General features: G+C 30.8%; 38 protein-coding genes (1 of these 38 running past the window's edge). 25 read left to right on the top strand and 13 right to left on the bottom strand.

The window, feature by feature from the left end; all coding sequences use genetic code 11:
- Together HMPREF9629_RS04525 and HMPREF9629_RS04520 are read left to right on the top strand one after the other, a co-directional pair.
- On the top strand, positions 1 to 313 hold the 3' portion of the coding sequence (locus tag HMPREF9629_RS04525) for a prephenate dehydratase (protein ID WP_009525175.1). The gene continues 539 nt to the left of window position 1, outside the view; only the last 313 of its 852 coding nucleotides appear in the window; its start codon lies beyond the left edge, outside the window; the stop codon is at positions 311 to 313.
- Positions 314 to 328: 15 nt separating this feature from the next.
- Positions 329 to 1,555 carry a dicarboxylate/amino acid:cation symporter gene (locus tag HMPREF9629_RS04520; RefSeq protein WP_009525174.1) on the top strand — a complete coding sequence of 409 codons (1,227 nt, stop codon included), beginning with the start codon at positions 329 to 331 and terminating at the stop codon, positions 1,553 to 1,555.
- A 215-nt stretch (positions 1,556 to 1,770) separates the two neighbouring features.
- Here the strand turns inward: HMPREF9629_RS04520 and HMPREF9629_RS04515 are convergent, their stop codons facing one another.
- The 4 genes from HMPREF9629_RS04515 to sstT form a co-directional block, all read right to left on the bottom strand.
- Positions 1,771 to 2,256 carry an acyl-CoA thioesterase gene (locus tag HMPREF9629_RS04515; RefSeq protein WP_009525173.1) on the bottom strand — a complete coding sequence of 162 codons (486 nt, stop codon included), beginning with the start codon at positions 2,254 to 2,256 and terminating at the stop codon, positions 1,771 to 1,773.
- A gap of 547 nt (positions 2,257 to 2,803) precedes the next feature.
- The gene (locus HMPREF9629_RS04510) at positions 2,804 to 4,852 is read right to left on the bottom strand and encodes a methyl-accepting chemotaxis protein (RefSeq protein ID WP_009525172.1); all 2,049 of its coding nucleotides are present in this window, start codon (positions 4,850 to 4,852) and stop codon (positions 2,804 to 2,806) included.
- A gap of 235 nt (positions 4,853 to 5,087) precedes the next feature.
- Positions 5,088 to 7,892, bottom strand: a complete 2,805-nt coding sequence (locus HMPREF9629_RS04505; protein WP_009525171.1) for a leucine-rich repeat protein — start codon at positions 7,890 to 7,892, stop codon at positions 5,088 to 5,090.
- A gap of 695 nt (positions 7,893 to 8,587) precedes the next feature.
- A complete protein-coding gene (gene sstT / locus HMPREF9629_RS04500; RefSeq protein WP_009525170.1) occupies positions 8,588 to 9,862 on the bottom strand; it encodes a serine/threonine transporter SstT in 1,275 nt (424 codons plus the stop codon).
- 440 nt (positions 9,863 to 10,302) lie between these two features.
- Between sstT and HMPREF9629_RS04495 the strand changes: the two genes are divergently transcribed.
- The 6 genes from HMPREF9629_RS04495 (at position 10,303) to HMPREF9629_RS11885 (ending at position 16,269) form a co-directional block, all read left to right on the top strand.
- The gene (locus HMPREF9629_RS04495) at positions 10,303 to 11,736 is read left to right on the top strand and encodes a nicotinate phosphoribosyltransferase (RefSeq protein WP_009525169.1); all 1,434 of its coding nucleotides are present in this window, start codon (positions 10,303 to 10,305) and stop codon (positions 11,734 to 11,736) included.
- A gap of 225 nt (positions 11,737 to 11,961) precedes the next feature.
- The gene (locus tag HMPREF9629_RS04490) at positions 11,962 to 12,975 is read left to right on the top strand and encodes a PhoH family protein (protein WP_009525168.1); all 1,014 of its coding nucleotides are present in this window, start codon (positions 11,962 to 11,964) and stop codon (positions 12,973 to 12,975) included.
- Between the two features lie 280 nt (positions 12,976 to 13,255).
- Complete coding sequence (gene ybeY, locus HMPREF9629_RS04485; protein ID WP_009525167.1) at positions 13,256 to 13,708, top strand: rRNA maturation RNase YbeY; 453 nt, start codon at positions 13,256 to 13,258, stop codon at positions 13,706 to 13,708.
- 36 nt (positions 13,709 to 13,744) lie between these two features.
- Positions 13,745 to 15,046, top strand: coding sequence for a Na+/H+ antiporter NhaC family protein (locus tag HMPREF9629_RS04480; protein ID WP_009525166.1), 1,302 nt, complete (start codon positions 13,745 to 13,747; stop codon positions 15,044 to 15,046).
- A 170-nt stretch (positions 15,047 to 15,216) separates the two neighbouring features.
- On the top strand, positions 15,217 to 15,969 hold the full coding sequence (locus tag HMPREF9629_RS04475) for a sirohydrochlorin cobaltochelatase (protein WP_009525165.1): 753 nt from the start codon (positions 15,217 to 15,219) through the stop codon (positions 15,967 to 15,969).
- A gap of 144 nt (positions 15,970 to 16,113) precedes the next feature.
- A complete protein-coding gene (locus tag HMPREF9629_RS11885; protein WP_009525164.1) occupies positions 16,114 to 16,269 on the top strand; it encodes a hypothetical protein in 156 nt (51 codons plus the stop codon).
- A gap of 405 nt (positions 16,270 to 16,674) precedes the next feature.
- On the opposite strand, the gene HMPREF9629_RS04470 is transcribed toward HMPREF9629_RS11885, so the two are convergent.
- Entirely contained in the window at positions 16,675 to 17,082 is a 408-nt protein-coding gene (locus HMPREF9629_RS04470) for a Fur family transcriptional regulator (protein ID WP_009525163.1), read from the bottom strand.
- A gap of 687 nt (positions 17,083 to 17,769) precedes the next feature.
- Here HMPREF9629_RS04470 and HMPREF9629_RS04465 point away from each other — a divergent pair.
- The 9 genes from HMPREF9629_RS04465 (at position 17,770) to HMPREF9629_RS04425 (ending at position 29,103) form a co-directional block, all read left to right on the top strand.
- Entirely contained in the window at positions 17,770 to 19,557 is a 1,788-nt protein-coding gene (locus HMPREF9629_RS04465; protein WP_009525162.1) for a bifunctional metallophosphatase/5'-nucleotidase, read from the top strand.
- Positions 19,558 to 19,682: 125 nt separating this feature from the next.
- Complete coding sequence (locus tag HMPREF9629_RS04460; RefSeq protein WP_040012679.1) at positions 19,683 to 20,567, top strand: DNA-3-methyladenine glycosylase family protein; 885 nt, start codon at positions 19,683 to 19,685, stop codon at positions 20,565 to 20,567.
- A 35-nt stretch (positions 20,568 to 20,602) separates the two neighbouring features.
- Entirely contained in the window at positions 20,603 to 22,045 is a 1,443-nt protein-coding gene (locus HMPREF9629_RS04455; RefSeq protein WP_009525160.1) for an ABC transporter substrate-binding protein, read from the top strand.
- A 289-nt stretch (positions 22,046 to 22,334) separates the two neighbouring features.
- On the top strand, positions 22,335 to 25,454 hold the full coding sequence (locus HMPREF9629_RS04450; RefSeq protein WP_009525159.1) for an EAL domain-containing protein: 3,120 nt from the start codon (positions 22,335 to 22,337) through the stop codon (positions 25,452 to 25,454).
- 100 nt (positions 25,455 to 25,554) lie between these two features.
- Entirely contained in the window at positions 25,555 to 25,788 is a 234-nt protein-coding gene (locus HMPREF9629_RS04445; RefSeq protein ID WP_009525158.1) for a hypothetical protein, read from the top strand.
- 232 nt (positions 25,789 to 26,020) lie between these two features.
- The gene (locus HMPREF9629_RS04440; RefSeq protein WP_009525157.1) at positions 26,021 to 26,632 is read left to right on the top strand and encodes a hypothetical protein; all 612 of its coding nucleotides are present in this window, start codon (positions 26,021 to 26,023) and stop codon (positions 26,630 to 26,632) included.
- Between the two features lie 47 nt (positions 26,633 to 26,679).
- On the top strand, positions 26,680 to 27,108 hold the full coding sequence (locus HMPREF9629_RS04435) for a flagellar protein (RefSeq protein WP_009525156.1): 429 nt from the start codon (positions 26,680 to 26,682) through the stop codon (positions 27,106 to 27,108).
- A gap of 70 nt (positions 27,109 to 27,178) precedes the next feature.
- Positions 27,179 to 28,105 (top strand): glutaminase A, encoded by a 927-nt coding sequence (gene glsA / locus HMPREF9629_RS04430; RefSeq protein ID WP_009525155.1) that lies wholly within the window; start codon positions 27,179 to 27,181, stop codon positions 28,103 to 28,105.
- Positions 28,106 to 28,362: 257 nt separating this feature from the next.
- The gene (locus HMPREF9629_RS04425) at positions 28,363 to 29,103 is read left to right on the top strand and encodes a CAP domain-containing protein (RefSeq protein ID WP_009525154.1); all 741 of its coding nucleotides are present in this window, start codon (positions 28,363 to 28,365) and stop codon (positions 29,101 to 29,103) included.
- Positions 29,104 to 29,264: 161 nt separating this feature from the next.
- Here the strand turns inward: HMPREF9629_RS04425 and rph are convergent, their stop codons facing one another.
- Positions 29,265 to 30,605 (bottom strand): ribonuclease PH, encoded by a 1,341-nt coding sequence (rph, locus tag HMPREF9629_RS04420; RefSeq protein WP_009525153.1) that lies wholly within the window; start codon positions 30,603 to 30,605, stop codon positions 29,265 to 29,267.
- A gap of 272 nt (positions 30,606 to 30,877) precedes the next feature.
- Positions 30,878 to 33,235, bottom strand: coding sequence for an endopeptidase La (lon, locus tag HMPREF9629_RS04415; RefSeq protein ID WP_195890997.1), 2,358 nt, complete (start codon positions 33,233 to 33,235; stop codon positions 30,878 to 30,880).
- A 326-nt stretch (positions 33,236 to 33,561) separates the two neighbouring features.
- Here lon and HMPREF9629_RS04410 point away from each other — a divergent pair, with 326 nt between their 5' ends.
- On the top strand, positions 33,562 to 34,209 hold the full coding sequence (locus tag HMPREF9629_RS04410; protein ID WP_009525151.1) for a vitamin B12 dependent-methionine synthase activation domain-containing protein: 648 nt from the start codon (positions 33,562 to 33,564) through the stop codon (positions 34,207 to 34,209).
- A 6-nt stretch (positions 34,210 to 34,215) separates the two neighbouring features.
- The gene (locus tag HMPREF9629_RS04405) at positions 34,216 to 36,606 is read left to right on the top strand and encodes a homocysteine S-methyltransferase family protein (protein WP_009525150.1); all 2,391 of its coding nucleotides are present in this window, start codon (positions 34,216 to 34,218) and stop codon (positions 36,604 to 36,606) included.
- Positions 36,607 to 36,620: 14 nt separating this feature from the next.
- Here HMPREF9629_RS04405 and HMPREF9629_RS04400 read toward each other — a convergent pair whose 3' ends face one another.
- The 5 genes from HMPREF9629_RS04400 to galE all read right to left on the bottom strand — a co-directional run bounded on the left by HMPREF9629_RS04400 (position 36,621) and on the right by galE (position 42,410).
- A complete protein-coding gene (locus tag HMPREF9629_RS04400; protein WP_009525149.1) occupies positions 36,621 to 37,604 on the bottom strand; it encodes a hypothetical protein in 984 nt (327 codons plus the stop codon).
- A 255-nt stretch (positions 37,605 to 37,859) separates the two neighbouring features.
- Positions 37,860 to 38,969, bottom strand: a complete 1,110-nt coding sequence (locus tag HMPREF9629_RS04395; protein WP_009525148.1) for an aldose epimerase family protein — start codon at positions 38,967 to 38,969, stop codon at positions 37,860 to 37,862.
- Positions 38,970 to 38,993: 24 nt separating this feature from the next.
- Complete coding sequence (locus HMPREF9629_RS04390; protein ID WP_009525147.1) at positions 38,994 to 40,163, bottom strand: galactokinase; 1,170 nt, start codon at positions 40,161 to 40,163, stop codon at positions 38,994 to 38,996.
- Positions 40,164 to 41,147, bottom strand: a complete 984-nt coding sequence (galT, locus tag HMPREF9629_RS04385; protein WP_009525146.1) for a galactose-1-phosphate uridylyltransferase — start codon at positions 41,145 to 41,147, stop codon at positions 40,164 to 40,166.
- A 282-nt stretch (positions 41,148 to 41,429) separates the two neighbouring features.
- Entirely contained in the window at positions 41,430 to 42,410 is a 981-nt protein-coding gene (galE, locus tag HMPREF9629_RS04380) for a UDP-glucose 4-epimerase GalE (protein ID WP_009525145.1), read from the bottom strand.
- 338 nt (positions 42,411 to 42,748) lie between these two features.
- Here galE and HMPREF9629_RS04375 point away from each other — a divergent pair, with 338 nt between their 5' ends.
- A complete protein-coding gene (locus HMPREF9629_RS04375) occupies positions 42,749 to 44,251 on the top strand; it encodes a Na+/H+ antiporter NhaC family protein (protein ID WP_009525144.1) in 1,503 nt (500 codons plus the stop codon).
- 336 nt (positions 44,252 to 44,587) lie between these two features.
- Here HMPREF9629_RS04375 and HMPREF9629_RS04370 read toward each other — a convergent pair whose 3' ends face one another.
- Positions 44,588 to 48,514, bottom strand: coding sequence for an S-layer homology domain-containing protein (locus HMPREF9629_RS04370; RefSeq protein WP_009525143.1), 3,927 nt, complete (start codon positions 48,512 to 48,514; stop codon positions 44,588 to 44,590).
- Between the two features lie 751 nt (positions 48,515 to 49,265).
- Between HMPREF9629_RS04370 and HMPREF9629_RS04365 the strand changes: the two genes are divergently transcribed.
- The 5 genes from HMPREF9629_RS04365 to HMPREF9629_RS04345 all read left to right on the top strand — a co-directional run.
- On the top strand, positions 49,266 to 51,203 hold the full coding sequence (locus tag HMPREF9629_RS04365) for an N-acetylmuramoyl-L-alanine amidase (protein WP_040012678.1): 1,938 nt from the start codon (positions 49,266 to 49,268) through the stop codon (positions 51,201 to 51,203).
- 694 nt (positions 51,204 to 51,897) lie between these two features.
- Positions 51,898 to 52,728 carry a diaminopimelate epimerase gene (locus tag HMPREF9629_RS04360; RefSeq protein WP_009525141.1) on the top strand — a complete coding sequence of 277 codons (831 nt, stop codon included), beginning with the start codon at positions 51,898 to 51,900 and terminating at the stop codon, positions 52,726 to 52,728.
- 197 nt (positions 52,729 to 52,925) lie between these two features.
- Complete coding sequence (locus HMPREF9629_RS04355) at positions 52,926 to 54,251, top strand: Na+/H+ antiporter family protein (RefSeq protein WP_009525140.1); 1,326 nt, start codon at positions 52,926 to 52,928, stop codon at positions 54,249 to 54,251.
- Between the two features lie 415 nt (positions 54,252 to 54,666).
- A complete protein-coding gene (gene hutH / locus HMPREF9629_RS04350) occupies positions 54,667 to 56,211 on the top strand; it encodes a histidine ammonia-lyase (RefSeq protein WP_009525139.1) in 1,545 nt (514 codons plus the stop codon).
- Positions 56,212 to 56,684: 473 nt separating this feature from the next.
- On the top strand, positions 56,685 to 57,671 hold a 987-nt coding region (locus HMPREF9629_RS04345), incomplete at its 3' end, for a cache domain-containing protein (RefSeq protein ID WP_009525138.1).

The raw sequence follows: 57,671 nt of genomic DNA, 5'->3' as shown, positions 1-57,671 counted from the left end.
AAAAGTTTTAGATAAGTCGTATTATTTTGCAGATACTGCCCAAAATTCTGAAAAATTATCCTGTTATTTTGAAACTAAGCATGAAACAGGAGCATTGTCAAAAATTTTGGAGATATTTTCAAAGCAAAATTATAATTTGTTATCCTTGTATTCTCGTTCTACAAAGAAAAATTCTTTTGAATACGGTTTTTTTGTAGATGTAAATATAAATGGAATAGATGTAGAAAGTTTGAAAAATTTATTATATAAATTAGAAGATAATCTGTTGTATTTTAATTTATTGGGAATATATAACGAATTTAAAAATCTTTAAAAAGGAGTGATACAAATGCTTGAAACTATAATGAAAAAGAAAAATCTGTTCATAAGAATAGCTATAGGTTTTATACTTGGAATTTTTATCGGAATAATATTGCCGGAGTTTTCCATTGCGACAAAGGTAGTGGGCGATGTCTATTTAAAACTCATAAAGATGATGATAGTACCTATAATATTTGTTGCTGTAGCAGGTGGAATATGCAATATAGAAAGTACCGAAGATTTGAAGAGGATAGGTTTTAAGACAGTAGGACTATATGTTGTTATGTTTGTGTTTTCTTGTATAGTTTCTCTTATAGTAGCTTATGCTATAAGACCGGGCAAAGATGTCGTATTTGCAAACCCGCCTGTTTTTGAACAGGAGATAACAAACCCATCCATATCAGATTTTTTTATAAATATATTTCCGGATAACCCTATAATGGCGATGGCTGAAGGAAAAATTCTTCCTGTTATAATATTTACTATTTTATTCTCATCAGCTATAGTTATATCAGGGGAAAAAGGAAAACCTGTACTTGATTTTATAAATTCACTCAGTACAATATTTTTTAAACTGTTGGAATTTGTTATGGAACTATCCCCTATAGGAGTAATGTCATTAATGGCATTTTCTGTATCAAAATACGGTCTTGGAATATTTTCTGCATTGGGTAAATATATAATAACTTGTTATATAGCGTGCATACTTACTTATATATTTGCTATGTGTCTGCCATTATTTTTATATACGAAAATGGGAATAGTGAAGCTTACAAAATCTATGTATAAGGTGTGGCTTGTAACACTGTCCACAACTTCATCTGCTGCGACTCTTCCAACATCTATAAAAGTGAGTATGGAAGATTACAAAGCGCCGGAAGGAATTACAAAATTTACTTTACCTCTTGGCTGTACAATAAATATGTGCGGTGGTGCTTGCTCATTTTCTTGCTTGGCAGTATTTGTTTCAGATTTTTACGGTATAAATCTTTCGTTTAAAGAGATAGTTACTCTTATTTTTGTTGCTACTCTCATAAATATGGCTGCTCCCGGAATACCGGGTGGTGGAATAATACTTGGAGCAAGTTTCTTGTCAATTCTTGGATTACCGTTTGATTTGATGGGACCAATAGCAGCATTTTACAGATTACTTGATATGGCATTTACTTCATTGAATGTAACCGGTGATTTGGTAGCTAATCTTATGATTGCAAAATCGGAAAAGCAGTGGGATGTTTCAATGATTAATGAATAATGCTAAATGCTAATTGAAAATATAATCATATTCTTAAAATGTTATACTTTCTCAAAATAAGCAATTATATAAAAGTTAGAAATTTTATATTTTGTAATAGTGTTCAGTATAAATAAAAAAAGCATCATTTTAATAAATTATATTGTTAAGATGATGCTTTTTTGTTTATATTCAATATGAGCCGTAATTATATTTATAATCTTAACTATATGGTTTTACATATTGTCCTTTACACCTACAGCTACTATTCTTGCTTTTGCACGAAGCTCTCCGGCAGCTTCCATTTCCATATTAACTATAACTTTTCTTTCGCCTATTTCTTCAACTATAGATATAACAGTCACTTCTTCGTTTACAGGTAGAGGTTTTTTGAAATCTATTTCCAATCTGGCAGTAATAAATCTTCCTATAACAGTATCCTCTGTAAGTTCAAGACCTTTGTTGTTATGAGCAAACCACGCTGCTGAAGCAGTACCGTGACAATCAAAAATAACGGCAATCATACCGCCAAAAATATTGTTTGGAACTCCGCCTGTATATTTGTTGTCCGGATTGAACTTACAAATACATTTATTACCATCTTCATTAGGATAAGATTTTAAATGTAATCCGGCTTCATTTTTAGGGCCACAACCCCAACAATGTTGAAATCTTTCACCATAAGTATCTTGAATAGCAATTTTTTTATTTTCTGTAGTCATATTTTTTCTCCTTTAGAATAATAATATAACAATTCTTAATAGATTTATTATAACATTTATATATTGCAAAATAAATAGTAAATGAGCATATTTTATATTGAAAGCTAATGGAACTATTAACCCAAATAGATATGATAATATTATTATCTAAATTAAACATAGATATATTTTAGTATAATGTAAATATACTTTGTTTGTAAAACCGTTTGAAAATATTATACTACTATCTAATAAAATTGTGGAAAAATAATATAACTATACATTATTAATATAAATGTTGTGTATTTTAAAAATTAATTATTATGATTTTCCATTAATATATAAGATTTCATGCTAAAAATCAATAAAAACATTGAATGATTTAGTAGATAGATTATGTGATACCATAAATTTATTAACTAAAAAATTTTGTAAAAAGTGTTACCCATAGGAAACGGATTATCTCTACTATTTATTTGGTTATTAGTATCAGCAATTAGTATAATATAGAAATCAAAGCAGTATTTGGATAAAATTAAACCCCCATTTTAAATGGGGGTTAGTTAGTTTATATAGTAAACTTATCTATTTCGTCTTTTAAAGAGTTAGCCATTTCAGATAATTTGTTTGTAACATTTCTTAATTCATGTATTTTTTCGTTTTGTAATTGTGTGCTTGATGATATTTGTTGTGAGTCGGATGCATTTTCCTCTGCTATACCCGCCAAAGCTTCAAATATATTGATTATATCATCTTTTGATTTATTCATTGTTGCAGTTGAAGTTTCAACGTCACGAACAACTGTATCAGTTTTTTTGACAGATTCTCCAATATATTCGTATTTCTTTTGCATTTCATCAACTATTTTTTGTTGATTATCTACGATTTTTGCTACGGACTCCATTTTACTTACGGCATAACTTGCATTTTTTACAAGTTCGTCTACTATGGAGTTTATGCTTTCTGTAGATTTTGATGATTCTTCTGCAAGTTTTCTTACTTCTTCTGCGACTACCGCAAAGCCTTTGCCGGCATCTCCGGCTCTTGCAGCTTCTATTGACGCATTAAGTGCAAGTAAATTGGTTTGATCTGAAATGGATTTTATCACTTCGTTTGCAGTGTTTATCTCTTTAGATTTTTCTTCTGTAGATTTTACTATTTCAAATATTTCCTTTATTGCAACTTGCGAATCGGCAGATGATCTGGAGAGTACGTCTATTATTTCCATACCGCTGTTTACGGCTTCTTTCACTTCATTTGTAGATGTTGATACAGCATCGGCAAGAGTTGTATTTTTTTGTATAGACTCACCGAAATCTATTATTTTTAAAAGCCCTGATTCGTTTTCGTGTGCTTGAGATAAAACTCTGTCAGCCAATTCTTCGATTGTATGAGCTGTTTCTCTTGTAAGACTTGAACTTTCGTCCATATTCTCCTGTAATGTTATAGAAGTTTGTGCAACATTATCCGAAGTTACAGCTATATTTTTTACCATCTGCTTTATTTGAGCTGCAAATGTGTTTAGTTCTTCTGATAAAATTTTTAATTCGTCATTTTGTTTTAAATTTATTTCATTTAGACTTATTTTACCTGATTTGTCTGTACTGAAAGAGCTGATTATTTTATTTATAGGGTTTACGATTATTTTTTTGTTAAGAATATATACAAATATTGAGAAAATTATAATTGTAAGTATAGTAATCATTACGATTCTTGTCAAAAGTCTATTTAAATTTTGCATAAATTCGGATTCGGGGACTATGCTTAGAATTTTCCAATTTGTTCCGCTGATAGGTATAATAGTCATATATTTATTTTCTGAGTTGTATTTATACTTTTCAAAATTTGCCTGTCCTTTTGAAATTATGGCTTTTACCTGTTCGTTGTTAAGTTCTTCTGTAAGAGCCTTGTTTTCTTGAGATAATATCAAGTTGTTCTTTGAATCTATAAGATAAACAAGACCGCTTGCCCCTATTTTTGCATTTTGGACTTCTTCCATTATAGAATCTATACTTATATCAGCGGCCATTACTCCTAATAAAGTATTATTGTCATTTTTTACAGGAATTGATACGGTTATTATAAGTTTTCCTGTAAAAGCATCGACATATGGATCACCTATAATTAATTTATCAACACTTTGAGCATCTATGTACCACGGTCTTTTGCGAGGATCATATCCTTCAGGTGTGCTTTTATCCATCATTTTGAATGTTTTTCCGTCGGCTCTTCCGAAATAATATGATAATATTCCGTCAAAATTTTTAGCGAATAATTCAAGATGCTCATATATAGCGTCTTCATTTGAATTTTGTTCTGCAAATATAGTATTGCTGGCAGTCAGTGTTACTGCAGAAATGTATTTGTCTATATAGTTTGTTATTGAGTGATTTATCTCATTTTGTACTTGAACGGTATTTGCCGCTAATGATTCCTCACTTGAGCGTACTTGTGAAACATATAAAAATATTCCACATATACACATAACGACTATCATACCTAATGAAAAAACCGTTATAAGTTTAGAGGCTATTTTGAATTTAGCTTTTTTATGTGTGTTATTATCAGATTTTTTCGATGTTTTGTCCGTTATTTTTACATTATTATCGTTTTCCATATTAAAACATCCTTTCATAATAATTACATCAATGTAAATTTTGCTTTATAAAGGTCTAATTCGTAATGTCATCCAATGCGTGTGCAATACCTTTTAGTAATAAGAAATTATTTTGCATATTTTTTCTTAAATTCATTTAATAATATTTTTATACCCTATTTTACTATTATTTTAACAGTATTATTTAAAATTCAACCCTCCAATTTTAAATGGAGGGTTGAATAAATTTTAATAACTATTTATTTTTTTTCTTGTTAAACAAAAATCCTAATCCCGATATAGTTAGAAATGCTCCGAAAAACTGCATAAGGGCATTGCTTTCCTGACCTGTCTTAGGAAGAGACAAAGGAGCGTTATCTTCATATACTTCCAGTATTTCAAGAGAATTATCAGGGTTTACTTTAGCTACACCTAAAGGAGTTGTATCTTCATCTATAAAGGTATATGTGCCTTTGTCCGCATTTACAATAGCCTTTCCTAAAGGGGTATCTTCAGGATTTATTATATTAAATACAGGGTTTGTAACATTCGGTATGATATCGGCATTTATTATATTGTCAGGGGTAAACGGCACATTAGTAGGCGGATTAACAGGAGGTATAGTATTATGGTTTACATCATCATCTGTTCTTCCGCCACCGCCACCGCTATTATTATTAGGGTTTGGATTCGGCTGTGGGTTCGGATTTGGCTTCGGCTGTGGATTCGGATTCGGTTGTGGGTTCGGATTTGGTTGTGGGTTCGGATTTGGTTGAGGATTAGGCTGTGGGTTCGGATTCGGTTTCGGTTTTGGTGTGTTATCCCCTCCGTTGTTAACAGGCGTATCTTTATATCTCAAGGTTACTGTAGCTTGATATCTGTCTTCTCCGTCTATTTTTTCAACATCAGCTCCACTTAAATTTATCTTATGTGTATTATCTATTGCTGTAAGTGTTTTATCACTTAATGCTTCTATGTCTACAGTGTCTCCATAAAGCAAGTCATTTATGCTTGTACTTGTTAAGTTGGCAGTTGTCGCTTTATTTTTTGATGTGTATCTTATTTGAGGTATATCTGACAATTGTAGAGTTTGTTTTGAGCCGTCAGAGAGTTCTTTTTCAAATACAAAGTTGAGTGTTACAGGTAGTGCTTCGTATTTTAAATTAATATTTGATTTTTTATAGCCTATATTATAGCCTGAATCATTTCCGTTTTCGTCTGTATATCTTTCTTCCTGAGCTATATTTTCATTAGCCGGATCAAGTGTAAAACTGTATTTTTTATCAGCTGTTTTTGTAAGATTAAGCTGAGTGTTTGATGAGTTCGCATCTTCTACAAGTTTATATCCTTCAAGTGTATCAGGCATTTCAAATGTAATTTTATCTCCTAACTTGAAGTTTTTATAGTCTTTCAATCTTACGTCTGACAATTCCTGTGTATCTGTAGTGCCGTTTGTTGTTCTTGTTCTGCTTACTTTTATATTATTAGGCAGTGATGATTCTGCAACCTTGTTTCCGTTTTGATCTATGACCTTAAACTCTACAAGTACGGGATTGAATACATAGTCATTACCATCAGGCAACTCATTATCAATTACATAATCTCCACTTTTAAGAGTATTATCTGAGCCTTTATTCTTTCTATATAATGCTACTTTATTATCACCATCAGTCCAACCTTTGTTATCTGCAAATGAAGAAAGAGGATAATTCGGATTAAGAACGTAATGATTTGAAGTATCGAATTTATTTACTGAACTTGGTATTTCAAGACTTCTTAATTTTCCGCCTCTAAACATCTGAGCCGGAATAATATCTGTTGTATATTTGTCAAAGTTAACATTTTTCAGTGTACCTGTATCAGAGTATACCCCATTTTCAACTATGGCAGGTTTAGGAAGGTTTACACTTTCGAGAGGGACTTTTCTGAAAGAGTACGGTCCTGTTGTTACCAATCCGTTTGGAAATATGATTTCTGTTATAGGGTTGCCTTCAAATGCACGTGAAGAATTAATTTCAATATCGTTAGAAGTAAATTCCAATTTTCCGGCAAGCTTAGTTCCTTTAAATGCGTCACCGTTTATATGATTTGCCGCTATTTGATTATGCGGAGCATCTTCTTTTCCTAATATTCTTATGGTAGTCAAGTTAGGGTTGTCTTGAAAAATTCCATAATTTAACATAGTTATATCATCTTGTAGAACAACTTTATTTAAATTATTGTTGCGGAATGCATATGAACCTGTTCTTTTTATTCCGGTACCTTCTATTTTAAGTTCAGTTAAATTATTATTTCTGAATAAGTCATATGACAATACACCTGCCTCAGGATGTAGATGTTCACCGCCTTTTCCGTATTTTCCCCATAAAAGTCCTCGAATATTTGTCAACTTACCGAAATGAATATCTGATATTTGATTATCGGCAAATACTCCTGCAAATAATTCTACGATATTATCAGGCAGGCTTACATAGGTCAAATTGTTTTTTCTGAAAGCACTAAACCATATAGAAACTATATTTTCAGGTAATATTAACTCGCCTCTAAGACCGGAATCATAAAATGCTTCAGTATATATAGTTTTCAAATTGGTCATGTCTTTTAAATCTAATATTTCAACAAGTGATTTATTGTTTGAAAAGGCATTTTCTCCTATGATCTCAAGAGATGAAGGAAGTTTCACAGATATTAGCTTTCCGTTTGTAGTTTCATTGGTAAATTTTTCTTTAAATGCGTCTTTTGCTATACTTGTTGCGGTTGTATCCATTATTATTTTTATTTCTGATGCCTCTGAATCTACAGCCTTTTTGAATTCTTGTTCACCAAGAGCGGAAAAACCTGTTATGTCACTTGTTCCATTGAAATGCTCAGCTTTTAGTGTAATTTCCGTTGTGGTTTGAGCATATGCGATATGGGAAAGTTGTTTTATATGCTTTCCGCCACAATAGTTAGGGATATTATTAATACCTGATAGAGCGTATGGACCGACACCTGCAAGTATCAGTGCAAGTGATAGGGATATACGTTTTTTGAAGTTGTTGTAAGCATAAAGTTTCTTCATACTGATTTCCTTTCATAAATTTTAAATAATAATTTTAGGTTTGCAATATAAGTGCAACACTTAATAAAATTTAGTATATATTACCCAGTAAATATATTTTATAACATCCTTTATAAAAAATGTCAATATATCAAATAAATGATTTATAGTCTATTATAACTAAAATGCAAAATATACTGCAATGTATTGATAATAAGGGTGATAATTATAATTGGATTTAACAAGAAAGATATTGAAATATACCTGTTAAAGTAAGTTATAAAAAGAACAAATAGTTTTGTAAAATTTAAGTAAAATATAGGAAAAAATATTTAGTATATAAATTTGATTTATTATGATAAATATTTTTTTAAAATCAAATATAAAAATATAGAATAATATTAATATTTTTTAACTTTATAGTAAAATCCGATTTAAACCTTATGTTTATTAATTCTATAATTTATTTCATTACATATTTTTATACCGATATCTATTTGATTAGCGGATATTATAAAAAATAATAGTTAGTTTTTTTATGATTAATTTTTCCAATAAACTATTTATATTGATGTTATACAATTTTAGGTTTACGATATAAGTTGTCCATAGTTGTAGTATGATATCAATCCAACAGCAGAGTATTTAATGAAAAAACTCTTATGATGTATTAAATAAGCAATATACGTCACAAGAGTTTTTTGTTTAACCTAATATTATATGTTTGATAATATTTTTTTGAAATCTATTTTTTCGCCATCTGCTATTCTTTGAGCATAGTCTGCAGTGGCAGTGAAGAGTACATCTGTTGATGAATTAAGTGCAGTTTCTGTTGAATCTTGTAATACACCTATTATAAAACCTACTCCGACAACTTGCATAGCAATATCATTGGATATACCGAACAAGCTGCAGGCAAGAGGAATTAAAAGCAATGAGCCTCCGGCAACTCCTGATGCACCGCAAGCTGCAAGCGCTGATAAGACACTGAGTATTAATGCAGTTGCAAAATCTACCTGTATTCCAAGGGTATTTACAGCTGCAAGAGCCATAACTGAAATAGTTATTGCTGCTCCAGCCATATTTATTGTGGCTCCCAAAGGAATGGATACTGAATAGGTATCTTCATTAAGTTGCAAATCTTGAGATAGCTTCATATTTACAGGAATGTTTGCAGCAGAGCTTCTTGTAAAAAATGCTGTTATACCGCTTCTTTTTATGCAAGTTAGTACAAGCGGATAAGGATTTGTCTTAATTTGAGTAAACACCATTATAGGATTTACAACAAAAGCTACAAATAACATAGTTCCAAGCAAAACAACGAGTAACATAAAATAGTTTTTAAATATGTCTGAACCACTTGTAACTATTGAATCATATATAAGTCCCATTATACCGAATGGAGCAAAACTTATAACATGGCGAACAACTGATGATATAGCTTCTGAAAAATTGCTTATAACATTTTTTGTTTCTTCTTTTGCTCCTCTAAGAGCAAGACCTATGAGAACAGCCCAAAATAAGATACCCATATAGTTAGGTGTTATAAGAGCGTGAATAGGATTGTCAACAAGGTTTAAAAGTAGCGTTTTAAGCACTTGATCCAATCCTTCAGGAGCAGACGGTGCATCAGTGACTGCTTGTGGCAATATGAGTTCAAGCGGGAATAAAAAGCTTATTACTACACCACATAGAGCTGCCAAGAAAGTACCTACAAGATATAATGCTATAACCCTGCTCATATTGGTTTTTTGACCTTCTTTATGTTTACAAAGAGCCTCCATAACCAAGAAGAATACAAGTACCGGAGCTATAGCTTTAAGTGCTCCTACAAATAAGCTTCCGAATATACTCACTATGTCTACAAAATTTCCGAGAGATTCGTTAGTGATATTCGGGCGAATAAATGCCAGTACGGTTCCAATGATAAGTCCTACGATTATTCTTTTTACAAGACTTATACTGTTCCATTTTTTCAATAATTCTTTCATAAAACCTCCTATAAAAATCCTCAGAGCTTAAAATTGCAATTTAATATATACTGTTACCTCATTAAACAATAAATATTATAAAATGATTATAAATAAAATTATTATATTTATATATTGTTTTTTGAAAATTAGCATTATAAAAATAAAATAAAAAATAAATCCGATTAATACTACAAGGTTTTAAGCACCGAAAAAATAAAATATCTGCATATTATATCACATTCTTTTTGGTTTGTATACAATTTTGTTTGTTTGTGAAATACAACTGTATTTTTGACAAATACATATCAAAGCAGTGTGTAAATGCCAATAAACTTATATATATTGAAAAAATAAATATAATGTGATAAAATCTGAATGCATTTTAAAATATATTGAATAAGTGTTTACATATTTTTGAAAAGTAATTATGCATAAAAATTGAAACTTTGGAGGAAAAAATGGTCAATTTAACAATGTTAACAGATTTTTATCAGCTTACTATGATGAACGGTTATCTTAAAAGCGATAAAAAAGATGAAATAATGATATTTGATATGTTTTATAGAAAAAATCCGAATGACGGAGGATATACAATAGTATGCGGTATCAATGAGGTTATAGATTACATTGAAAATCTGAAATTTGAAGAAGAAGATATACAGTATTTGAAAAGTTTAAATACATTTGATGAAGAATTTTTGAAATATCTTAGAGATTTTAAATTTGATGGAGAAATATATGCGGTTGAAGAAGGAACTATAATGTTTCCGAATGAACCTATAATAAGAGTAAAAGCTAAGGCCATGCAGGCTCAACTTGTAGAAACGACAATATTATGTATAATAAATTTTCAGACATTGATAGCTACAAAGGCTTCAAGGATATGCTACAGTGCTATGGGCGACAGTGTTATGGAATTTGGACTTAGAAGAGCTCAAGCACCTGATGCAGGTTTATATGGTGCAAAGGCTGCTGTTATAGGTGGTTGTATAGGAACATCAAATGTATTGGCAGGGCAAAAATTTGATATTCCGGTATTAGGGACACATGCACATAGTTGGATACAAAGTTTCGATACAGAGCTTGACGCATTTCGTGCATATGCAAAAGCTTATCCGACAAAAACGGTATTACTTTTGGACACGTACGACACTTTAAACAGCGGTATAAGAAATGCAATAACAGTTTTTAATGAATTAAGAGAGCAAGGATATGAACCTCTCGGAGTAAGAATTGACTCGGGTGATTTGGAGTTTTTATCAAAAGAAATAAGAAAAATATTGGACAGTGCAGGTTTTGAAAATGTAAAGATAACAGCCTCAAATGACCTTGATGAAAATACAATTACTTCACTAAAAAATCAGGGCGCTCAGATAGATATATGGGGAGTAGGAACGAAGATGATAACATCATTTGACTGGGCGGCATTAGGAGGAGTATACAAACTGTGTGCAGTTGTAAGAGATGGTAAGATGATACCGAAGATAAAAATATCGGAAGATCCTAATAAGATAAACAATCCGGGTTATAAAAATATATATAGAATATATGATAAAAATGACAATAAAGCAAAGGCGGATTTAATAGTTTTAGATGAAGAAGTAATCAATGAAAATGAGCCTCTTACAATATTTGATCCTATACACACTTGGAAAAAGATGACATTTGAAAATTTTTATGTAAAAAAATTGTTATCTCCGTTGTTTATAGATGGAAAATGTGTTAGAGAAAAGCGAGATATAAAAGATATAAAAAGATATACGGATGAAGAAAAAGAAAGTTTTTGGATACAATATAGAAGAAATAAAAATCCGCAAATATATAAAGTAGACTTGTCAAAGAAACTTTGGAATATGAAAAATGATTTGTTGGAAAATAGAAATATATTGTAAGAGATTATTGAAAAATATAAAATATAGCAGGTTTTAATGCTATCATCTAATTAAGTAAGCATATAAAATAAAATGTTAAATGGAATGTATTTGATTAGAGGTGATTTTGGCTATGTCAGTGTTAGCTATCCTCTAATCAAACATATTCAAACGCATTATTTATATTTTAGTGCTTAAGCAGGCTTTAGTATAATATGGTGTTAAAATTGTTTAAGGAGTGTAAATTTGCAAGAAAATATATTGAGTTTTGATAATGCGGAATTTGAAAAAGAACTTTTCGGTAATTATGATAAAAATATAAAAGCGTTGGAAGAAAGCTATAGTGTAAATATAGTTCTTAGAGATTCACATATAGTCATAATAGGCGAAGATAATAAAGTTGTAAACATAACGGCAAGAGTTATAGAAGAACTCTATAACCTTTTTAAAAAAGGCACTACTATTGATACAAGACTTGTTAGATATGCTATGGATATGCTCGGAGAAGATTTAAAAAACAATCTGTCCGGAATAAGTGATGATGTTATAATATTGACAGCGAAAGGTAATGCTGTAAAAGCAAAAACACTTGGTCAAAAAACTTACATCGAAAATATAAAAAAGCATGATATGAGCATATGTATAGGTCCTGCCGGAACGGGTAAGACATATTTGGCGGTTGCCATGGCGGTACAAGCATTTAAAAAAGGTGAAGTTTCGAGAATAATACTCACAAGACCGGCAGTAGAAGCTGGAGAAAGTCTCGGCTTTTTGCCGGGGGATTTAAAAGACAAAGTAGATCCGTATTTAAGACCTTTATATGATGCTTTGTTTGAGATGTTCGGAAGCGAAAAATTTGAAAAACATCTTGAAAGCGGTGTTATAGAAGTAGCGCCTTTGGCATTTATGAGAGGAAGAACCTTGGATAATTCGTTTATAATATTGGATGAGGCACAAAATACGACAAGAGAGCAGATGAAGATGTTTTTGACGAGATTCGGCTTCGGTTCAAAAGTTGTAGTTACAGGAGATATTACACAGATAGACTTGGGAGACAACAAAAAAAGCGGACTTTCACATGCAGTTATGATACTGGACGGAGTAAAAGGCATATCAATAAATATGCTTACGGAAAAAGACGTGGTAAGACACGAACTTGTCCAAAGGATAATCAAACAATATGACAAATACGAGAAAAAACAGGAGTTTTTGAAAAATAAAGGAAAGATAAAAAGAGTATTCAACAAAAAAAATATTTAAAAAGATTTTTTGATAAAAAATATATAAACCTGCTTATGTTTATGTTAAAATATAAGCGGGTTTTTGTTTTAATTTTTAAAAGTTTGCGTAATTATTTGTTGTTTAATACAATTAATATTATTGTTTTTATTATTGTTATCTAATTAAACAGCAATATAATAAAAATACTGAAATTGAATTTATTTTTATATTCCTGTGTTATGTGAACACTTGAATATATAGATATTTTTTAAATAGGCTTCAGTATTAAAAAGTTTAAAATAAAATATCAGGAGAAGTTATGATAAATCTTATAACAAGTAATGAACAGGATAAAATTCAAATATCCGATGAGCTTATGGCAAGTATCAATAAGGTTATAGAAGCTTGTGAGGAAGAAGAAAAAATTAATTTTGATAACGAAATATCACTTATATTTACAGATAATATAAGTATAAGGCAGATAAATAAGGATTATAGAGATATTGATAAAGAAACTGATGTATTGTCATTTCCTATGTATGATATAGATGAACTGAAAGCGGAAAGAACGTCACAAGACAAACATATCAAACCTCTTGGAGATATAGTGGTGTCACTTGAAAAGGCAAAGGAGCAGGCGGAAGAATACGGACATTCGTTTGAGAGGGAAGTTTGCTATTTGGTATGTCATAGTATGTTTCATCTCATGGGATATGACCATATGGAAGAAGAAGAAAAGGAGATTATGAGAGAAAAAGAAAAAAAGTTATGAAAAAATTAAATATATCAAGGTGAAGGAGATGATTTTTTGTTCGGTAATGTGGTGCTGATCCTTTTTGTGTGTTTGCTTGTAGTATGTATAAGTTTTAATATAGATGTGATTATAGCACTTTTATTGGGGATAGGATTGTTTTTTATATACTGTTTGAAACAGGGTATGAGCGTAAAACAGACTTTATCTGCTATGAGAGAAGGCTCGGATAAAATAGCCAATGTAGTCGCAGTATTTTTAACAATAGGTGTACTTACGGCGAGCTGGAGAATGTCGGGGACTATAGCGTACATAATATACAAACTGATACCTTTTATAAATCCGAATTATTTTGTAGTGGCAACTTTTTTGCTTTGCTCGGCTATGTCGATGATGATAGGTACGTCTTTCGGTACGGCTGCGAGTATGGGAGTAATATGTATGGTAATAGCGAAATCTATGGGACTTAATGAAGCCCTTGTAGGAGGAGCTGTATTATCAGGTATATATGTCGGCGACAGGACTTCTCCTATGTCAACTATTGCAATATTTGTATGTGCCATTACAAATACGGATTTATATCAAAATATAAAAAATATGCTGAAAAGCGGTATAGTACCGTTTATGTTTACCGGTGTATTGTATTTTATATTAGGACTTGGAAAAGATATAGGAAAAATGGATATAAGCATATTGTCCGTATTTTCCGATAATTATAATCTTAATATTTTTATGATATTGCCGGCACTTGTGATAATAATATTATCACTTTTAAAAATAGATGTTAAAATAGTGATGTTTATAAGTATAATAACGGCAACTGTTTTAAGTGTTGTTTATCAAGGGGCGGATATAATAGATTTATTAAATGTTTATGTATTAGGCTATAAAGCACAAAATGCCGAGCTTGCCAAGCTTATGGACGGTGGGGGCCTTGTTTCTATGCTCAAACCGGTTATAATAGTTCTATTGTCATCTGCATATTTCGGAGTTTTTGACAAAACACCTATCTTGAAACCTGTAAAAATGCTTGTAGAAAAATTTTCAAGAAGATTTACAGTGTTTGGAAGTATGATATTTACAGCTATATTTACATCTGCAATAGCTTGTAGTCAGGCATTGGCAACTGTGCTTACATACCAGCTAACCATAGATATTCAAAAAGATAAATATGACCACGCCTTGGATATAGAAAACACTGCTGTAATTTTACCCACTATACTTCCTTGGAACATAGCCGCCGCTATACCGCTTACAACTATCGGAGCAAGTAATGAATCAATACTGTTTGCTTTTTTTATAATATTACTTCCAATTTATACTTTTATAAAGAGAATTATAAAAAGAGAAAATATATAAATTCAGACAATTAATTGTTTATTTTAACTTAAAATCAGGGTATATTAAAAAAATCCATTATAAAGCTATTTAATAGGAACAGAATAAATAACCGTTTTAACGATGACACTAATAGAAATTACTTGATTTTAAAACGGTAATTATGTTTACAAACAGAGTAAGGAGAATGTATGAAAAAAGCAATATTGGTAGTAAGTTTCGGAACTACATATAAAGAGGCGATGGAAAACAGCATAGATGCAACGGTAAATCATATATCAAACGAATTTAAAGACTATGATATATTTCAGGCTTATACATCAAATATAATAAGAAGAAAACTTATAGATAAGGGAATGGATGTCAATGACACAAAAACCGCACTTGAGATAATAAAAAACAACGGATATGAAAAAGTTATCATTTTGTCACTTCATATGATAGCCGGGTATGAATACGAAAAGATATTGGAAGCTGTAGAGGCATATAAGAATGATTTTAGAGAGATTACAGCAACCACACCTATGTTATATGAAGAAAAAGACTATAAGCAAGTAGCTGAAATAATAAAAAAAATATATTCAAAAACAAATACACCCATTGTTATGATGGGACACGGAAGTGAGCACGAAAACGACATGGCATATGAGAATTTGCAGAAAAAATTGGATAAAATATCGGAGAATAAATATTATATAGCTACAGTAGAAGGAAGTATAACAATATATGATATAATAAAGAAGTTGAAAGAAAAGAAAATAAATAAAGTGACTATAACTCCGTTTATGTTGGTGTGTGGAGATCATGCCAATAATGATATGATAGGAGATGAAGATGATTCTTGGATAAATTTGCTTAAATCTGAAGCGATAGAAGTAGATGTAATACTGAAAGGTCTTGGGGAATATATAGAATTTAGAGATTTTTTTTGTAAAAAAATATAGTAAAAATTATTTGCGCAAAAGTCTATTTGATGATATAATTAAAATAGGGATAAAGATATAGAAGCTATACAAAGGAATAAAATATTCTTGCTTAAAAAGTTTTATGAGTCCTATAGATAAATTGTATTGAAAAGAGGCATTTTGATGTACAAAAAAGAGTATTTAAGAAGAAAAAAAGTAGCGGAAAAGGAAATACACAAGGATATAAAAAGACAGATAAATAAAAATAAAAAAATAGCAAAAAGAGATAAAAGAACAAATAAACAGCCAAATAAGAGAGTGCCGTACACTTTTAAATAAATTGGACTGAAAAAAAATACTATATATATATAATAATCATATTAAGATTTTTTTATAGGTAATTTTATGTATCATACTAAGCGTTGATTAATACTAATAACCAATTTAATAGTAGAGATAATTCATTCTCTATGAATAACATCTTTTACAATATCTGTTAGTTAATAAATTTATGGTGTCACATAATCTATCCACTAAATAATTCAATGTTTTTATTGGTTTTTAGTATAATACCTATTTTATTAATGGATATTATAAAAAATATAAATTCAAATATCAGTTATTTTATCAGGTGTCAGTATAAGGCTGTATTATAGTTATATAGCTGAAAAATTGTGTTTTTTTAAGCAACACATATATAAAAATCGAAAATTTTATATTTTTAACAGTGCATTAGTATTATCTTTATTCTTTACAATTCGGACATAAGCCTCTTAATAATACATACTTGCTTTCTATAGTAAAATTATCATACTCTTTCAAAAAGTCATTGCTGAGTTCCATTTTCATATTATATATTTCACCACATTTTCTGCATTCAAAATGTATGTGATTGCTTCTGTCACGCTCATATTTCACTTCCCCGCTCGGTAGAGTTACATTGCTTATAAGTCCTTCGCGTTTAAACAGACTTATAGTATTGTATATCGTAGCCAGTGACAGTTTTGTATCATTATCACGAAACGCTTTGAATATATCATCAACAGTGTTGTGTTTGTCGCTATGCTCGTTTAGATAATTAAGTACGAGAACCCTTTGTTTAGACGGATTTATATTGAAACTTTTAAGTTCCTCAATTTCTTTTTCAAACAATTTAGCTCACCTTTCTTTATTTAGCATAATAATTAGAATTATTCTAAAATATTATAACATTAAAGAAATACTTTGTCAAATCGATATTGATGATATACCTGAATATAAATTATATTTATTAACAGTTTTAAAAACGATATGAATTCTGAAAAATACTTTTAAAGAAAATATATTTGAGCATTATATTAAAAAATATCCGTTTTTAATTGAATAGCAGTATTAACCCTAAAAATTTAATAGAATGATAGAAAAATAACATTGTATAAATTTATAAAATAGAACAATATCTATAAACTTCTTATAATAAATTATCTACGATTCTATGAGAGAATTAGTATAAACTTATTTTTCGTTGTATTTATTTCTATAGCAAACTTCGATTTTTACACTTGAATAAATGCTGTATTATGAATATAATTATAGTAAAAAATTATTTTTAAATAGTTGTTTAGTCCTTGTTAAAAATAATAATATATAATTAAAATTGAAAAGTTAACAAGTATTATCCAAGTGCTTTTTGCATTGCAAAAATAATTATTGAAAATAGTATTACTCCATATACTGATAACATAAAATAATTGATATAAATTGTAAGAAACGTGGTATAATTGTATTATAAAGCAATAAAAATTTTTATGTATTTGTAAACTTTAAACATAATGGACAGTGTTGATATACGGAGTTGTCATGTTGGTAGATATAAATATACTTGCAAGTTCTGATGTGCACGGATATTATATGCCTTGGGATTATGCAATGGACAAATCTTATGAAAAAGGTTCTCTTGCACAAATCTCAACGGAAGTTAGAAAACAAAGAGAATTATACAAAAATACAATTTTAATAGATGCAGGAGATATGTTTCAAGGAAATTGTTCCGAGTTTTTTTGTGAAGATGAGATACATCCGGCGATAGTAGCTATGAATGAAATAGGATATGACATTTGGGAGATGGGCAATCACGAATATGGCTATGGAATAAAAAATTTGCAAAGGTTCATAGATGAATTCAATGGAGAAGTCATAGGAGGGAATGTCTACAAAGACAATAAAAGATTACATAAAGCATATTGTATAATAGAAAAAGAAGGAATAAGAATAGGGTTTATAGGGCTTGTGACTTCGCTGATAAATAAGTTTGAAAAAGGCACTAAAGCTATGAGAGGAATACTTGCTACAGATATGAAATATGAGCTTGAACTGATAGAAAAAGAGCTTAAAGATAAAGTCGACTGTATAATAGGAGTAATTCATGCAGGTATAGATAATGAGAATAATGTGAAAAATACCGGAATAAGAGATTTATTGAAAGATGATGATAGACTTACAGCGGTATTTTGTGGGCATTTTCATGATATTCAAAACGTCAACATAGGAAATACAATAATATTGGAACCGGGTAAATTCGGACAGGCAATAGCAAAATTACTGCTGAGATTTGAAAAAAACGAAAAAAATGTGAAACTTATCAAAAAATCTTCCGAGATACTTATAATAGACGAGAGTATAAAACCCGACACAGAAATAATAAAAAAACTTAATGATTTTCATAAGCGAGCCGTTTCATATTCCAATGAAGAAATCGGGATACTTATAAATAACTGTATGTCTGAAAAATCTGAGATATCGGGAATACCTCAAATGAGAGTAAAACAAACAGGCATAACTGATTTTTTCTTAGAAGTTGTAAGGTATTACGGTAATGCTGATGTGGCAATGATACAGCTTGATAATGATAATGCAGGCATAAATAAAGGCATAATCAGAAGAAAAGATATAAATCGTAATTACACGTATGTAAGCGGAGGTATAACCTCATATGAAATAACGGGAAGAATATTAAAGAAAATATTGGAATATTCTGCATATTTTTTCAACGAAAGCAGAGTTGGAGATGTTAATATAAGCTTTAATTATGAAAGACAGTTGTATAAATATTCGAGTAACTATTTTTTTAGCAATTTAATATATGATATAGATTTGACAAGTGAAAAAAGAATAAAAAATCTTACTTATGAGAATGAAAGCCCAATTGGAGATGAAGATAAAATAATTTTTGCGACAACGAAATATACTATGGATATACTTATAGCAAATGTGTTAAGCGGTGAAGTTGTAAAAAAAATATATTCAAGCAAAGATGAGCTAAGAGAACAAGGTAGCATCAGGAATTTATCCTGTAGATATATAAAAGAAGTATTAAAAGGCTTGGTAGAAATAAAGCCCAAAAACAATTGGAAAATAATAACAGCACCAATAGAAAAAAATATAAGGGAGATTGCAATAAAACTTATAAATCGAGGATATATAAGCCTTATAAACAGTGAAGACGGAAAATGCAATATAAAATCTGTAAATATATATGATAAAGTCGATAAATTTGATCAAGGCTTGAAAAGTGTGGGGATAGACATAGAAAGATTTTCAACAAAGGGAGAGCTTTACAGATATGCAAATAGTTTTATTTTGGGGTAAATATCAACAATTGCCTAAACATTAAACATAAAAAATTTATTTTAAATTATATAAGTATTCAAAAAAAGATTTTTAAGATGAATTATGATATAAATGAAAAATCATATTTAGGAAGGGAATTGCTTATGGATATAATACAAAAAAATGGGAATATAGTATTAAAAAATATAAAAGACTTTGTGCCGAAACATATATTTGAATGCGGTCAGTGCTTCAGATGGAACTTGGAAGAGGACGGTTCTTATACGGGAGTTGTTTATGACAAGGTGATAAATGTCTCCCTGGAAGATGAAGATGTTATATTAAAAAATACCAATGTGGATGATGTAGAAAATATATGGATAAACTACTTTGATCTTGATAAGGATTATGGACATATAAAAAAAGAACTATCTGATATAGATGATTATTTAAAAGAGTCCACAAAATTCGGCTATGGTATAAGAATATTGAAACAACCTTTTTATGAGATGGTGATTTCATTTATAATATCTGCAAGAAATGCCATACCTATGATAAAACGTTCAGTCAACAAGCTGTCAGAAGATTTGGGAGAACATATAGACACATATAACGGAAAAAAATATTATTCATTTCCAACTGTGAAATCTCTTGCAAATGCGAATATAGAAACCATAACAGCATCAAAGGTTGCTTTTAGAGCACCATATATACAAAAAACGGCTAAAATGATAGTGAATGAAAATATACAAGAAAAAGATTTCGAAAAACTTACATTGGATGAAACAGCAGAAAAACTGACAAAATTTGCAGGAGTCGGAGCAAAGGTGGCTGATTGTATAGCACTTTTCGGTTTGTCAAAATATGATGCTTTTCCTGTAGATGTATGGGTCAAAAGAGTTATGGAAGAGTTTTATTTAAAAGATACAAATATGTCGTTGCCTAAAATGAGAAAGTATTCAATAGAAAAATTCGGCTCTTTGGGCGGTTATGCGCAGCAATATTTGTTTTATTATGCGAGGGAAAAAGGTATAGGTAAGAATAGATAGCATAATTATAATGACATCGGAAGGGAGAACGTTAGTTGAAAAAAATTTATGTAAAAATTGTAGTGGTCATGGTTAGCCTGATATTGCTACTTTCAAGTTGTATTAGCAAAAGACAAACAAAATTGGATCCTAAAAATCCTATTTTATTAAAGCTGGTGACATACTATAGCGATAAGCAATTAGAAAAATTAAAAGAAATGACGGATGAGTTCAATGAAACGGAAGGCTTAAAAAAAGGAATAATAGTAGAAGTAATAGGAATGAATACAATTTCAAAAACTAACGAAAATATTTTAAAAGCGGCTTATAATATAGCGGGAAGTGAAGAATTTCCGGATATGTTTATAGCGTATAAAAGCATAGTACCGTATTTGAAAGAGAAAAAAGGACTTGTAGATTACAGAGATTATTTTACTGATGAAGAACTGTCAAAATATTTACCTAATCTTATAGAACTTGGAAAAATGGAAGAAGATGAAAAAATATTAATGCTTCCGCTTGGAAGTTTTGTCAATATGATGTTTGTGAACGATACTGAATTTAAACTGCTAAGGTATAAGATTGGTGTAGATTATAGCAGTATAAAGACATATGAAGGACTTGTAGAATCTGCAGAAAAATATTACAATTATACAGACTCTCTTACACAAACAGAAAATGATGGAAAACCTTTATACAGTACAGATACGGTGGCAGAACAGGTACTGTCAGTATGCAGAGAAATGAATGAGGACTTGATAATAAATGAAAACGGAAAAACTAAGATTAATTTTGATTATAAAGTTGCAAGAAAACTTTGGGATTTATTTTATGTGCCGATAATAAAAGGATATTTTATAAGGAGCGGAAGATATGCGTCAGAAGATATGAGAACAGGAAAAACTCTTTTGGCACTTTCCACAACAATAGGTGCAGCGTATATGCCTGATAAAATAATGGAAACTAATGGATATATAAGAAGTATAGATATGAAAGTCGTTAACAGTCCTTATTTGGAAAATCATAACAGGGTGAGTATAATTCAAGGTGGCGGAATTTTTACGACAAAATCTATGAAATTAAGAGAATTTGCGTCTATAGAGTTTATAAAATGGCTTACAAGTAAAGAAAATAATTTGAAGTTTGCGGTTGAATCCGGATATATACCGGTAAAGATCGATAACAGTGATGCAGATTCCATAAGAAATGAGGCAAAATCAAGATATATAGATGATCTTATACGGGAAGCCGTAGTGATGTCAAAGTCACAAATTCAAGAAGATGAAGAATATGTTTTGCCGGATGTAGACGGATATGAAGAGATAAGGATAGCAATAGAACGAGCATTTTTAGACGACATCAAAAACAATAGAAAGAAACTTTTGGAGCGAGTAAAAAATGGTGAAAACTATGATGAAGTATTAGCCGAGTATTTAAGCGAAAAATCATTTTATGAGTGGAAAAACAAAGTTGCATACAGATTGGAAAAAGGTATTTAAAAACCTATATAAAATTTAAAATAAATATTGCCAAAAACTTATTTAAGCAATAAAATATGAAATATAAATAAATTTAATAGATTTTATAATTTAGACGGTGTATAAAAAATTGAATTTGACTTTCCTTAAACGCTTATTATGAAGATTTTATATGCACATAATGCTTATTATTTGACAAAAAGATTTGCAATATGTATATAATAATGCAGTTTGCAAGTTTGATCATTAAATGACAAAGCCTAATTATATTGAATGTTTCTATTAAAAAATAACTAAGGAAAGATAATTTATGTTTAAAATGGATAAAAATGATATAAAGTTTAAAAACAGACATTCTATAACATCAATAATGATATTGAGTTTTTTAGCAGTGCTGTTGATACAGTTGTTGGTTCTGTTTTTTAACTTTATTTTACTGAGAACCGATTATAAGTTGGAACAAAACACATACAGGTATATTTTTGAAAAGGTGGAAAGCAGAAGTAGAGAGTTGGAGCGCCATCTTACCGACTTATGGGCAAATACCGAATATATGAATCAAATGACTGATTTTTCACAAATTGTATACGATGAACACGTGAATTCCGGAAAAGATTTTGTAATAGATAAAGATATAAGCGGTTCGTTATTGGATATGGTGGAGCTTATGGAAATCAGCGGAGCTTTTATAGTGTTTGATGATAATCCTGATGTGCTCGGGATAAAAAAAACGATACATTTGGAAGATACAAATATACAAACTAAATTTGCAGATAAATCCGATATAATTTTAAAGGTCGGAGAGGAAAAAATAGCCGGGGATTTGGGAGTTTATCTTAAAAATGATTGGAGACCGTTTATAGATACAAGGACTATGTCAAAGACAATATATGAAAAAGCGATAAAAGTGGCTAAAACCTCAAATCCGAGAGAAAATAAAGGCTTTTGGTTTTCGCCTGCTGATGTTGCGGATTCAAAAGGCAGAAGTATATATTTCATACAACCGCTTTTTGACAAGCATACAGGGATTTTTTACGGAGCTATAGGCATAGAAATAGGAGAAGATCTTATAAATGATATACTTCGATACACGGAGCTATCTGAAAGCGGCAAGGGAGCATATATTTTAGCAAATGAAAAATATGTTTCCGTAACAAATACCAACTATGATGTAATTTCTATACAAGGACCTTATGTAAAAAGATTTGTAAAAGATAATGAACTTTTCACTCATAAGATAAAAAATAAATATTATAATGAGACTTATAAAACGCAAGATAATAAATATCTTACAGCATTGGATTTTAAAGATGCTGATAAAAGTATGAATTTAATAGCTATACAAATGCCTATAAGATTATCTACAAAAGACCAATCAAGAGATACAGATGCAAATTGGTATCTTATGGGCGTAATAGATAAAGATGAATTGGAGATATATTCAAAAGAGCTCATTAAAAGCATAGCCGAAACTTTATTGTTATCACTTGTTATAGACGGATTTATAATATATTTTGTTTCATATCTTATAGGATATCCCCTAAGAAAGCTGTCAAATGATATCAAAGAAAGTTACACAAAAGGCAGTCTGAGAAAAATAAAGCACATGAATATATATGAAATAGATAATATTATAGATACGATAGAAGTTTTGTCACAAAGATTATTGTCAAGTTCAAAAAAATTTCAAGGTATTTTGGATTCGGCATCTATACCTATAATAGCTGTTGAGCAGGATGAAGCAAGCGGTGTGGTATATAAAATGGGAGAGCTTTCTTCGATATTTCCCGGCTATATAAACAATGAGAAATTTGAAGTTAGAATGAGTGCGGAAGAATATGACAAAGCATCAAGATATTTTTATTCAGATACCATAATAATAGACAGCATATATGATATAGAAAAAGATACACAGATAGATATTCGTAAGAAGATATGGAACGGAGAAAGTTACTACATAAGAGTAATAACAAGACAGGTAAAAAATTATTGGAAATCTTATGAAGATATGTCAGATGACAGCAATGAAGCATCAGATAAAAAAACTGTCACATTGCAAGTGATAATGGATTATACAAAAGAGATGACAGAAAAGATAAAAATCCAAAAAGAAAGAGATTTCGATATACTTACCGATCTTTTGAACAGACTGTCTTTTAAAGAAAGAGTTGAAGACTATATAGAAAAAGACATAAGAAAAACTAAAAAAGCCGCAATGGTTATGTGGGATTTGGATAATCTTAAATATGTAAATGACACATATGGGCATGATTTCGGCGACAGCTATATAAAATGTGCAGGGAATATAATAGGAATGCTTCAAGGCAAAGATTCATTTGTAGCGAGGGTATCAGGTGACGAATTTTTTGCATTCATACAATATGAAGCTGATAAAAATGAAATCAGGCGAAAGATAGAAAATATAAAAATTAAACTTGACAATACCAATCTGAAAGTTTCAGATGATATAAGCGTGAGAGTCAGAGCCACGTCCGGTATAGCGTGGTATCCTGATGATGCCTGCGTATATGACGACTTGCACAGATTAGTTGATTTTGCAATGTATACTGCTAAAAATTCACAAAAAGGAAGTATAGGAGAATTCAGCAAAGAAATTTACGATAGAAATTATATCTTAATATCAGGAAGAGAAGATTTGAATAAGTTCATAGATGAAAAGCAGGTAAAATTTGCTTTCCAACCTATAGTAAGTGCAACGGACGGAGAAATATTTGCATATGAAGCGCTTATGAGATCTATGTCCGACAAGATAAAAAGTGTCGGAGATATAATGAGACTTGCAAAATCACAATCCAAGTTGCTTGATATAGAAAACTTGACTTTTGAAGGAGTTTTTGAAACAGTGTCAAAAAATGCAGAAAAATTTAAAGATAAACATATATTTATCAATTCAATAGCCAGTACGTCTATACCTGAACAGAGATTTTATAAGCTTTTAGATAATTATAGAAATACTATAGATTATTCTAAAATAGTAGTAGAAATTATAGAAAGTGAAGAAGTCGACTTAAACTCACTTTCAATAAAACAAAAATTGGCGGGTGAAATAAAGGCACAGATAGCAATAGATGATTTCGGTTCCGGATATGCGACGGAGTCGTGGCTGTTGCAGGTAAACCCTAATTTCGTAAAAATAGATATGTCACTTATAAGAGATATTGACAAAGATACGGAAAGACAGTCTATAGTTGAAAATATATTGAAATATACAAAAGAACGCAAAATAAAAGTTATATGTGAAGGAGTTGAAACACATCAGGAAATGAAACAACTTATAAATATGGGTGCGGATTTTATACAAGGGTTTTATTTAGCAAAACCTGATTTTGAAATAAAAGATATAAATGAAGAGAAAAAACGTGAAATTCAAGTGTTAAATGTATTAAACGGGGGGGGGCATAGTTTTTAAGGAATAAAAAAACAGTTCATAATTACCTAAATTTGATCTTTTCAATTTTTAGTTATTTTTTATATTCGGCAAAGTTAGAAAGGGAGCACGATAATAAGCAATGAAACAAGGTATAGACCGGGAATTATATAATGAGGCAAAAGAAAAGAGAACAAAAAAGATGATTGAGCAAATTCATAAGAAAAATTCAAAAATGAATTCAAGTTCGGATAATTTTGATGAATTTATAGGAAAAAAGAAAACATTCAAACAAAAAAGTGAAAAATCTTTTAGAAGAAATCAGAAAAATTTTGAATATGATTATGAAGAAGATTTTTATGAACCGGAATATTAAAAAAATATTGAATTACAAGCACTGCCTTATTAAAGAACAGGCAGTGTTTTTTTAAAAAACATCAATTACATTTTGACAAAAGTTATATAAAAAGATATAATGTTAATAAGCAAATTGATTTTTATGTGATATAATCATAAAGTTAGCTTGCTGTGTTATTATATTTGAAGATTTATGTATAAGATGTAATACAAACTTATGGTTTTTGTGTTTTCGCATGGAGGTGGAAAAAGTGAGAGTAGGTAGGATAAACTTGGTAAAGTTTATGCCGTATAGAGATGTTAAGATGATACTCAGGTATTTTGCTATGAAAGGTGTAGCTCAGGGTGCATCAAAAGAGAATGAATTATCTAAGATAAATACACTTCAACCATATGATGGAGATATAAAACAGCAAATAAAATCCAGAAACGCTTTAAATGATTTGGTTTTGGATACTATAGAAGAGTCTAAATTAAGCTCAATGCAAGACAGTACGGTCATGTCGCTAAAATCACAAATCGGACTTATAAAGGAAATGAAACTTATAAGAAAAGGAAGTAAAATTTCAGGATTGGACTTGCTTGCAAAATCGGATTCCAAAATTGCAATTATGAATACCGATAAGACTCATACAACAGTTTCTCAAAAAGAGGATACAAAAGTTACCACTGATGAAAAGGTACGATTGTCTACAAAAGAAAATAATATAGATAAAAATAATAATCAGAAAAAAGAGGATATAACGGTAAGTAAAGAAGACAGCAAAAAAGAAACTAAAACTGTAATGCAAGAGTATGCGGATTTATTAAAAAGACTTGATGAAAAAAAAGAACAGGAAAAGAAAGAAAAAAATAAAAGATAAATAAGCTCATTGAGGTGTATTTTAGTTTATTGTGGAGGTGATGCCGTTTGAAAATAAGAGTAAAACCGACAATTGGTAAGGATGAACAGTTTCAAATAGAAGATAAAGAAAGTTATACAAAATTGGAAATGGACAAGATGTATAGGATTGTGCGCGATTATCTCTACGACCATCAAGGAGAAAATGCAATTGTTGTATCGGAGGATACAGGAGTACCGAGAAAAGTGATAATGACATTTTTGAGGCAGGGTAAGATATCATTGGCTGATAATTCAAGAACTTGGCTCAGAAACTGCAAAAAATGCGGAGCTTTAATAGAAACAGGCGATGTTTGTATTGAGTGTATGCAAAAGAAAATGAATCAGATATTAAATCCTGAAGAAGTTCAGGTGAAAAAGAAAAATATATCAGGATATTCAGTCAATAATATCAATGCACATGATAACAGCTATGGACGAAGAATAAGAAAAAAATAAAGATTATATTATGAAAAAGATAATATAATCTTTTTTAATGAATGAAAAAATTATTTATTTGGAGGATGATATGGATAAGAATATTCTCGAAGATATTTTACAAAACAGCAGAAAATATATACAATCAGGTGAAGTCGCTACATATATACCTCAACTTGCAAAAGTAAATAAAGAAGACTTAGGCTTATGTATAAAGGATATGAACGGAGATATGTATGCTTGCGGAGATTATGAAAAAAAATTTACTATACAATCTATGTCAAAGATAATAACATTTACCTCCTGCCTATTGGATAATTCTATTGAGAATGTGAAAAAAACAGTGTCCTTCGAGCCTACATCTACCGCATTTAATGCAATAGTAGATTTGGAAATCAAAAACAGACACAGACCGCTAAATCCGTTTATAAATGCAGGAGCGATAGCTTGTATAAGTATGCTTAAAGAAAAAACTTATCAAGAAAAATTTGATAGGATAATAAATTTTATAAAATTGTTATCTTTAAATGAAAACATAGATTATGATCAAGAGGTTTATGAATCTGAAAGAAAAACAGGTTCAAGAAACAGAGCGCTTGCTTATTATATGCAAAGCACAGGTATAATAGATAAAGATGTCGATATAGAAAAACTGCTTGAAGTATATTTTAAAATATGTTCAATAAAAGTAAATTGTATAGATTTGTCAAACATCGCACTCATATACGCAAACAACGGAGTAAATCCGTTTACAAAAGAAAGGTATTTTTCAAAACAAGTAAGCAAAACAGTAGTTGCAACTATGGCACTTTGCGGTATGTATGATGAATCAGGAGAAATAGCTGTTACCGTAGGCATACCGTCAAAAAGTGGAGTAAGTGGAGGAATATTATCAGTGCTTCCAAGTAAAATGGGAATAGGGATATATGGACCGGCATTGAACGATAAAGGTACAAGTGTAGCAGGATTAAAAATATTGGAAAGCGTAAGTGAAAAATTTGATTTAAGCATATATTGATTTTTTATTTACAATTTTAAGCATATAATTTTACTAAATTATAAAGTAGATTTAATATGATAGTAAAATATATATTATATAATAATGAAATATAGATGTATTATAAAATTTTATATACGGCTAATTTGTTTTAAATGCAGAATAATACTATTATCAGCTTTGAACGCAGGTATATTAATTTAAATGCATTTTTTGCATTTCAGTGTTGCCTCGTTTTAAACAGGTTTTAGTATTAATTGTAAACAGGAGAGACATTGATGAAAAAACTTACAAAAATAATTATAATTGCAATGCTTATAACATACATAACAACACCTCTAAACATTTTTGCAGGACAATATGTAAACTATAATTCAAAGACCGATACGATAGATATAATATCCACGGTAGACGGCACATATGAACAAAAAACTCGAGCTGATAAAGAGCTTAAAGAGATATACAAAAAGTTGCAAAAAGGTAAAAAAGATATAAAAAAAATAAAAGTGAATTTGATAACACCAAAAATAAATATAAAAAAACAACCTAAAAAAGTGATGCTTACACAAAAAGAAATGGCACAAAAAGTTCTTGAACTTGTAAATGAAAAAAGACGTGAAGCAGGGCTTAAAGAATTGACATTAAGCGAAGACTTGATGAAAGGAAGTAAGTGGAAAAATGACTATATGGCAAAAAATAACGACTATGGTCATATACCTAAAGACGGAACAAGCATGGGCAATCAAGGTGCAAAATTTTATCCTACAAACTTTGTAGGGGAAAATATACACGTATCATACAGTTTACCCGGAGAATATAATGATTTGACACCGCAAAATCTATTTCAAGGCTGGTGGGATTCACCGGGACACAGAGCAAATATTTTGAACGAAAACTATACACAAATGGGTATGGCATATACAAATTCATTAACCGGTGTAAAAAGCGGAGATTTTAGAGCATATTATGCTACACAATGGTTCGGAAATCCGGAGCTTAATGCCCCGAGTGATTATTAATGGATAAAATTTTTATATAAGCTGTTTATTTTAAGTACACTTATGCTAAAATCTTATAAAATAACGGAAAAATATAATGATAAAAATAAAAATATCCATTATTCTATTATAAAAAGATTAAAAGCTGTTGCAATTTTTTACAACAGCTTTTAAAATATCTTTTAATTTTTTAAAAATTCTTCCAATTTTTCGAGTGATTTTGCTCTATGTGATATAAGATTTTTTACTTCTTGTGATATTTGAGCAAATGTTTTTGAGCGTGCAAGATTATCGTCAGGCAAAAACAGAGGATCATATCCGAAACCATTTGAGCCTGCCATAGTAAAGCCTATTTTACCTTTACATTCTCCTCTAAATACATATTCTTTTCCATCAGGATATACAAGTGCGATTACAGATACAAATTTTGCGGTTCTTTGATCAAGTGTAAGTCCCATTAGTGATTTTAACAGTTTTTCATTGTTTTTTAAATCTCTCGGCTCTTCATTTGTAAATCTTTTTGACATAACACCGGGTTTACCGTTTAATGCATCAACCATAAGTCCTGAGTCATCCGCAATGCATATTTTTCCTGTTCTTTTGCTAAATTCCCTTGCTTTTATAAGTGCATTTTCTTCAAATGTTTCGCCGTTTTCTTCAACTTCCACATTTTCTAAATTATAATCTGAAAGTGATTTGTGCTTTATATCATATCTGTCTAATATTTTCTCTATTTCATCAAGTTTGTGTTCGTTTCCCGTAGCAATCATGATTTCTATGTCTTTTTTAGTTTCTCCTAAAACTAACTCAGTTATTTCTTTTCCTAAAATTTCTTTTTGAGTTGCGATTATTTTCTCGTTTCCTTTTGTTGCAAGGTCTAATAAATCATTTAATCTGTCTCTTGAAAACGGCGATTGCTCACCTGTGCCTTGTATTTCTATAAATGCTCCCTTGTCATTCATAACTATATTCATATCCACTTGTGCATTGCTGTCTTGCTCATAGCAAAGGTCTAAGACATTTTCATCTTTTACTATGCCGACACTTATTGCGCTTACAAATGAGTTGATAGGAAATTCGCTTATTATTTTTCTATCATAGAGTTTTTTTGCTGCCAGAGCAAGTGCAATGAAAGAACCGTTTATTGATGTTGTTCTCGTTCCTCCGTCAGCTTGTATAACATCACAATCTATCCATATTGTGCGTTCACCGAGTTTTTTAAAATCTACTGCATTTCTTAGACTTCTACCGATTAATCGTTGTATTTCGTGGCTCCTGCCATCAACTTTACCTCTTGTGGAATCTCTTAATTTTCGTTGTTTTGTTGAACGAGGTAGCATAGAATATTCCGCAGATATCCAACCTGTACCTGTATTTTTTAAAAACGGAGGTACTTTGTCTTCAATAGAGGCTGTACATATTACTTTTGTTTCACCAAACTCTATGAGTACGCTGCCTTCTGCATATTTTGTATAATTTTTTATGATTTTTATGTTTCTAAGTTCATCATTTGCTCTTTGCATTTATGCACCTACTTTTTTATGTATATTTTAAAATATTTAATTTTGTATATAAATATCCGGGATTGATTTTTTAACGTTGTACAAGTTATTATTATATAATTTCTTAAGTTTAATGCTGAATAACAGTTAAACGTTATAATAAAAAAATATATTTTTTATTGAATTTTATTATAAAATAAGCCGTTTAATTTTATATATGAAGTAAAATTGTCTTTAAAACTTTATAAAATTATTAGTGGAGATTTTATCTCCACTAATTGTATTTACTAATATTATTTTTTTGCTTTTGAAGATTTTTTTGAGTTTGCACCGATTTTTTTGATATCTTGTTTTACTAAAGCTATATCAAGCACTTGTTCCATATCTTCTGCAAGTGTAAATGTCATCTCGTCTCTTATTTCTTTAGGCAAATCTTGAAGGTCGCTTTCGTTTTCTTTTGGAAGTATTATATTATATATTCCTGCTCTGTGAGCGGCAAGCAATTTTTCTTTTATTCCGCCGACAGGAAGAACTCGTCCTCTAAGTGTGACTTCGCCTGTCATTGCTATATCTTCTCTTACTCTTATATTTGTGAGTGCGGATAATATTGCTGTTGCCATAGTGATACCTGCTGAAGGTCCGTCTTTTGGTATTGCACCTTCCGGTATGTGTATGTGAATATCTTTTGTTTTGTAAAAATCTTTTTCGATAGGATATTCATCACTTATTGAACGTACATAGCTTAAAGCGGTTTTTGCAGATTCTTTCATAACATCGCCTAATTTTCCGGTAAGGTCTATTTTTCCTGTTCCGTTCATAACATTTATTTCTATGGATAGTGTATCACCACCTACTTGTGTCCATGCAAGACCTCTTACTATACCTACTTGAGGTTTTTTATTGGCAAGTTCGTATTTGAATACGGGTTTACCGAGATAAGCTTCAAGTTCATCCATAGTTATAGTAACTGATTTAAGCTTAGGGTTTTCCACTTTTTTTCTTGCGACTTTTCTGCATATCCTTGCTATTTTTTGCTCTAAGGCTCTTGCTCCTGATTCTCTTGTGAAGGTTGAAATTATTTTTTTCAAGACTTCATCAGAAATTTTTATGAATTTTGGCGTAAAATTATGCTCTTTTAATTGTTTAGGGATGAGATATTTTTTTGCTATTTGGAGTTTTTCCATCTCTGTATATCCGCTTAATTGTATGATTTCCATTCTGTCTATTAGCGGACGTGGTATGGAGTCGAGAGTGTTTGCTGTAGTTATAAAAAATATCTTTGACAAGTCGAATTCGTATTCCAAATAGTGATCTATGAAATTTTTATTTTGTTCAGGGTCTAAGACTTCAAGCATAGCTGATTCTACATTTCCTTTGAAGTCAGCTCCCATTTTATCAATTTCATCGAATAATATTACAGGATTGTTTGTTTTTACACTTATAAGTGCATTTACTATTCTTCCCGGAATTGCACCTATATATGTGCGTCTGTGTCCCCTTATTTCCGCCTCATCTCTTACTCCTCCAAGTGATATTCTTGCGAACTCTCTGTTGATTGAGTTTGCTATGGATTTTGCAATAGATGTCTTACCCACTCCCGGAGGACCTACAAAGCATAATATAGGAGATTTTAAATTGGACGACAATTTTCTGACAGCCAAGTATTCGATTATTCTGTCTTTTACTTTTTCTAAACCGAAGTGGTCTTTATCAAGTATCTTCGCACAATTTTTTAAATCTATTTTTTCTTTTGACGAATTGTTCCACGGCAAGTCAAAAAAAGTTTCAAGGTAGTTTCGTGATACTTCTGCATCTGCACTTCCTCTATGTTCACGTTCCAATTTTGATATTTCCTTGCTTATCTTTTCACGTATTTTTTCAGGTATTTCAAGAGATTCCAGTTTTTTTCTGAATTCTTGGGCATCTGTCAAATTGCTGTCTGAATATTCTCCGAGCTCTTTGTTTATGGCTTTTATCTGTTCTCTTAAATAATATGTTTTTTCGGATTTTGTCATTTCACGTCTTACACGTTGATGAATTTTTTGCTCCAATTTTACGATTTTATTTTCACTTGTCAAAATATCGTGAAGTTTTTCCAATCTTTCGTCAATGTCTATTTTTTCTAATAGTTCCTGACGTTGCTCTGTTGTAAGGAGCATATGTGCGCATACTATATCGCAGAATTTTCCGGGTAGAGGAATATCATTTAATATTGATATTATTTCAGGAGCAGTTCTTGAGCCTATGCTCACGTATTCTTCAAATAAATCGGCAATACCTCTCATCATGGCTTTTTGTTCTAATGTAGCCTCTTTTTCGTCATCTTTGAGTATTTCGATTTCAGCTTCAAAAAAAGGAGCATCGTCATAAAACTTTTTTAAACGTCCTCTATAACTTCCCTCAAGTAGAACTCTCAGTACATTGTTAGGCATTCTGATTACCTGTTTTATTACACAAACAGTGCCTATTGTGTTTATATCCGCAATATTTTCCGGATCGTCTTTTTCCATATCGTGTTGAGTTGTTGCAAAAATCAGTTTATTATCATCAAGTGCGTCCTCTATACTTAGCACGGATTTTTCTCGTCCTATATCAAAATGCACTGACATATAAGGAAATATAGTCATTCCTCTTATAGGTACTATCGGCATTTTTTGTAAGGCGGTTTTTTTTGTTCTTGGCAAATTAATGTCATTCCTTTCAGTACAAAAAATATTGTTCAATATTTCAAAGTATATTTTAAAAGTAATATATTATTTAATTATATCAAAAAATAGATATTTTGTAAAAATTTTAATTATTTTATACCCAAAAAAATGTGATGTTAAAATAATGCAGTTAATATTATATGTTATAGATAAAATTTAATATATAATTAAGTTAATAAGTATATAAAAATAAAAGAGGCAGTGTTAAAATATATATTATAAAACAATAAATATGAAGCCTTTAATAATTTTATTAATAAGAGGGAGATATGGATATACTGCTTGACAAATCGGAAATAAGAAGGTATGCGGGATATAAAGAAAAATTCAAGATAATACCTGAAATAGAAGAAAAAATAGACATATTAATATCTGAAATTAAACAAAAAGCGAGAGTAAAATACACTTATGAAATATTTGACGTGAGCATTTTGGGAGATGAAGTAAAATTTGCCGATATTACTTTTAAGAGCAGATTTTTAGCAAAAAATCTGAAATGCTGTGACAAGATTATACTGCTGGCGATAACTCTTGGTAATGAAGTGGATTCTATGATTAGGAGATACTCTACTATAGACGGTACATCTATGATACTTGTTCAAGCTATAGCGGCAGAATACTTGGAAAAATATATAGACGAGATAGAAAAAGAAATACTGTTTAAATTTGACAAAAAAGTATATTTTAAACCGAGATTTTCTCCCGGATATTCAGACCTTGACATAGTACACCAAAAATATGTTATAAATATATTAAATGCGACAAAAAAAATAGGTCTAAGCACGACATCGAGCTATATGCTTACGCCTGCCAAAAGCGTTACGGCAATAATAGGAATAACGGACACAGATTATAAAAACGTCAAAAACAAATGTAATTCTTGTATGCTTGCAAATTGCAGTATGAGAGAAAAATAAAAAGAGGTGTTTAAAATTAAATTTAGAGATTTACTTCGAAAAGAATTGATAATATTAGACGGTGCTATGGGAAGTGTTTTGCAACAAAAAGGTATGCAGGCAGGAGAGTTGCCGGAAATATTAAACATCACAAATCCTGAATTAATTCAAGATATAAATGGAGCCTATTATAAAAGCGGTGCCAATGTGACATACACCAATACATTCGGTGCAAACAGACTGAAATTTGAAGGCAGTAGCTATGATTTTAAGGAAATTATAAAAGCTGCTGTCAAAAATGCACAAATAGCAAGAGAAAATGTAAAAAATGACAGAGAAAAATTTGTAGCTCTTGATATAGGTCCTTTAGGTAAACTCTTAAAGCCTATAGGAGATTTAGAATTTGAAGATGCAGTGGATATATTTAAAGAGATGATAGAAGCCGGAGTAGAAGCAGGTGCAGACCTTATAGCGATAGAAACCATGTCGGACACATACGAATTAAAAGCTGCTGTAATTGCGGCAAAAGAAGTATGTGATTTGCCTATAATAGCAACTGTAGCATTTTCAGATGACAAGAGATTGTTAAACGGCGCTGATGCAAAAAGTGTGATTGCACTTTTAGAGGGATTGAGAGTAGATGTATTGGGATTTAATTGTGGATTGGATCCAAGAAATATAGACGATTTGGTAGAAGAATTCATCTCTTATTCATCCACTCCTATAGCGATTAAACCGAATGCCGGTATTCCGGAAAATGTAAACGGAGTTATAAAATTTAATTTAGAGCCTGACGGCTTTGGAAAAATTGTCGGTGATTTTGTTGAAAAAGGTGTGATGTTGGTAGGCGGATGCTGTGGTACAACACCTGAGCATATAAAAAAATTATATGAATATACAAAAGATAAAAAAATATGCAAACAGACATTTAAAAATCATACTTTGATAAGTTCATATACAAAATGTGTCGTATGCGACAGACCTATAATAATAGGAGAAAGAATAAATCCTACAGGGAAAAAATTATTGAAACAAGCTCTTATGAATAAAGATTTTTCATATATATTAAAAGAGGCTGTAATACAAGAAGAGAATAGAGCTGAGATACTCGATTTGAATGTCGGTATGAATGATATAGACGAAGAAGAAATGATGATAAAAACTATAAAAGCTGTTCAGGAAATAAGCACATTGCCACTACAAATAGACTCTGCAAAGATAAATGTAATAGAACAAGGTCTTAGAATATATAATGGAAAAGCCATGTTAAATTCAGTAAACGGAAAAAAAGAATCTATGGAAAAAATATTTCCTCTTGTCAAAAAGTATGGCGCAGTAGTTGTAGCACTCACATTAGATGAAAACGGTATACCGGAAAATGCAGAAGGCAGATACAAAATTGCCGAAAAAATCGTAAAAACAGCAAAAGAATATGGGATAGACAAAAAAGACATAGTAGTGGATCCACTTTGTATGACGATAAGCTCCGATAAAAATGCTGCAAATGAAACGCTCAAGGCACTTGATTTAATCAAAAAAAATCTTGGAGTAAAAACTACTCTCGGTGTTTCAAATATCTCGTTTGGTTTACCGCAAAGAGAATTGATAAATCATACTTTTTTTTCTATGGCATTGAAAACAGGATTGGATTTTGGAATAATAAATCCGTTAGCTGAAGATATGATAAGGGCATATGATGCACATATGGTACTTGCGGGATTGGATGAAAACGCACTTAATTATATATCAAAATATTCACAGGCAAAAAAAGAAACTCAAACACCGATAAAAAATCAAATGACACTTTGCGAGTCTATAAAAAAAGGTCTTAAAGAAGACAGCTTTATGATAGCAAAATCTATGTTAAGCGATAAACAACCGCTTGATATAATAAATGAAGAATTGATACCGGCGCTTGACGAAGTGGGTTTGGGCTTTGAAAAAGGAACTGTGTTTTTACCTCAACTTATGATGAGTGCAGATGCTGCGTCAAGAGCATTCGATGCATTAAAAGAAAAATTGATATCTTTGGAAGATAAAAGCAAAGAAAAAGATAAAATCATACTTGCTACAGTCAAAGGAGATATTCATGATATAGGGAAAAATATAGTTAAAGTTTTACTGGAAAACTACGGTTATGATGTATATGATTTAGGAAAAGATGTAGATTATAATACGATATTGGACGCTATTGTAAAAGAAAATGTAAAACTGGTAGGTTTGTCTGCACTTATGACCACAACTGTGGACAATATGCAAAAAACAATAGAGCTTATAAAAGAAAAGACACCGAAAACTCAAATAATGGTAGGAGGAGCGGTGCTTACCAAAGATTATTCTATGAAAATAGGAGCGGACAGATATTGTAAAGATGCAATGGAATCAGTAAGATATGCAAAAGAAGTGTTTGGAAGATAAAATTAAAGCGACTTTTAAAAGTCGCTTTTCCTTTCCAATGTCATAACTATTTGACTGTATTTTTCCTCAAATGATTGATAGTATTGTGGAAATATATTTCCTATAAGATTTTCCATAAGCAATCTTGGCTTTGCTCTGTATCCGAATCCTATTTTGTCGGCAATTTTTTGCTGATAGTCGTCTTTTATAGAAAAAGGCAATATTATATGAACTCTGCCGGTGAAAATACCGGCTATTTTACGTATGCCCATATAGAGTTTTGTCAATGTTTCGTCGTCTAAAAATTCTGCAAATCCGTTACAAGAAACAATAAGATTTTTTTTGCCTTTACAATCTTGCTCATATAATTTCTGCTCAAGATAATCGAATATGGAAATGTTGTATCTTTTTGTATTGCTGTTTTTTTTACCTAATAAGTCACAAAGAAGTTCATTATTATGAAGCCATTTTGAACTTATATCTATATTTATTATCTCGTTGTCTGTAGGAACATATTGTTCTTTGCAAAGATCTTGCATACGATCTGCTATTCTGTTTATTTCCAAGCCGTCAAATCCGCAACCGCTACCTATATCCATAAAAACAAACGGCTCTTTATAGTCGGAAATATATTTTTTAAGTGTATATCTTATTGTAGATTCAACCGCCACACGTCGCCAAGTTATAGGAGGAGCGACTATTCTAAGTAATTTTGCGTCAAAAGATGTACCGAAAAAACCGCTTTGCGGAGTGCTTAGTAGGGAATATAAAGTTACTTCTTCAGTTCCGGGGCATCTTGACATAATATTTCCAAGTGTACTCAAATTTACCAGAATATTACCTGCAATAGTTAATTTTGAAGTTCTTTTCGGTAAGTCTTTTGTTTTATAACTTGTCAGTTTTATAGTATTATCATCTTTTTCAAAATATAAAGAGTGATCTTTTATATACATATATTCCCATATAGATTTTTCTTTTGTGACGGTTTCCCAAGATTTATTAAATTCTGTATTTTTCATGGCATAACACCAATGTACAATGTAGACATTATCCTTTCTTTTATTTATACTAAAACTCTTATTTAATCAAATAGTATTATATCCTCAATAAACTGATGTAGGCTTTTTTATAGCTTAATAAAATATATATAAAATTATATTATTTGCTTTAGTAATTCTTATTAGTGTTCAATTTGTTACCATGATGTTTTGATTAAAAAATAAATAGTTAACAGGCTACTTAAGTATATTGAGTACTAATAAGGTAATTCATTTTTACAGCTTTGTCAAGTTTTCTATCATTTTATAACAAATATTCCTTGAATAATAATGATTTGCAAATATTTTTGTGGACTCAAAATTTGGCGTATTTATTGCATTAGGAGCGAATTGCGGTTCTATGCACACGCCTGCGTATTTATTATAAATGTTGTTATATTTTCCTTTTATATTGTCTATAAAATTACCTGTATATAATTGGAAACAAGGTGCGTCGGAATATATTAAAATGTTCAGAGAATTTGATTCGTTTGATATTATTCCGTTTAATATGAAATTTATATCTGATACTTCCACTATATCCGTTTTATTTGAAACAGGTATTTTTAAAGCTTCAAATTCAATATATTCAGATTTTTTGTTCAATACAAAGTTGTGGTCATATCCTCTTGTGAAACTTAATTGCTTTGCATATTTATCTAAATTTTCGCCTATTTGCACAACATCTGTGAAGTCAAACGGTGTTTTTTCTACGCTTAAAATTTCTCCGCTCGGTATATAACCATCAGAATTTGTATACAATTTGGAGTTAAGTATAATTTTATGTGAGAGTATATCTTTTTCGCCACTTAAATTGAAATATGGATGTGCTGTTAGGTTTGCTATAGAGTCTATATCTGATTTATATGTGTAATTTACAATTAAACTGTCTTGTGTAAGAAAAAAAGTTGCAAATATGGTAAGATTTCCGGGATATTCGTCATATTCTTCTTTTTGTACGAGTTTGAGCACGAGTTTTGCATATGAAGTATGTGTTTGTTCAGCAATTACTTCCCATATTTGTTTATGCAATCCGTTTGAACCGCCATGAAGATGATTTTCGCCATTATTTTGCTCTAATTTATAGTGGGTTTTGTTAATCGTAAAAAGTCCTTTTTCTATTCTGTTGGCACATCTTCCTATAGTTGCTCCGAAGTAATTGGGATTATCTTCATAATCTGATAGCTCATCATATCCGAGCACTATGTCTTTGTCTTTATAGATAAGATTTTTGATTATAGCGCCATATTGTATTATATGGACGCTGATATTTTTATTGGACAGTATATATTCATATATATCTTGATTAGATGAGGTTTTGCCGAAAAGTTTTTTCTCGATATTCATTTCTTCTCCTATTTTTATTTTATATTAAAATATTTCTCTTACACCGTCATCTACATCAGCTATTATAAATTCTCCGTCTAATCCCGTTTCCTCTTTATATTTTGCAGAAACTTCTTTTATGAATTCATCTATTTTATTTTCTTCCACTATGGCAATACAGCAACCGCCAAATCCTGCACCTGTCATTCTTGCACCTACACATCCTGTTGCGGAGTTTGCGTATTTTGTCATTGCATCAAGATATGGTCCTGTAACTTCATATAATTCTCTTAGAGAATTGTCGGATTCTATCAATAATTTGCCAAGAGTTTTTATATCGTTTGAAGACAGTGCTTGCTGTGCTTTAATAACTCTTTTGTTTTCTTCTACAACGTGTTGAACACGCTTTCTTATTGAGAGCTCTATCAATCTGTTAATTAAATAAAAATCTTTTTCTTGTAATTCGCATAAGTTGTTTATATCGACAAATTGCTTTAAAATTGAAAGTCCTTCGTCACACTCGGCTCTTCTCTCGTTATATTTTGAGTCTTTGAGTTCTCTTCTTTTGTTTGTGTTAAGTATCACAATTTTATAACCTTTTAATATAAAAGGATGGTATTCATATTCTAAAGTATCTGTATTTATTAAAACAGCATTATCTTTTTTCCCTATGCCTATTATGAATTGATCCATTATTCCTGAATTTATGCCTATAAATTCATTTTCTGCCAGTTGTCCTATTTTTATAAGCTCTAAAATAGGTATGTTATTGTCATTATATAATGTGTTTATAATTTGTCCTATGAGTAATTCTAAGCTCGCTGATGAACTAAGTCCGGAGCCGTTTGGTATATTGCCGTATATTAAAAGGTCAAAACCGCCTATTTTATATCCTTTTTGCTCTATATATTTTACAACGCCCATAACATAGTTTGCCCAAGTGTTTTCTGTTTTGTATGAAGTAAAATCATTTTTTGTAAGAGAGTATGAAGGCTTTATGTTTAAGCTTGTAATGTTGAATTTTTCATCGTCATTTTTTCTTGCTATACCGTATGTTCCTATGCTGATTGCACATGGCAATACCTTTCCTCCGTTATAGTCTATATGTTCTCCTATTATGTTTATACGGCTTGGAGAAAAAAACTTGTGTATTTTTTGCTCGTTTGAAGGAAATAACTCATTAAATTGTTGTAATAAATTCTGCGTTATACTCATTTATAAGCTCCTTTTATATTTTTCATATGCTTGTTGTAATTCTATTGCTGTTTCTTCCGGTATTCTCGGATTTGTTTTCGCCCATGCGGCTGTTTCTGATGAAGCATTCCATTTTATAGAGTTTTCGCCTCTTAAAGGAGGGAAAAATTTTACATGGAAGTGATAGTAGTCATTCACATCAGTGTAGTTTTTATCGTTAAAAGGGGGTTGATATATCCCCATCATATATGGAAATATTTTATTAAAAAGTGTATCAAAAGTGCCTTGCATATGTTTTATTATGAGTGCGAAATCATATTTTTGTTTATCTGAAAAATCTTCTATTGTGTTTAGATTATCAGCTTTTGGCACTATATAAATGCCATATGGGTAATCTGTATAAAATGGTATGAAAGCTACAAAAGAATCATTTTGCATTATTATTCTTTTGTTTTCCTTTAACTCTTCATCTCTTATTTTTAAAATAAGGGATTTATTTGTTTGTTGATAATATTTTTTTGAATTTTCTAATTCAACTTTTATTCTAAGCGGTACAAAACCGTAGCCGTATATTTGTCCATGTGGATGAGGTTGTGTAGTACCTACTTCTTTGCCTCTGTTTTCGAATATAAGCACGTGTTTTATATGTTCGTCTTTTTTCATGGCAGTAAATCTTTCCTGCCATAAGTTAACAATTTTAAGAACGTGCTCATCGCTTAAATCATAGATAGAGTCATTATGATTAGGTGAGTATAATATTACTTCCGCCTTTCCGAAGGATTTAGCTGTTTTGTAAAAATCTGTGGATATATCATCAGGTTCATCAGGTATAGGTTTCATACTCGGCCAGTCATTTTCATACATAAGTACATCGTAGTTATCCGGTACTTTTCCTGAGCCTATACAAAATGCACAGTAATCTTTGGGCATGTCCGGTCTGCTTTGTCTGTTGCCGGCAACTATTGTCCAATCGTCAAGTAGTGGGTTGTAACGAAATTCTGCCATAAATTCTCCTTGCTTATTTAAGAAATTTTTGTAATGTATATTTTATTTTTGGATTTATAAAAAATTATAAATATTTAGCTATTTGTATCTTCAATAGTCTTAATTTTAAATGTATAATATGTTAAATAAAAATATTTGTGTTTTTTTAATCATGGATATTAATATCTAATAGATAATTTATTATGAATATCCCTAAATATTGCCATAGCTTATAAAATTTGCACAATACTATTTTTCTATTAGTCTATTAATCTTTAGTATGAATTTTGATAAAAATATTGTCTAAAATCCGTTTGGATGTTTTTGGTGAAAGTTCCAAGCGTCTTGGATAATTTTTTCTATCTGTGGATATTTTGGAGCCCAACCTAATTGCTTTGATATTTTTTCAGAAGAGGCTACAAGTTTGGCAGGATCGCCGGCTCTTCTGCCCTCAAATTTTACTTTTATATCATAACCTGTTACTTTTTTTGCAGCGTCTATTGCCTGTGACACTGAGTATCCAAGTCCGTTACCGAGATTATATACTGTGCTTTCATCTCCGTTTAAAAGTGATTTTACAGCAAGATAATGTGCTGAGGCAAGGTCTTCTACATGTATATAATCTCTTATGCAAGTGCCGTCAATCGTATCATAATCATTGCCGAATACGCTTATATATTCTCTTTTTCCAAGAGGAACTTGAAGTATTAGAGGAATCAGATGAGTTTCTGTCATATGTGCCTCTCCAAGGACACCTTCAGTATCTGCACCGGCTGCGTTGAAATATCTGAGTGCAATATATTTTATGCCATATGCTTTGTCAAACCACTTCATCATTTTTTCCATAGAAAGTTTGGTTTGCCCATATGCGTTTGTAGGATTAGTTTCATCATCTTCTGTTATAGGAATGTTTTTCGGCTCGCCGTATGTAGCGGCTGTAGATGAAAATACTATTTTATTTACACAGTTCAGACGCATTTCTTCAAGCAGACAAGCTGTGCCGTATAAATTGTTGTCGTAGTATTTGAAAGGGTCTTGCATACTCTCGCCGACAAGCGATGAAGCGGCAAAATGTATTACAGCATCTATTTTATTTTCTTTAAATACTTTGCTCATAAATTCTCTGTCACGAATGTCACCTTGATAAAATTTATCGGATAATACTGCCTCTTTATGCCCTGTTACAAGGCTGTCAACAATAATTACGTCCTCAGATTGTTTAAGTAATAGTTTTTGTACATGAGAACCGATATATCCGGCTCCTCCTGTGATTAGAATAGACATATATCCTCCTATTTTGTCGAAATATTAAAAATATTTGAGTAATTTTACAGTGTATATTTTAATTTATATAATAATTGTGAAAAATTAAAAAACTTTTATTAAAAAAATGCTCATTATATGAGATATATTATAATATAAAACAGATAAAATATAAACAGTATTTTAATAATATATCAACAATTATTTATTGAAAAAGTCAAAGAATTATAGATTTTTATGGACATTACAGTAGAATTCACATATATTTCGCTTGACACTTAAATATATTTTATGTATAATAGGACAATTATTTTTTTTGAAGGTAGTATTAATTTTATTTTTAAGAAGGGATGATTTTTATGGAATTTGGAGTTTTATCAATAGTACCTCCTCTTGTTGCCATAATACTTGCTCTTATAACAAAAGAAGTTATATCATCACTTATGCTCGGTATATTTGCGGGTGGTCTTATATTTACCGGTGGAGATATACTCAATACTTTTCAAACGATATTTGAGCTTATGGGAAGCAAGCTCGGTGATAACGGCTTGATGATTTTATTTTTGAGTTTACTTGGAGCGTTGGTTACTGTTATGAACAGAGCGGGAGGTTCTTTTGCCTATGGTAAATGGGCGGGAGAAAAAATCAAAAGCAAATCCATGGCGAAGGTATCTGCCGGAATACTCGGAATACTTATATTTATAGACGATTATTTTAACTGTCTTACAGTAGGAGCGGTAATGCGTCCTATAACTGATAAAAATAAAGTATCTCGTGCAAAGTTGGCATATATAATAGATTCTACAGCAGCACCTGTATGTATAATAGCTCCGGTATCAAGCTGGGCTGCGTCTGTTGTGTCAAACATAGGAAGTGCCAATGTGGACAACCCTATGGGAGTCTTCATATCTACCATACCGTTTAATCTTTATGCATTACTTACAATATTTTCTGTATTTTTCTTTGCTTTGGTGGGCTTTGATATAGGACCTATGGCTTCACTTGAAATGGATGATACATCAGCAAACAATGTTATGATAGATGATGAAGAGCTTAAACACAGTGAAAAAGGAAAAGTAATAGATTTAATATTACCGGTTGCTGTACTTATAGTTGTTACAATATTTTTTATGCTTAGAACTGGCGGATATTTTGACGGCTCAAATCCTACATTAAAAGATGCTTTCGGAAATGCTTCTGTAAACATATCACTTGTGCTGGGCTCCGCTATTGCTTTAGTTGTGGTTTTTTTGATGTATATTCCGAGAAAACTTTTGGCTTTCAGAGAATTTATGGAGTGTATAACTGAAGGCGTCAAATCAATGGTAGGTGCGATGATAATCCTTACTCTTGCTTGGACAATAGGAGGTATAACAAAAGAAGAATATCTTAACACAGGCGGATTTGTGGCACATCATCTTGCAAGCAACAATATTCCTATATGGATATTCCCTGCCATAATATTTGTAGTTGCGGCATTTTTGGCATTTTCAACAGGAACGGCGTGGGGAACATTCGGTATACTTATACCTATAATAGTTCCTATAATAGTAAATATGGATGCTATGAGTCATATATCAATCATACTTGCATCAATATTTTCAGGTTCAGTATTCGGAGATCACTGCTCGCCTATATCAGATACTACCATATTGTCTTCGGCAGGTGCAAACTGTAATCATATAGACCACGTTTCATCACAGTTGCCTTATGCGTTTGTTACAGCTATAGCGTCATTTATAGGATTTATAATAGGCGGATACTTCAACAATGTTATAGTTGCACTTGGAACAGCTTTGATATCACTGCTTATATTGATATTTGCAGCTAAGAAGATAACATATGATAAACTGAAAGTGTAATTCAGTAATACAAAAATTCAATAGAGCGATATAAAAATAGTATTGTGCAAGTTTTATAAGCTATGACAATATTTATGGATTTTCATATAAATTGTTCTATTATGCTATTAGAGATTAATATTGTGCTATTATCTATTTAAAATGTTTTGTATTTTATATATATGATTTGTTTTTTTGCTTACTGATTGATTTAATTCTTTCAGATTATACATGGCTTTTTAAACAGGTTTTAGTATTAAATAACAGCGTAAAATTATGATTATAAAAATAGAACTCTTGATAATTTATCAGGAGTTCTATTTTTTGTTTATTTTTTAAGGATAGATTGAAAACTTTTTAATTCTTTAATTTTATTGTGTATTCAGCATAAGTGTTTTTATCATATAAATCTCCGTGTATTCTTATTTTCATACCATTTTCTAAGAGCTTATCAGGATTTTCGATTAATCTTCCGTCTTTACTGTATACGGTAACATATGGTGTAGTAAGCATTTTACGAAGCGGGGAATGAATCGTTAGTGCTGCTGAAAAATCTTTTAATACTGCGCCTTGTGGGACATCTTGTATCTCGTTTCCTACCATTTTTCCAAATATACCGCCGTTTTTAATCTCGCCTATGTTTAGTTTTCTGTGTACAGGCATGACTTCTTCTTGGTAATTTGAATTTTTTATTGTTAGTTTTATTTGATTTCCATCCAATTTATCTATATCCTTCAGTTCTACTTCATACTCTTTATTAGGAGCTGATATAATTTTAAATTCTTTTTTAATATCTTTCCAAGTATAATCTTTCATCCAACCTTCTATTTTTATATCGCTATCAGTTAGTGATGTATTATCTAATACTTTTATCTTTAATTTTGTAGTATCTTTTTTATATGCTTCACCATCTTGTGATATATCGAATTTTTTATCTATTACTTTTAATGTTCCGCCGGATTTAACCTCACGATTTGCAACATATTTTCCGTCACCTTTTACTTTTACGCTCAGAGATTTTCCTTTATCTTCTTCTTTGACAATATAAGTTCTCTGATTTTCGCCTGCTATTTCTTGCTCATTTCCATCATTGTCTACTCTGTACCATCTATATGTTACATTGTCATACTTATAGTCTGCACTTATATCTTCAAGTGATTTCTTTCCGCCAGGTAAAAATTCTACAAGAATTTTAGCGGTTAATTTATCACCTACCTGCGGTGCAACACCTGTCTTGCTAAAACTTACGGAATCAATATTTTCTTTTATTGTTATATGGTATTCAACACTTTTTTTATATATGTGTGAAAATGCAGCTTTAGGCTCAACTGAAATATAAAAACCGTCATTTAAATGGCTGTTTTTATCAACATTTTGACCGCTTTCTTTTACTGATATGTTGAAGCTGTTTGTTACGTCTTGATTTTCTGACATAATCTTAATTTTATTTTCAAAGGCACCTACTGTTATCACTCTGTCTGCAGTTATTGTGAATTTATCTATGGAATATGATCCTGCCGTTAATGTCCACTCTTTTCTCTTAGGAATGTTTACGTTGACATTTGTTAATCTTGTGCTTGAATATGCTGTTAATTTGCCTGTCGAATTGTCAAATTCGTATACTGTAAGGTAGTAAGGCTTTTGTTCAAATCTATCAACTATATCTTTGCAACGCTCTTCAGTTATATCAATATCTTGTCCTGCAGGTTTAAGCATATCGGCTGTTGTTAAATCAATTAAATGTACTGTAGGCGATACACTTCCGCCTTTAGGAATGCTTTGCATATTATCTGTAATTGAATATTTAAAATTGACTTGTGCTTCCAATGTATTGGAAGTTGTAACAGATATATTGGTATGGAATATTTGTGTTGCCGGTTTGAGTGTAGTTTTCAGATACATATCCAACTTGTTTATTTTTTGTGTAGGTGTACTTTCTTTTTGACCTTGATAATTACCTGTTCCGTTTACTGTTACTCTTATATATTTGTCGGCATCGCTGTCTGTAAGTGTGTATACACTTTGTGTAGCATTTGGTATATCTGTGTAATTTCCATTTCGTTCAGTTGCTATCTGCCATTGATATGTTACTGTTGCGCTCTGTGGTTTTACTTTTGCTTTAAGTGCTTCTCCCACTGTTTCATTTCCGTCTATCTCTACTTCTGTTACGGTAATTTTTTCTATTTCTATAGGAGTGCTTTTTGCACTTCCTGTGTAGCCGTCTTTTCCTGTTGCCACAACTCTTATGAATTTACCGGCTTGGTCTTTTTTTACGGTATAACTGTAACCTGTTGCATTAGCTATATCTGTATACTCGCTGTCATTCGCATTTTGTTTATCTGCTATTTGCCACTTATAATCCGCTCTTGCACCAAGCGGAGTTATATCTGCTGTAAGCTCAGAATTTACTTTTGCAACTCCTGATATTGTTACGCTGTCTATATTTTTTTGTTGTGAAGGAGGTTGAGTCATTTTTTCTATTTTATGTCCTTGGCTTTCTTTTTCTCCTGTATAGTTGTTTATTCCTTTTACTACCACTCTTATATATTTTTCTTGCTTATCTGCTGTTACTTTATATGTTTTATCTGTTTGTCCTGCTATATCTTGATATCCTGTATTTTGATTATCTGATACTTGCCATTTGTATTCTACATCTGCTCCGGCAGGTGTAACTTCTGCTGTTAGGATTTCGTCTACTTTTGTATTTCCTGTTATTGATACACTGTTTATATCTATCTTCATTTTTTCTATTTTTCCGACTGTTTCTTTTACTTGTGCGGTTGAGTTTACATTTAATCCTATAGGTGTATCTGATTTGTTTTCTATCTTATCTACTACAGCAGTTCCCTGTACATTGATTGATACTTTTTTATTAGTTTGTGAAGGTACTTCTATGTTTTTAACTTTTATATCTTTTATATTTAATGCTGATTGTGTTTCTATTGTTTTTATTGTTCCTTGTCCTGATATGGTATTTGATGTTGAGTTTATATCCGGTGTAAATTCGTCTATTGTTGTTTGTGAATCTTCCATCTTTATATTAGAAGTTTGTTTAGTTGTTTTTACTGTTTTATATGCGCCTTTTAGCTTTACTTCTTTATCTGTTGCTATAGTAACTGTAGGTGATTGATTTTGTGAGTTTGTAGGCACTTCTATTTTTGCGCTGCTTTGTACGTTTATATTGCCTACAAAGTCCAATGCTTTGAATGTGCTTGATGCAACTCTTAGTATATTTACATTTTCTGCCTGAAATTGTGATTCAACATGTGCATTAGGTGCATCTATTGTGAGTGTGTTAAGAACTGTTCCGCTTGTGCCGATACCGTCATCATTTAGTTTTATACTTGTTGTATTAGGTGCTGTAAGATTGATATTATCAAGCCCGTCTTGTGTATTATTTATAGTTATTTTAAGTTCTTCTTTAGGAGCATAGTTTAAATCTACATCTTTTTCTATTTTTCCGTCTACAGTTATGTCGTTATAACCGTCTTTTAATGCTTGCACCAATTCTTGCGCATTTTTTACCGTTTTTGCCCCACGTGCTTTTTGAATTGAAGGTGTGCTTGACGTACCGCCACCGCCTCCTCCTCCGCCGCCTGATGATGTTGTTTTCTTTTGTTCAGTTTTTTTAACTTCTTCTTTCTTTTCATCATCTTTTTTTGTGTCTTGTTTCATTTCGTTTTGTTCTTTTTGAGTAAGAACTTTATCCAATATAGTAACGGCCTCCGCTCTTGTAAGTTTGTTGTTTGCCGCAAATGTATTGTCCGGGTAACCTGACATATATCCTTTTTCTATCATTAATGATACTGAACTTTTCGCCCAAGCCGGTATTGTATTTATGTCACTGAACATCAGTTGTTTGTCTGACTTTTCATTCAGTATGTTTGCTATAAATACTGCCACCTCCGCTCTTGTAAGTGTGGTGTTAGGCATAAACATATTGTCTGGAGTTCCGTTTGCATATCCGTTTCCTACAGCTATTTGAACATCTTTGTAGAACCAATCCGTTTCTTTTACGTCACTGAATTTCACCTCACCTTGTTTAGTAAGCTTCAAAGAACTGTTAAGTATGTGTATAAACTCTGCTCTTGTTACTTGTTTGTTCGGCTTGAATGTTCCGTCCTGATATCCTGCGATAAGACCTTTTTCTTGCCAAGAAGTTATAGTTTTTTCAGCCCAGTGTCCCTTGGTATCTGTTGATATTGCATGTGAAGGTATAGCCGGTATGGTAAGTGACATAGCTAAAGCTATCGAGAGCATTTTTTTAGCGTGTATTCTTTTCATAAATAAATTTTCCTTTCAAATCTAAAATATATATAGTAAAAAATTAAATATCAAAAAATATTGGACTTAATGCCTATAAAACGACTGTATGTTTATAAATTTAAAAACATAGGACTTAATATTGTAAAAATAATATTTAGAGAAATAATTACGGCATATATTCTTTATATTTTTAATATTTATCTTTAACATTGAGAAACATTTTACCAAAATTTCACATTATAGGCAATAGTTTTTACAAAAAAAATTATATTTTTTATAAAAAATATTAAATATCAATCGGTCTATATACCTAAAAAATATTAAGATTTATATAATTTTTTGTTTTATGAAATATTATATAATACCAAACACTGATTGAAAGTATAGTATAATCATATCATAAAAGTATTATACTTTTTCAAAATAATCAATTACATATTTTATATCTTTTAATGCGTTTATACTGATACCTTATAGGATAATGGATATTTTTGATTTATAATCATTAAAAAATTAATTATTATTTTTTATAATATCTATTGATCAAATAGGTATTAGTATAAAATATAAGTTTAAATTTTGTATAAATTTTAAATTATCTAAATTATTTTGTAACTTTTATAATTCGTATTGATTTTTAAATTTTTGATAGTATAATGTAAAAGCTGAATACTATTAAATTTATATTGTAATAAAATTAAAAGACAGTTACATATGTTGCAATATGATGCAGATTGTTTTAAAATTTTTAGAGTGTTAAATTTGATAAATCGGATGTGTATATAGAGTATTTGCTTTGAGAAAGGAGATAATTACATATAGATGTAATTATGTATATAGTATGAAGATAAAAAATAATGTGTTTTTTTTGATGTGTTTTTTATTTTTGAATTTTATTGCTTTGACTTCAAGCTATGCCAAGTTGCCTATAGACTATGATAATTTTACGGTAAACGGTAAGATTGTAAAACTTCCTATAGCTGAGCTTGTTATAGACGGTCAGTACATAAATAAATCAACGTTAGGAGTAGATCCTGTCACTATTAATTCAAGAACTCTTGTGCCGGTAAGAGCATTATCTGAGAAACTGGGCTATCACGTTACATGGCTTGAAGCGGTGCAAAAGGTAACTATAGAAAATTCTAACAAGAAGATAGAATTATCCATAGGAAATGTGAATGCTAAGATAGATAATAAAAATGTGACAGTCACAGATTCTGTTGCGCCTATGATAATAAATAACAGCACTTATGTGCCAATAAGATTTGTAGTAGAAAATCTGGGACTGTCTATAGATTATGACGCAAAACAAAATAAAATTTCTCTAAATTCAAACGGACTGGAGGAGCTTTTATTTGACGAGAAAACTCAATTGTCGCAAGAAAAAAATATAGTGAATAATTCCAACGAAGATCCGTCTGTACCAAAAGATGTCGATAGATTTATAACTCCTGAAAAACCGACAGCTCCGACTAAACCAACAGTTCCTGAAGCTCCAAATATATCTGATGACAGTAATAAAGTTGATGCAAGATATGAAGTAGGTTTGGATTTTTCTGCTTTGAATGGCGAAGTTTTAAAAGTTGTACAAAATGATGGCGAATTAGATGTAAACTATTTTTACCTTACTGAGCCGAAAAGGCTTATTATAGATGTAAAAAATGCTAAATTAAATGCTTATGAAAGTGGGGAAAGAAAATTAGACGGTAAAATATTTTTATCATCCACTGCTTCATATGACTCAAATAGCAATTATACAAGATTTTCAGTAGTTTTAAATGAAAGCGTGAATAATTCCGAGTTAAAAATAATTAGAGAGAAAAATATATTGAGGGTAGAAAAAATAACTGTAATTAAACAAGGCGAAGAATTTAAGTATGAATTTGACAGAAAAACAGGAAGTATAAACATAACAACATCAAAAGAAGAAACTATTCAAAATTTATCCTCTGACAGCAATATGCTTGAATTTAATATAGCAAAAGACAAAATAAAACTTAATACAGGTGATTTTAACATATCCAACAGATTGGTAAAGAATATGACAGTTTCAGAAGAAGGCAATAACTATGTCATTAAAGTTGCATTAGGCGATAGAGTTACAGTGGATATAAATAAAATTTCGGCTACTTCAACTATAATCAAATTGAAAAAACAAGACAGGCAAACTCCGAGAATAGTTTTGGATCCCGGTCATGGAGGTAAAGATGCAGGTGCTATAAACAAAGAGTTTAATATAAATGAGAAGACACTTAATATTCAAGTTGCACGCAGATTGAAACAAAAACTTATAAACGCGAGTTATGAAGTTTTTATGACAAGAGAAGACGATACATTTGTACCGCTGAATGATATAGCAAGTTTTTCGAACAGTAAAGATCCGGATATATTTATATCAATGCATCACAACTCGGCTGACAGTAATACGTCGGCAAGCGGTATAGAGAGTTTTTATCATATATCATCAGACAGCAAACAGTTGGCACAAATAATTCAAAAACATCTAATATCATCGTCTAAAGCAGTTAATAGAAATATTAAATCCATGCCTTTTGTTGTTATAAAAAAGACAACATCACCAGCTATATTGGTAGAATTAGGTTTTATGTCAAATAAAGCAGAAGTACAGAAAAATATGTCGCAGGAATATCAGGAATTATTGGCAGACGCAATTTTATCTGGTGTAAATGAATATTTCGGCAGATAAAAGTTGATTGTAACACAAGCCTATATTTAAAATATTTTTAATTGGACAAACAGTATTATCAAAATTATTTAAAAAAATCTTTCTGAAATTATCTCGGAAAGATTTTTTTATTCAAAATTTTTAGAATATATAAAAATATTATAAATACAAAGAATAGAGGATATTTTATAAAAAATATAATAAATAATACGAAAATATATTAAAAAAATAAATTAGACGTTCTATTGACGAAAATCAATTTAATGATATAATTATCTCTAAATATTGAAAACATAAATACATTTGATATTTCTTTTATTTTTCACCAAAAAAGTATAATATTGTTTTTTTAAAAGCATATGACAAGACATAGTTTATTATTTAACGATGTTCATTTTAAGTATATACATAATATATAATCCTTATGGTAACAAACTTGTAACAATATGAACGGCATTAATTATGTAATTAGCAATAATAAAAATAGTTAAAATATATTAAAAAAAATATTTGCTGATATAATATATACAAAATGTGTTATAAAAATATTTTTTATGATAATATTATTATGTAAGCTTTATAAAAATATAAAATAAGGAAATTGTTTTTTATTTTTAAAATAGACTTTTATTAGACGTGGTGAAAATATAATTTTAAACATAATCTTGCATAATTATTTTATACATTTTTTACAAGTTAATACAGGTGATGATTTATGAAACTCAATTTTGTGAAAGTAAATCCGGTAGAAAATATGACTGTATTTATATTGAATGAGGTGGATAGAAAAAAACATATTGAAATCTCAAAAAAACTTATGGATTATAGCAATATTTATGCTGAACAGGTCGGATTTATTGAAAAACCTACATATACATATGATGATTCCTGTAAGGTGAGATTGCAGATGATGGGTGGAGAGTTTTGCGGAAATGCCACGAGATCTTTAGGTGCGTATTTAGTACATAATAATCATGAGAGTGTAAAAAAAGCAGATGATAAATATTATGTAAATATAGAAACTTCCGGACTTAATAAGGTGCTTACTTGTGAGGTGGAGAAGGTAAACGATAATACTTATATGTCGAAAGTTGAGATGCCTCTTATTATAAAAAAACCGAAAGAAATTATACTTAAAGATAAGTATAAGCTTGTAAGGACTGACTTCAGCGGAATCACTCATTTTATAGTGAATTCATCTGATGTAGAAGATAGAAATTTGTTTTTTGATATTGTTAAATCTTACATTGAAAATGAAGAGTATGAGGCATTCGGTATAATGTTTTATGACTTCAAGAAAGAGTATTTAGAGCCTCTTGTATATGTCAAAGCTACCGACAGTTTGTTTTGGGAGAGAAGTTGTGCCTCAGGCACATCGGCACTTGGAGCAGCGCTTACATATGCAAAACAGGAAAACCTTATTACAAATGTGAAACAGCCCGGAGGAATACTCAAAATAGAGACTTTCTTTAGCGAAGGAGATTTAAAAAAGATAGTATTAAACGGTGAAGTTGAGATAGTAGCTCAAGGCACTGTCTATGTATAATTTTGAAAGTACTGCTGGTTTCAGCGTATTTATATATTACAGTTAAGATTTTTTAAATACATTTTTGATAGACTTTTTCATATTTGAAAGGTATTTTTATATTTTTTAATATCAAAATATTTAAAAAATCCGACTGAAAAATCTGCACTGATATATCGTGTATATCGTGCGAAATATTATTTTTAGGAGGTTTTGATATGTTATTATTTAACCCTGTTGTTATATCGGTTATCGTAATGTGCGTACTGTGCCTTATCAAACTGAATGTATTATTATCAATAATAATATCGGCAGTAGTTGCAGGTCTTGCCGCAGGGATGCCGCTTTATGCACCTGATGCCGACAACAACATAATTGATGTTTTAATTAACGGTATGGGTGGAAACTCGGCTACAGCACTTAGCTACATATTACTTGGAGCTTTTGCGGTAGGTCTTGCAAAATCAGGATTAGGTACTATTTTATCAGTAAAATTATCGAAGGTATTATCAGGCAAAAAATTCTTTATGATATTTGCAATCGCTATAATATCTTGTTTTTCTCAAAACTTGGTGCCTGTACATATAGCGTTTATACCTATATTGATACCGCCACTACTTGGATTAATGAATAAGCTTAAAATAGACAGAAGAGCTATGGCGTGTGCACTTACATTCGGACTTAAAGCGCCTTATGTTTCTTTACCTGTTGGTTTCGGTCTTATATTCCACCAAATATTGGTTGACAACATATCACAATTCGGTGTAAAAGTTACTGTATCAGATACAAGCTCAGTAATGTGGATAGGCGGATTGTCTATGCTTATAGGTCTTATATTCTGTGTTTTTGTACTATACGGAAGAAACAGAGAATATAAAGATATACCTGTACCTGGAACAGAAGAAGCTCATGGTGAAGTAAAAATGACAAAAGAAGCTTGGGGAGCATTGGCAGGTTGCGTTGTTACAGCAGTAGTTTCAATAATTACACAATCACTTCCATATTCGGCCGTAGCGGGACTTTTCATAATGGTTGTTACAGGTTGTATAAAATGGAAAGATATAGATGAAGTTATGAATGGCGGTATCGGAATGATGGGCTTCATAGCATTCGTTATGCTTGTAGCGGCAGGATACGGTAATGTTCTTAGAGAAAGCGGAGCGGTTGAAGAATTGGTTGTTAAAGCGGCAGCTTATATGCAAGGTTCAAAAGCTGTAGCGGCATTCGTAATGTTGTTAATAGGTCTACTTATAACAATGGGTATAGGTACTTCATTCGGAACAATACCTATAATTGCTGCAATATATGTACCTCTTTGCCAACAAATAGGATTTTCACCGGCGTCTATAATATTACTTATAGGTGTTGCGGCTGCACTTGGAGATGCAGGTTCACCGGCATCAGACTCAACACTTGGACCTACATCAGGACTTAATGCAGACGGGCAGCATGATCACATTTGGGACACTTGCGTACCTACATTTATAGCATTTGATATACCTCTTATAATAGGTGGAGTTATCGGAGCGGTAATTCTTGGATAATATGTAAAAAAACAAATATATAGCCTGTTTATACAAATAGGCTATATATTTGAAAAATATAGCAGAAAAAAATTGGTAATACCGAATTTGCTCATAAAACTTTTAATTTATGCAGTTAAATTATATGGAAGTCTTTTTTTTGCAGTTTTAATTTTGAATAAACTGTAGTGGATTTGTACACATAAATTTATAAATTTTATAGAACAAATTGATAAATTCTAATCAAAAATATCTTATACAAGTTTTAAATAAAAAATTAAATATAAGGATTTAATCTATATAAATATATTAGGGTTTTGATATTGCCTAATATCATTTAGTGTGTAAAAAATATTAATTTGAAAGCAATACATACTTAAATTGAAGTATGGTTTATATAAAAATTTCTTAAATATAAAAAGGAGATATTAATAAGATGAAAGAATTTAAAGAAGTTGTACTTACAGGTAATGACCTTACACTTGAAGAATTGGTCGCAGTTACAAGACATAATGTAAAGGCGGTTTTAAGTGAAGAAACAATAAAAAACATAGAAGACTCAAGAAAAATAATAGATGATATAGTAGAAAATGAAAGAGTAATATATGGTGTAACAACAGGATTCGGAGAGTTTTCAAAAGTAAGCATATCAAAAGAAGATTGCAAAACTCTACAAGAAAATCTTATACGTTCACATGCTTGCGGATACGGAGATCCGCTTACTACAGATATAGTAAGAGCTATAATGCTTACAAGAGTAAACGCACTATCAAAGGGATACTCAGGCATAAGACTTATGACTGTTCAAACACTACTTGCTATGCTTAACAAAGGTGTACATCCAATTATACCTGAAAAAGGATCACTTGGAGCATCAGGAGACCTTGCACCTTTAGCACATATGGTACTTCCTATGCTTGGACTTGGAGAAGCTGAATATCAAGGAACTGTTATGACAGGTAAAGAAGCTATGGAAAAAGCCGGAATACCTACAATTCAGTTGGATGCAAAAGAAGGCTTGGCTCTTATAAACGGAACACAAGTTTTAACATCAGTAGGAGCATTAGCAACTTATGACGCAATAGAATTACTAAAAGTTGGAGATATAGCGGCGGCACTTTCATTAGAAGCACTTAGAGGAATAACAGATGCATTTGATGAAAGACTTCATGTAATAAGAAATCATCATGGACAAGTGGTAACAGCAAGAAATATGTTAAAATTAGTAGAAGGCAGCACATATACTACAAGACAAGCTGAACTTAGAGTACAAGATGCATACTCATTAAGATGCGTACCGCAAATACATGGAGCAAGCAAAGACACAATATCTTATGTAAAATCAAAAGTAGAAATAGAGCTTAACTCAGTAACTGACAATCCGATAGTAACAAGAGAAGGCGACGTAATATCAGGTGGAAACTTCCACGGAGAACCAATGGCACAACCATTTGACTTCTTAGGCATAGGAGCTGCTGAAATAGCAAATGTATCGGAAAGAAGATTGGAAAGATTAATAAATCCGCAATTAAATGATCTTCCTGCATTCTTAACAAAACACGGCGGTCTTAACTCAGGATATATGATTACTCAATATGCAGCAGCAGCATTAGTATCAGAAAATAAGATACTTGCTCATCCTGCGTCAGTAGATTCAATACCTTCATCAGCCAATCAGGAAGACCTTGTAAGTATGGGAACAATAGCGGCAAGAACAGCAAGAGATATAGTAAGCAATGCAAAAAGAGTATTAGCTACAGAATTAATGGCGGCTTGCCAAGCTATAGACTTCAGAGCTGACAAAGGCTTCAAATTAGGAAAAGGAACACAAAAAGCTTATGATGTAATAAGAGAAGCTTCTAAATTCATCGAGGTGGATACAGATATTCAAATGTATCAAGAGTTAAACAAAGTAACAGAAGTAATTACAAACGGTAAATTATTGAAAGCGGTAGAATCGGCAGTAGAATTAGAATACTAAAATCGGTATATAGGATAACTCATAAATAAAAAAGCGACTATTTTCAATAAAATTTTTATAATAGTCGCTTTTTTGTATTTTACTACAAATTAATTATATTTGGGCATCGTATTATTTTTTAGAAATAATTTGAAATGAAAAATAGTAAATTTATACTGGACTATATTTATTAAAATTGGTAAAATATAAAATAAAGTTTAATATCATTTTTCATTTATATTAAAAAATATTATTTAACGGTCGAATAATATTTTTATACTGAATTTTTATTAAAATTTGAAGATTAGCGTACGATATGACAATCATATTCATATTTTTGCAATGCCTAAAAAATTATTCAGTATTATTTATGAAGAAAATGATATGGATACAGTTTTTTTATATTTATAAAAAGACTTTACCATTGAATTTTGTATACATCTCGGTTTTGACATAAGGGTATATTTAAATTATTGTTAGAATAGGAGATTAATATGAAACTAAGAAGTAGAATGTTGGCATCCATAGGAGTGCCTGTATTATTGGTATTGTTGATACTTTCAGTTGTATCATACAAATATTCAGACAGCTTATTGACAAACGAATCGGAACAATTAATGAGTATGACAGCTCAAAAATATGGTTCCGACATAGAAACATTAATACAAAGAAAAATATCATATTTAGATATGATAGCATTGGAATTTGTCAAAAGAGCACCAGGAGAAAAAGAACTTATAGACGATTTAAAATATTATACGCAAAAAGTACCCGGAACGTCAGGATTTTTTGTAGGACTTGATAGCGGTAAATATTATGACGGAACAGGTTGGGTACCTGATACATCATTCGATCATACAACAAGAGAATGGTACAAAGGAGCAATAGGTAAAACTACACCTTTTATATCAAAACCTTATAACAATTCATCAGACGGCTTAATGGTAGTAACAATAAGCGAAGGTGTAAATCCTATAGATACTTCCAGACCTAAAGGAGTAGTAGGAACAGACATATCAACAAAAGAAATCATAGAAGAAGTAAGTAGCATAAAAGTAGGAAAAACAGGAGCGGCATTTCTCATAGACGGCGACGGAAATTTCATCAGTCACCAAAAATATACATTCAATGATAATCTGTCCACAGTAGAAAATGGAGCATTACAACCATTTATGGATAAATTTTTAGACACCGAATCAGACTTTTTCCGGGCAAAAGTAGGAGGAGTGCAAAGATTTTATTTCACATACCCGATAAAAAACACAAACTGGGTATTAGCCCTATCAGTACCAAAAGCAGAAGTATTAGAAGGATCATCAACACTCGGCAAATTTATGATAATACTAAGCATAATATCACTGATAATAGTAATAGCAGTAATATACTTAGTAGCAAACTCAATAACAATACCGATAATAAAACTAAGCCAGTGCGTACAAGGGATGGCACAATATGATTTAACCCTAACAGACAAATCACCA

Source organism: Peptoanaerobacter stomatis (genome assembly GCF_000238115.1).
Taxonomy (GTDB): domain Bacteria; phylum Bacillota; class Clostridia; order Peptostreptococcales; family Filifactoraceae; genus Peptoanaerobacter; species Peptoanaerobacter stomatis.
This window is presented reverse-complemented; position numbering and strand designations above follow the sequence as displayed.

Coding starts and splice junctions, on each gene's coding strand:
- HMPREF9629_RS04450 (WP_009525159.1), top strand. CDS start 22,335: ATGTTTAAAATGGATAAAAATGATATAAAGTTTAAAAACAGACATTCT.
- HMPREF9629_RS04360 (WP_009525141.1), top strand. CDS start 51,898: ATGAAACTCAATTTTGTGAAAGTAAATCCGGTAGAAAATATGACTGTA.
- HMPREF9629_RS04505 (WP_009525171.1), bottom strand. CDS start 7,892: ATGAAGAAACTTTATGCTTACAACAACTTCAAAAAACGTATATCCCTA.
- HMPREF9629_RS04370 (WP_009525143.1), bottom strand. CDS start 48,514: ATGAAAAGAATACACGCTAAAAAAATGCTCTCGATAGCTTTAGCTATG.
- galT (WP_009525146.1), bottom strand. CDS start 41,147: ATGGCAGAATTTCGTTACAACCCACTACTTGACGATTGGACAATAGTT.
- HMPREF9629_RS04475 (WP_009525165.1), top strand. CDS start 15,217: ATGAAAAAAGCAATATTGGTAGTAAGTTTCGGAACTACATATAAAGAG.
- ybeY (WP_009525167.1), top strand. CDS start 13,256: ATGATAAATCTTATAACAAGTAATGAACAGGATAAAATTCAAATATCC.
- lon (WP_195890997.1), bottom strand. CDS start 33,235: ATGCCGATAGTACCTATAAGAGGAATGACTATATTTCCTTATATGTCA.
- HMPREF9629_RS04395 (WP_009525148.1), bottom strand. CDS start 38,969: ATGAATATCGAGAAAAAACTTTTCGGCAAAACCTCATCTAATCAAGAT.
- sstT (WP_009525170.1), bottom strand. CDS start 9,862: ATGAAAGAATTATTGAAAAAATGGAACAGTATAAGTCTTGTAAAAAGA.
- HMPREF9629_RS04425 (WP_009525154.1), top strand. CDS start 28,363: ATGAAAAAACTTACAAAAATAATTATAATTGCAATGCTTATAACATAC.
- HMPREF9629_RS04520 (WP_009525174.1), top strand. CDS start 329: ATGCTTGAAACTATAATGAAAAAGAAAAATCTGTTCATAAGAATAGCT.
- HMPREF9629_RS04465 (WP_009525162.1), top strand. CDS start 17,770: ATGTTGGTAGATATAAATATACTTGCAAGTTCTGATGTGCACGGATAT.
- HMPREF9629_RS04410 (WP_009525151.1), top strand. CDS start 33,562: ATGGATATACTGCTTGACAAATCGGAAATAAGAAGGTATGCGGGATAT.
- HMPREF9629_RS04515 (WP_009525173.1), bottom strand. CDS start 2,256: ATGACTACAGAAAATAAAAAAATTGCTATTCAAGATACTTATGGTGAA.
- HMPREF9629_RS04460 (WP_040012679.1), top strand. CDS start 19,683: ATGGATATAATACAAAAAAATGGGAATATAGTATTAAAAAATATAAAA.
- glsA (WP_009525155.1), top strand. CDS start 27,179: ATGGATAAGAATATTCTCGAAGATATTTTACAAAACAGCAGAAAATAT.
- HMPREF9629_RS11885 (WP_009525164.1), top strand. CDS start 16,114: ATGTACAAAAAAGAGTATTTAAGAAGAAAAAAAGTAGCGGAAAAGGAA.
- HMPREF9629_RS04390 (WP_009525147.1), bottom strand. CDS start 40,163: ATGAGTATAACGCAGAATTTATTACAACAATTTAATGAGTTATTTCCT.
- galE (WP_009525145.1), bottom strand. CDS start 42,410: ATGTCTATTCTAATCACAGGAGGAGCCGGATATATCGGTTCTCATGTA.
- HMPREF9629_RS04445 (WP_009525158.1), top strand. CDS start 25,555: ATGAAACAAGGTATAGACCGGGAATTATATAATGAGGCAAAAGAAAAG.
- HMPREF9629_RS04510 (WP_009525172.1), bottom strand. CDS start 4,852: ATGGAAAACGATAATAATGTAAAAATAACGGACAAAACATCGAAAAAA.
- HMPREF9629_RS04495 (WP_009525169.1), top strand. CDS start 10,303: ATGGTCAATTTAACAATGTTAACAGATTTTTATCAGCTTACTATGATG.
- HMPREF9629_RS04355 (WP_009525140.1), top strand. CDS start 52,926: ATGTTATTATTTAACCCTGTTGTTATATCGGTTATCGTAATGTGCGTA.
- rph (WP_009525153.1), bottom strand. CDS start 30,605: ATGCAAAGAGCAAATGATGAACTTAGAAACATAAAAATCATAAAAAAT.
- hutH (WP_009525139.1), top strand. CDS start 54,667: ATGAAAGAATTTAAAGAAGTTGTACTTACAGGTAATGACCTTACACTT.
- HMPREF9629_RS04400 (WP_009525149.1), bottom strand. CDS start 37,604: ATGAAAAATACAGAATTTAATAAATCTTGGGAAACCGTCACAAAAGAA.
- HMPREF9629_RS04375 (WP_009525144.1), top strand. CDS start 42,749: ATGGAATTTGGAGTTTTATCAATAGTACCTCCTCTTGTTGCCATAATA.